The organism is Oryzifoliimicrobium ureilyticum (assembly GCF_037199735.1).
Lineage (GTDB): Bacteria > Pseudomonadota > Alphaproteobacteria > Rhizobiales > Rhizobiaceae > Rhizobium > Rhizobium ureilyticus.
On sequence record NZ_JBBBVQ010000001.1, the window covers coordinates 226297 to 283967 of the forward strand.

Sequence of the window (57671 nt, forward strand, 5' to 3'; positions counted from 1 at the left end):
CTTTGGCTATGTGACCGCGGGCGATGTGGTTTATGGTCAATATGGCTCCCGGGCCCTGGAACTAGCGGTCGCCATAACGGGCGTTCTGGCCACAATGCCCTATATTGCTCTTCAGCTTGTCGGCATGGAAGCCGTCCTGCGCGCACTGGGATTGCATGGGGAAATCCCGCTTGCGCTCGCATTCATCATTCTGGCGCTCTACACCTATTCTGCGGGCCTACGTGCTCCAGCATTGATCGCCTTCGTCAAGGACATCATGATTTACATCGTTGTCATCGTGGCGATCGCAATCATACCATTGAAGCTTGGCGGCTATGCCAATGTGTTTGAAAGCGCTGACGCCGCATTCAAGGCAAAGGGCTCAGGCGGCTTGCTGCTAGGCCCGAACCTTTACGTCGCCTATGCAACGCTCGCTTTGGGGTCAGCGCTGGCTGCTTTCATGTATCCGCATACCCTGACCGGTATTTTCGCATCGAATAGCGGCAATACCATCCGCAAGAATGCGGTCCTCCTGCCTGCTTACACCTTGTTGTTAGGCCTGCTGGCAATGCTCGGCTACATGGGACATGCCGCTGGACTGAAGCCTTCAACGCCAAACGACATCGTGCCGCTCCTCTTCGGAACATTGTTTCCAAGCTGGTTCGCTGGCTTTGCTTTCGCGGCTATTGCGATCGGGGCTCTCGTTCCGGCCGCGGTCATGAGTATCGGCGCGGCCAATCTCTTCACGCGCAATTTCTGGAAAGCCTATGTCAATACTTCTGTCAGTCACGAAGGAGAGGCCGCGGTTGCCAAGATCACGTCGCTCCTGGTGAAAGTCGGTGCCCTCCTGGTCATCCTCTTCCTTCCAACGCAATTTGCGCTCGATCTGCAGCTTCTCGGCGGTATCTGGATTTTGCAGACGCTTCCGGCCTTGGTGTTTGGCCTTTATACCAAGCGCTTTGCCGCACCGGCCTTGCTCGCCGGCTGGGCGGTCGGGTTCTTTGGCGGAAGTTTCCTTGCGTGGTTGAACGGCACGAAGCCGCTCCAGCCGATCGTGCTCGGGAATTTGTCGTTCAGCGTCTATATCGGCCTTCTTGCCTTGGCTGCCAATATTCTTGTGGTGTTGCTCGTCAGTGCGGCGACATCACGAACGGCAGCAGCCAGACAGGCATGACGGAGCGCCCGCAGCCACGGCGCTGCGGGCTATTCGATCAATGATTTCCTCTTCCTTTTCATATGAAAAGCGCATATGAACCTTCGCTATGACAAGGTTCCGGCTATCGATTGCGATACGAATTATAGGCCCGGCTTTCCGCGCGCGCTGACGCCGCCGGAAGGTCCGGGTTTTTGGCGCCTGCCTGTTGGCGCCGCCGTCACCTCACTTTTCCAAGACCATGGCGCCCTTCATGGGCAAGAAATGATTGTCAGACGATGACCGAAACCGTTGAAAAAATGGACTATTCGAAGACACTGTTCCTGCCGGAAACCGAGTTTCCGATGCGCGCGGGCTTGCCGCAAAAAGAGCCTGAAATCGCGCGCAAATGGAGAGAGGGCGACCTGTACAAGAAGCTGCGCGCTTCTGCGGCGGGCCGCGAAAAATTCGTCCTGCATGATGGCCCGCCTTATGCAAACGGCCACATCCATATCGGCCACGCTCTCAACAAGGTCCTGAAGGATGTCATCACGCGCTCGTTCCAGATGCGTGGATATGATGCCAATTACATCCCCGGTTGGGATTGCCACGGCTTGCCGATCGAGTGGAAAATCGAGGAAAAATACCGGGAAAAGGGCAAGGACAAGGACGAGGTTCCGATCAACGAATTTCGCCGCGAATGCCGCGAGTTCGCGCAAGGATGGATCGATATCCAGTCGGAAGAGTTTCGTCGTCTGGGCATAGAGGGCGATTTCGATCATCCCTACACGACGATGAACTTCCACGCTGAATCACGCATCGCAGGCGAGCTCTTGAAGCTTGCAATGTCCGGTCAGCTTTATCGTGGCTCGAAGCCGATCATGTGGTCGGTCGTCGAGCGCACTGCTTTGGCTGAAGCGGAAGTCGAATATCACGAGGTTGAAAGCGATACGATCTGGGCGAAATTTCCTGTCGTTGCTGGCGCCGAGGATCTGAAGTCAGCCTATGTCGTGATCTGGACGACGACCCCTTGGACTATTCCCGGAAACCGCGCCATCTCCTACTCGCAGCGCGTCGAATACGGCCTGTACGAAGTGACGGAGGCCGTCAACGACTTCGGTCCGCAGCCAGGCGAAAGGTTGGTCTTCGCCAAGCGTTTGGCCGAGGACTGCGCTGCAAAGGCAAACGTCACGTTGAAGCTTGTCCGCGACGTCGCCAGTTCTGAGCTTAGCGATGTTGTCTGTGCCCATCCGCTTAAATTGCTCGGATACACCTTCGACGTGCCGATGCTGGATGGCGACCATGTCACCGATGATGCAGGTACCGGTTTCGTCCATACCGCGCCGGGTCACGGGCGTGAGGACTTTGAAATCTGGATGGCAAATGCGCGTGCGCTCGAGCAGCGCGGCATTTCCACGAAGATCCCTTTCACAGTCGATGATGCTGGTTTCTACACCGAAGAAGCCCCTGGTTTCGGTCCCGCATCAGCCGGCGGCGCTGCTCGCGTTCTGGACGACCAAGGCAAAAAGGGCGATGCCAACAAGCGAGTGATCGAGGCCTTGATCGCAAGCTCTCGTCTTTTTGCCCGTGGCCGTATCAAGCACGACTATCCGCATAGCTGGCGTTCGAAAAAGCCTGTGATCTTCCGCAATACGCCGCAGTGGTTTGTCTACATGGACAAGGACCTTGGCGACGGAACGACTTTGCGCTCGCGCGCACTCACGGCAATCGATCAGACCCGTTTCGTGCCTGCTGCAGGACAAAATCGCTTGCGCGCCATGATCGAGCAGCGCCCGGATTGGGTTCTTTCTCGTCAGCGCGCCTGGGGCGTACCGATCTGCGTCTTCGCCGATATGGATGGAAACGTTCTGAAGGATGAAGCGGTCAACCAGCGTATTCTCGAAGCGTTCGAGCATGAAGGAGCCGATGCCTGGTTTGCTGAAGGGGCGAAAGACCGCTTCCTCGGCAATAGCCACGACAGCGACCAATGGACCATGGTCACGGATATCCTCGATGTCTGGTTCGACTCAGGGTCGACCCACACCTTCACGCTTGAAGACCGCCCGGATGTGAAATGGCCGGCGGATGTCTATCTGGAAGGCTCGGACCAGCATCGCGGCTGGTTCCACTCCTCGCTTCTGGAAAGCTGCGCAACACGAGGCAGAGCTCCTTATAATGCCGTTGTCACCCATGGTTTCACCATGGATGAAAAGGGCGAGAAGATGTCGAAGTCTAAAGGCAATGTGACGGCGCCGCAAGACATCATGAAGGATGCTGGGGCTGATATCCTGCGCCTTTGGGTAATGAGCTCAGACTATGCTGAGGATCTTCGTGTCGGCAAAACGATCATCCAGACGAACATCGACGCCTATCGGAAAATCCGCAATACGATCCGGTGGATGCTGGGAACGCTTGCGCATGATAAGGGCGAAGAGATTGCTTACGCCGATCTGCCGGAACTCGAACGGTTGATGCTGCATAGGCTGGCCGAACTCGACCAACTCGTTCGAAAAGCCTACGACGACTTCGACTTCAAGCGCATCACTCGGGCATTGACGGATTTTGCGAATGTCGAGCTCTCCGCTTTCTATTTCGACATCCGAAAAGATGCGCTCTACTGCGATGCGCCGTCGAGCTTGAAGCGTCGCTCTGCTCTTTATGTCGTTCGTCAGCTGTTCGACTGCCTCGTCCTCTGGTTTGCGCCCATGATGCCGTTCACGACTGAGGAAGCATGGTTGTCGCGTAGCCCAGACAGCGATTCTGTTCATCTCCAGCAATTCCCAGCGATTCCGGCCCATTGGTCTAATGAAGCGGTTGCCGAGAAGTGGAAGAAGGTGCGTGCTGTGCGCCGCGCCGTGACCGGAGCTTTGGAAATAGAGCGAAAGGATAAAAGGATCGGCTCGTCGCTGGAAGCTGCACCTGTCGTTCATATTGCCGATCAGGTTCTTCTCGACGCACTGGACGGCCTCGATTTCGCGGAGATCTGCATCACTTCGGACATTTCTGTCGTTAAGGGCGAGGGTCCGGCAGAAGCTTTCCGCCTTGATGACGGAACCAAGGTCGCCGTTGAACCCAAGCTGGCAGAAGGCACGAAGTGCGCCCGGTCATGGAGAGTGACCAAGGACGTTGGGTCCGACCCCGCTTATCCAGAAGTGTCGGCCCGCGATGCAGCCGCTTTGCGAGAATTGGGCTTTTAAGCTATTTTTCGGGCAGAAAGACCGGATGAATTGCGCTTTCGCCGTTCATCCGGTAAAGCTGCCTGAAAATGGTCGGATTCATAAGTCAGGGAGCGACTGGGTCCGGTTGGGGCGATGAAGATACCGGCATGGCTGGAAGGATATTCATGTTAGCAACGCGTTGGTTCCGTGCAGGCACTTGCCTCGCGATCGTCATGGCTGCAGGCCTGGCGGCATCAGGCTGCACCAGCCCTCGCTACGGTACTGACAAGACGGCGATGGAGCAGCTGACGGACGATCTTGGTCAGTCTGTATCCCTGACTGGAAATCCGCCCAAGAACAAGGGCGTGAAGTATACGCCGCGTCCAACGCTGTTGCTGCCGTCTCAAACGGCACGTGCAGACCTTGTTCAGCCGCAGCAATCGATTGCCTCCAAAGATAACCCACAGTGGGTCGAGTCTCCCGAGGAAACACGCGCCCGTCTTGTGAAGGAAGCCGACGCGAACAGCGAGAATTCTGCCTACCGCTCGCCTTTGGCGCAAAATGGCGTTGAGGGCGGACGTAAGACCGCGGAAGAACAGCAAAAGGCGTTTCGCGAAGCTCGCACCCTTCAGAAGGGCGCCTATATCGATCAGCGCCGCTTCATTTCTGATCCGCCCTCAGAATATCGCCAGGTCGATACTGACAAACTGAGCGATCTGGGTACGCCGGAACTGAAGAAGGCCAAGGAACGCAAGAAGCAGGCTGCTGTCGAAGGCACAAACAAGAGCTGGTGGAACTTCCTGCAATAGCATTTCCTAGTCCTTTAGATGCGTTCCCATTTTTAAAGCCGTTACGGTTCGAAAGTCACGTCTCACCGCCGTGCGGTGAGCTTTGATCGCTGCAATAGCCCATTTATTCTGGCGATCTCATCATGATCGGAGCGAAAACGGCTTCCGACGGTTGATCCGTGTCGCGCTGCAGAGTTCCTTCTGCTGGCCAAGTCTTTGTCATAGCCCTGCAATCGAAGTTTCTTAAGGAGGTCCTGTCAAACTTGAACACAAGGGCAGGACATGGTCGACTTTGCAGGCCGCGGGGATTTTAGTGGCGGCGAGGGAAGCGTCACAAACCCTCAAGCAATAGAGATTTCACTCTTCGTTCTATTCGGTTTGATTGTCGCTCTTTTCAACATTTTCCCAGCGGCAGATATAGAGGTCTCCCGGCTATTTTATTCGGGTGCGAACTTCCCTCTGTCGCATTCGAAATTCCTCATCTTCATCAGGGATCTAAACCGACAGATTCCTGTTCTCGTCATTAGCTATTTTGCGTTTTGCCTCGCTCGATGCTGGTTCAGGCCGGGGCTGCCCAGCAATCCGCCGCCGCACCTATGTCTCTATGTTCTGTTGTCCTATGCGCTCGGGCCTGGATTATGCGTGCAGGTCATGAAAACGGTGTTTGCCCGATCGCGTCCACACTCGATCTTTGAGTTCGGCGGAAGCCACGATTTTACGCGGGCAGCCGAACTATTTGGTACATGCAAGGCGAGTTGTGCGTTCATTTCGGGCGAGGCGGCCTCGGCAATGGCAATGCTATGCCTGCTTGCGGCTGTCCCTCAGCGGATGCGCAAGCGAGCAGCGGCGGTTCTCGTTTCGCTGGCAGTTTTGTTTTCGGTCAACCGTATAGTGTTTGGCGCGCATTTCCTTTCGGACGTCTTGTCATCCTGGGTCCTTATCGGGCTCATCATGCTGATCTTGTGGCGATTAATTTCGGCCCGTGCCGACACCATCGATAGTCGCATTCAAGGCTATATGGTGGGACGTTTTCAGACTTTAGGTCGTCGGTAGGCGTTATAAGTCTCTTTTGGCTCTGAAAAATCGCTTGAGCAGATCGGCGGCGGCCTGTTCGCCAAGTCCGCCGTAGACGTCCGGTTTATGGTGGCAGGTCGGTTGGTGGAAAAAGCGTATGCCGCTATCCACCGCTCCGCCCTTGGGATCTTCGGCGCCATAGTATAGGCGGCGAATGCGTGCGAACGAGATCGCCGCAGCGCACATGGTGCAAGGCTCAAGCGTGACGTAGAGGTCGGCGCCCGCTAATCTTTCCTGGCCGAGCTTGGTGCAAGCCGCGCGGATGACTTCGATTTCCGCGTGAGCCGTTACGTCGTGAGCGCTGCGGGTCGCGTTGCCGGAGACAGCCACAACCTCGCCATTCATCACTAAAACTGCGCCAACGGGAATTTCGCCACGCTCTCCGGCGGCTTGCGCTGCCACCAGCGCCATATCCATAAAGCGATCTGACTTCACCTTTCAGCAATTTCCCCCTTAACCGCGAGGACGCGACCTGATAGATAGGCGCAAAAGGCAGGCAAACTACAAATGACATTCAAAGACAAGCCAAAACGCCCCACGGGCAAACTGTCTGTGCGCAAATCCTCTTCGGCAGCCGCCGATCATGATGCCGGCGAGCAATCGGCGACATCAGGTGAAGAAAAAGCTGAGCGCATTTCCAAAGTCATGGCGCGCGCAGGCGTGGCATCGCGCCGCGATGTTGAGCGCATGATCATGGAAGGTCGTGTAACGCTGAACGGCAAGCTCCTGGAGACGCCTGTCGTCAATGTCACGCTGGCTGATCGGATCGAAGTCGATGGGACGCCGATCCGCGGGATAGAGCGGACACGGCTTTGGCTTTACTACAAGCCGGCCGGTTTGGTGACGACGAATTCCGATCCGGAAGGCCGTGCCACGGTCTTCGAAAATCTGCCAGACGAACTACCCCGGGTGATGTCGATTGGACGCCTCGATATCAACACAGAGGGCCTCCTGCTTTTGACGAACGACGGCGGGCTTGCGCGGGTTCTTGAACTGCCGGCGACAGGTTGGCTGCGACGTTACCGCGTCCGCGCTCATGGCGATATCGATCAGGAAGCCTTGGATAAGCTGAAGGACGGCATTGCCGTTGAAGGCGTTCTGTACGGCTCGATCGAAGCAACGCTCGACCGCAAGCAGGGATCCAATGTGTGGATTACCATGAGCCTGCGGGAAGGGAAAAATCGCGAAATCAAAAACGTGCTTGGCGCGCTTGGCCTCGATGTCAATCGTCTGATTCGCATCTCTTATGGTCCTTTCCAGCTTGGTGATTTGCCAGAGGGTCAGGTGCTTGAAGTGCGGGGGCGCACGCTGCGCGATCAGCTTGGACCGCGCCTTATCGAAGAGGCGAAGGCCAATTTTGATGCGCCGCTCTATGGCGCGCAAGCTGCTGTGGAAGACGAGCCAAAAACTGTCGCATCTACGCCGCGCCGAGAACGGCTCAGCAAGGAGGATAAGCGCGAACAAGCGCTTGGACGCCTTGATACCCGCCGCGACGGTTTCAAGCAGGATGACGATCGTCATAAGAAAGCCAAGACGTTCGGAACGAGGCGTAGTGCAAATGTCTGGATGGCTCCCGGTGCGCGCCCGTTAGGTGAAAAGGCTGCCGCCAAGGCCGCCAAGAATGCCAGCACGGCACGCCGTCGGGGTGAGGACCCTGATGCACGCTCTGCTCGTCCGGATTTCGAGCGGGATCGCAGCCCAAGTCGCGTCAATCGAGTCACCGAAAGCGATGGCGAATGGATTAGGTCTGAGTCGCGTTCGCGAGATGAGGAGGCGGACGATAAGTTCCGCAAGCGTTCGAGTGGAGATCGGCCATTCCGCTCGGATTCTTCGGCCGGTGGTCGTCCTGCGCGCAGTCGCAGCCCCGAAAGTCCTGCAGGCAACAAGGCGCGCAGCGGAAAGTCTTTTGGTGCCGGTCGCACCAGCGACGATGAGAGATCCTCGGGCGGTAAGACATTCGGCGCGCGCAAGCCTTTCGGTGGTACAAGATCTGCGGAACGCACTTCCGACGGTGAAAGATCGTCCAGAGCGGGTAAATCCTTCGGGGGTGGCAAATCTTTCGGCGGTGGAAGGGCCTCCGATGGCGAACACTCATCGGGTGGCGGAAAATCCTTTGGCGCGCGCAAGCCTTATAGCGGTTCAAGGACAACTGAACGCACTTCCGACGGAGAGAGATCATCGGGAGCTGGCAAGTCGTATGGTGGCGGCAAGTCCTCCAGCGGCGTGAAATCGTTCGGCGGAAAGAATGCCGGCAAGCCTCGGACAGGCGGTCGCGACGACCGACCAAACGATGGCGGTCCGCGGAACGGTTCTAAGGGAAAGGGGCCGACGCGCGGTGCGGATCGTCGGCGGTGAATTTCGCGGGCGCTCGCTCGCTGCTCCCAAATCGACCGAAATCCGGCCGACAGCCGACCGGACACGCGAGAGCCTTTTCAACATTCTGAGCCATGCCTATCCAGAAGCGATTGAGGGCACACGTGTTCTCGATCTCTTCGCGGGAACGGGCGCGGTTGGGCTGGAAGCAGTCTCACGAGGGTGCCGCCATGCACTCTTCGTGGAAAACGGGGTCGAAGGCCGCGGCCTCTTGTGGGAAAATATCGATGCGCTCGGCCTTCATGGCCGAACGCGGATATTAAGGCGCGACGCAACCGATCTTGGCACGATCGGCACGATGGAGCCGTTTCATTTTCTTTTTGCAGATCCGCCTTATGGAAAGGGCCTTGGGGAAAAAGCGATGAAAGCAGCCGTCGAGGGCGGCTGGCTGGAGCCCGGGGCAATTGCGGTGCTGGAAGAGCGCGCCGATGTTGCCGTCAGCGTCGATCCTGCCTATCTCTTCCTCGAAAATCGCCTTTTTGGGGATACCCGAGTGCATTTCTTCCGTTATCAGCCGACATAAGAGGCGTAGCGGCAGGTTATCTCAGGAGATCATGCATGCCGCAGCTTCAAAGGGCCGAACAGGTTCAGCCGAAAGTCATCGATCTGCCGCAAGGGGGCATTCCCTCCTTTGCCGTGGCTTTCGGCGCTGGCGGCGCGCGCGGTCTTGCCCATATCCATATCATCGAGACCTTGGACGAACTAGGCATCCGGCCTGTCGCGATTGCCGGTTCGTCCATCGGTGCCATCATGGCGGCGGGTATGGCGGCCGGCATGAGCGGCGAAGCAATTCGCGATCACGCTTTGGCAACAGTTGGCAATAAGTCCGCTGTCGTCAGCAGGCTCTGGGGTCTTCGTCCGCAAACCGTTCGCGACGCGGTTGCAAAGGGCGTACGGATCGGCCAGTTCAACCTGGAGCGGATTTTGAAAGCCTTTCTGCCGGCTGAGCTGCCTGATTACTTCGAAGACCTCTCGATCCCACTCAAAATCATTGCAACCGACTACTATGGCCAGAGCGAGCTCATCGTTGAGGAAGGCGCCCTGTTTCCAGCTCTGGCGGCGTCAGCGGCTATCCCTGCAGTGTTCATGCCGGTGCGTCTAAATGGACGGGTTATGATCGATGGCGGGATCATCAATCCGGTTCCCTATGAGCCTCTGATGAACCTGGCGGACATTGTCATCGGCATCGATGTCATCGGCGCGCCTGAAGGGGATGGCATGCATATTCCCAATCGGATGGAAAGCATTTTCGGCTCCGGCCAGCTGATGATGCAAACTGCAATATCGCTCAAGCTCAAGCTGCAACCGCCGCATATTTTCCTGAGGCCCTCCGTCGGACGCACCGGCGTCATGGACTTTCTCAAAGCCAAAGAGGTCCTTGCCATGTCGGCCACCGTGAAGGACGAGCTTAAATTTGAGATCGACCGGCAGATCGAGTTAAAGCTGAAGTCTTGATGCCGCCCAAGAGACTGCGCGGCACGTAGCGGATCAAGACGCCAATTCCATCAGGCACGTTCAGGAACCGTGACCGTTGTTGCCAGCGGATCCTCGTCTTCGGCTTCCTTTGCCCGCTTCGGCTTGAGAAGAGGTTCGGGACTGACGGGGCGGGAAAACAGCATGTCACGGCCGGCCTGGAAGCCCTGTGTAACCTGCAATGCGAGGCGGTCTTCGTCGCGTTTGCGGATGTCTTCGCCGATTTCGTAGGCCGTCGCCTCCGGGATGCCGAGCGCCTCCAGGGTGCGTCGACCGAAAAGAAGGCCTGACTCCAGCGTTTCGCGCAGTTCGTAGTCAACGGATCGGTTGCGCAAGTCGATTGAATGGATGCGATCGTAGGAGCGCACGAAGAGCTTCGCCTGCGGATATTCCGCTTGAACAAGCTCTACGATCTTGTCGGTCACCTCGCGTTTATGGGTACACACCAGCACAAGCTTTGCCCGGTCAATGCCGGCAGCGCGCAGAACGTCCATGCGCTGGCCATCACCGAAATAGATACGGAAACCGAACGAAGCCGCTTGCCTAATACGATCCGCGGAAAAATCGATGACGGTGACGTCTCGACCTCCGGCAAGTAGGATCTGGGCGGCGATCTGGCCAAAGCGCGAAAAGCCGATCATCATGACGTCCGATCCTGCCCCCTCAAAGCTTTCCTCCAGCTGTTCATGATCCTCTTCAGTCAGAAGCCTGCGGCCGAGGCGTGTCGCAACTGGCGTCAGCGCCATTGAGAGCGTCACGATCGCCACCAATAAGGATGCTGTGCTGGCCGGCATGATGCCTGCTGTTGCTGCCGTCGTGAAAAGTACGAATCCGAACTCTCCACCTTGCGGCAGCAGGCAGGCAATCCGAATTGCATCGTTATGGCTCGTTCCAACGAGACGGCAAACGCCGTAGATCACGATGCCTTTGGCAAGCATGACGAGGGGAACTGCAGCGATGATCAGCAGTAGATTGTCGAGGATAACCTCAAGCTGAAGCGAAAGGCCGACCGCGATGAAGAAGATAGCCAATAGAACGCCGCGGAACGGTTCGATATCGGCTTCCAGTTCGTGACGATACGACGACTCCGCCAACATAACACCAGCAAGAAACGCGCCCATCGCCATCGACAGCCCGGCAAGCTGCATCAACGCGGCCGAACCCATGACCACGAAAAGAGCGGCCGCGATCATGGCTTCGCGCGCGCCGGTGCGCCCGATAATCTGAAAAAGTGGCGTCAAGAGGTATCGTCCCGCGACAACCAGTCCGCTCACTGCAAGGATTGCAACGAGAAACCCACTGATGGAATTGTCGTTCGCGGCATTTGCACCGCCGGCGCTCAGGAGGTTGATGAGTGCGATGAGCGGTACGATGGCAAGATCCTGTAAAAGCAGGATCGAAAACGACCGCTGCCCACAAGCAGAGTTGATATCGCCTTCGTCATCGAGGATCTGCATTGCGAACGCAGTCGAAGACAGAGCAAGGCCGAAGCCTGCAATAATGCTGCCGTTCCAGTCGAGGATCCCTGAAACCCTGACAAGGCACGACAAGACAAGTCCGCTGAGAAGGACCTGCGCGCTGCCAAGCCCAAAAATATCGCGCCGCATCTGCCACAGTCGGGAAGGCTTCAACTCGAGGCCGATGATGAAGAGAAGAAAGACAACGCCAAGTTCAGCAACCGTCAGAACCTGCTCGCCATCGGAAATGCCATGAAGAACCGGTCCGATGACAACGCCCGCCGCAAGATAACCCAGAACCGTACCGAGCCCCAGCTTCTTGAAGATCGGTGCTGCCACCACCGCGCCGCCGAGCATGACAATCGTTTCGGTAAAAAGTGGATTTAGCGCCGACATAGGTCTAGGTCTTTCATTGCATGGTATGGACGCATCATCCGCAAGAATCCTGCAGGGACGGCCTTGATGCATTTACTACCGCACAATAAATGGAAGGCAAGGAAAGGCCAGATCATGCCCTCAGAAATCGACTCCTCGACGCTCCTTTCTCGGGCGAGCCAACTCATCGACCTTGCTTTGAAAGCTGGTGCGGACGCTGCCGATGCAGTGATCGTGCGTTCACGCTCACAGTCGGTCAGCGTTAGGCTCGGTAAAGTTGAATCGACCGAATCGTCGGAAAGCGACGACTTTTCGCTGCGTGTCTTTATCGGCCGCAGAGTTGCAAGCGTCTCCGCCAATCCCGGGTTCGACCTCGGTATGCTGGCCGAGCGGGCTGTGGCAATGGCCAAGGTTTCGCCCGAAGATCCATATGCATGCCTTGCAGATGAAGCCCGCTTGGGCAAGTCCTACCCGGACCTCCAGCTTTTCGATCCCACTGAAGTTTCGTCCGAACATCTGCGTGAAGCAGCACTTGCTGCCGAAGCTGCGGCGCTTGACGTCAAAGGCGTGACCAATTCGGCGGGAGGAGGCGCTTCCGCGGGCATGGGCGGGCTTGTCCTTGCAACCTCGCATGGTTTCGCGGGAAGCTACATGGGGTCCCGTTTTGGTTGTTCCGTCAGCGTTATTGCTGGAGAGGGCACCCGCATGGAGCGGGATTACGATTTCGACAGCCGCCTTTATTTTGCTGATCTCGACGATCCTGCAGAGATTGGACGGCGCGCCGGCGAGCGAGCCGTCAAGCGCCTTTCTCCGCGTCAGGTAGATACAGGGAAAAATGTGACGGTGGTCTTTGATCCGCGTGTTGCACGGGGCTTCGTCGGACATATAGCCGGTGCCATCAACGGGGCCGCCGTCGCGCGCAAGACAAGTTTCCTTCGCGACAAGATGGGTCAGCAGGTTCTCAAATCCGGCTTGACCGTTACCGACGACCCGTTGATCGTGAAGGGGCCGTCATCACGTCCTTTTGATGGCGAGGGCGTCATCGGAGAAAAGCTCTCGATGATTGAGGACGGTGTGCTCCAGCACTGGTTTTTGTCGACCTCGACCGCCCGCGAAATCGGCATGGAAACCAATGGACGCGGCGTTCGCGGAGGCAATTCGGTTTCTCCTGCATCAACCAATCTTGCTCTTGAACCCGGGGATGTTTCGCCTGCAGCGCTTATCAGCGGCGTTGGAACCGGCCTTTATGTTACGGAGTTGATCGGGCAGGGCGTCAATATGATCACTGGCGAATATAGCCGGGGCGCCAGCGGGTTCTGGATCGAAAACGGGGAACTTACTTTTCCCGTATCCGAGGTGACAATCGCATCGAATTTGAAAGAGATGTTCATGCGAATGACGCCCGCGAACGACATTGATCGCAAGTACGGTGTTGCCTCGCCAACGCTTGCGATAGAGGGCATGACGCTCGCTGGGCGATGAGCAAGGTGTGAATTCACAAGGGACCGATGCGGGAATGTTCCGGCAGCGGTCCCTTTCAAACGGAATGACGTCATGGATGCGATCATGAGCGCTGATTGGCAGAACGATCTCGATCTTATTGTCGAGGCCGCGAAGCAGGCCGGTGCCGTTGCGTTGTCCTTCTTCAATCGCTCGCCGGAAGTTTGGTGGAAAAACGGGGATCATTCGCCGGTGAGCGCGGCTGACTTTGCGGCAAACGAAAAGCTTTCACAGATTCTGCGCACGGCTCGTCCCGATTATGGGTGGCTGTCTGAGGAGAGTGAGGAAGACAAAATTCGCCTCGATCGCGAGACTTTATTCGTTGTCGATCCGATCGATGGCACGCGCGGCTTCCTTGCGGGACAGAGCTTATGGTGCGTGAGCGTTGCAGTCGTTCATCGCGGACGGCCGGTTGCCGGCGTCCTCTACGCTCCCGCCCTTGAAGAAGTCTATACGGCCCATAGTGGGAGCCAAGCGCTGAAAAACGGAAGCGCCATTTCCGTTTCGAGTGCAAGTCAGAGTGAATCGAGCCGGTTCGCGATAGCCGAAGACGTTCTGAAGCATATTTCGGAGCCTTTCAGAGGCAGGATACATCGCGTCAAGCATGTGCCTTCGCTGGCCTATCGGATCGCCATGGTGGCCGATGGGCGTATTGAGGGGACCTATGTGAAGAGGAACTCGCACGACTGGGATCTTGCTGCTGCAGATCTTATTTTGGAAAAAGCAGGTGGGGCGCTTACCGAACTGAGTGGCGCTAAACTCGTCTATAACCGTGACAGCGTCAGTCATGCTCCGCTTTGCGCGGCACCGGAGGACAGGTTGGCGGAGTTCACGCAAGCTCTTGCGACACTAGGAAGCGGTTGACCTTTTTTGCGAAATCCCTCACATGAAATTTACGGGGAGGCCGCAATAGGAAAGAGAAGAAAATGACGGAATCCGGCGAAAAGAAACAGCTTTTGCACCTCGTCTTTGGTGGTGAGTTGGTCAACCTGAAAGACGTTCAGTTCAAGGATCTCGCAAGCCTCGACATCGTCGGTATTTTTCCGGACTACGCTTCGGCACTGACGGCCTGGAAGTCGAAAGCGCAGGCAACTGTAGACAATGCGCATATGCGCTACTTCATCGTCCATATGCACAGACTGCTTGATCCGCAGGCGTGAATTTTGACTTGGATTATCCCCGCGGCAGATCGGCCATTCTATCGGCCTATGACGCAATACCGTCACACTTGTCCGACACTGCAGTTACAGTCGTCGCGGGGAATGAATTTATGCCGATGATATCGGACGAAGGCAAAACGGTATGAGTTCCCGCGGAGCGCGCCTCGCGCTGACGGCGTACAGAACGCTAGGCATTGCAGCCTCTCCTCTGTTTAGCGCATATCTTTCGTATCGCGCCGCCAAAGGTAAGGAATTGCGCGAGCGCCGCCTCGAGCGCTTTGGTTATGCAAGTCATGAGCGGCCCGTCGGTCCCCTGATTTGGTTTCATGCGGCCAGCGTTGGCGAAACCAATTCAATGATCCCGCTGATACGCGAAATCCGGCGGTTGAACATTCACATTGTTCTAACGACGGGAACCGTCACCTCTGCAAAGGTTGCAGCTGAACGGCTTGGCACGGACGTCATCCATCAATTCGTGCCGCTCGACCTTCAGCCGGCTGTCAAACGCTTTCTGGAATATTGGCAACCGGACTGCGCCCTGATCGCTGAGTCGGAAATTTGGCCTGCCACGCTTCTTGAGCTTGAGCGTCGCCGGATTCCGCAGATCCTGGTCAACGCGCGTATGTCGGACCGATCCTTCGCCAGATGGTCGAGACGCCTTTCGATTGCCCAGGCTCTTTTTGAAAAATTTGCACTGGTTGTTGCCCAGTCGGACATTGACGGCGAGCGTTTTCGAGATCTTGGCGCGCGGTACGTCATGGTGTCGGGCAATTTGAAAGTGGATACCGATGCGCCGAGCTGCGATCCCAAGGTCCTGGCGCAATATCGCCAGCAAATTGGAGATCGAAAGACCTGGGCTGCAATTTCGACCTTCGAGGGCGAAGAAAAGGCGGCAGGTTTCGTTCATCGGGCTTTGCGGGAACGGGACGGACAGCTGACCATCATCGTGCCGCGCCACCCGGAACGGTCGGATGCCATAGAGGCGGAACTTGTCGCCCAAGGCCTGAAGGTCGCTCGACGCACGCGAAACGACATTATCTTTCCAGATGTGGATATTCTGCTCGGCGATACCATCGGCGAGATGGGGCTTTATCTGCGTCTTGCGGAAGTCGCGTTTGTAGGACGCTCCCTGTTTGGCGAAGGGGGTCAAAATCCTCTCGAGCCGGCGATGCTCGGCTGCGCGATTTTATCGGGCGGGAATGTGCAGAATTTTAGAGAATCCTATCAGATCCTCGCGCGCCGCGGCGCAGCGCGGATGGTGCGTGATACGGAGATGCTGGCGAAAGGCGTGCATTATCTGCTGACCAACGACACAGCGCGTCGCGGCATGATCGAGGCTGGAGCGAGCGCCGTCCAGGAAATGCGCGGTGCTTTGACAGCAACGATGAAGGGGCTCGAGCCTTATATCAATCCTCTTGCCGTCAAGGCGCGACTTTTGCCGAAGACATCAGAGGAGGATTGATCCATGCAAGCTGGGGCCGCGATCAAGGGCATTCTGTTCGACAAAGACGGAACCTTGCTTGACTACGACGAAAGCTGGCTTCCTGTGAACAGGGAACTGGCCGCCATCGCGGCTTGTGGAGATGCAGCCCTTGCCAAAAGATTGTTGCGAGCCTGCGGCATGGATCCCGATACCGGAAAGATCGAGCCCGATAGCCTGCTGGCTGCGGGCAACACAAAACAGATCGCCGAAGGGCTTACGGCTGCCGGTTCACCACTCTCGATAAGCGAACTCACCGAACGATTGGACGTGCTCTTTGCGCAGGCCGTCGACTATGCCGTTCCGGTGGCGGATCTTGCCGTTCATTTTTCCAGGTTGAAGAAACTCGGTCTTCGCCTTGGTATCGCATCGTCGGACAATGAACGTTCCATCCGATTGATGGCCGCGCGCTTTGGCATAACAGAGTATGTCGATTTCATTGCCGGCTACGACAGCGGATTTGGTGTTAAGCCGGAGCCGGGGATGGTCTTGGGTTTTTGTGCCGCCACCGGGTTAGAGCCGTCGCAGGTTGCGATGGTGGGCGATAATAATCACGATCTGCATATGGGACGCAATGCCGGCACAGGCATGACGATTGCGGTTCTCACAGGCACTGGCGACCGTCTTTCGCTCAGTGAAGCCGATTACTGTCTCGACGACATTACGGGGCTTGAGAGTTTGCTTGCCTGATACGCCGTCGATGCCGGATTGATGATGTAGATTTCGGCAAGAAGGGGAGGGACCGCATAAATGGTATCGGAAGCACCGCCCTTCTGGTGGGAGAAGGCCGATTGGCGCGCGCGCGTGCTTTTTCCTTTCGCAGCGATCTATGGTTATGTGGCCGGGAGGCGCATGCTGCGCGCGCAGCCCCCCGCCGTCGGCGTACCGGTCATCTGCATTGGCAACTTCACCGTCGGCGGTGCAGGCAAAACACCGACGGCGATTGCCATGGCCCGGGTGGCAATTGCGAACGGGTTCAAGCCGGGCTTTCTGAGCAGAGGCTATGGAGGGTCGATCGATGTTACCACGGTCGTCGATCCGCATCATCATCGGGCAACGGCGGTCGGTGACGAACCCTTGCTTTTGGCGCGAGAAGCGACGACTGTGATTGCGCGCAGGCGTATCGACGGCGCGCGCCGTCTCGTCGCTGAAGGGGTCGATTTGATCATCATGGATGACGGTTTCCAAAGCGCTCGCCTTACCATCGATTACGCCCTTCTGGTAATTGATGCCGGACGCGGACTCGGAAATGGCCACATCGTCCCAGCAGGCCCGGTGCGTGCGCCTCTTGGGCAGCAGCTTGCCCGTACAGACGGCATCTTGAAGGTTGGCGATGGTAATGCTGCAGACCGTGTGGTGCGCACTGCCGCTCGCGCTGCCAAACCTTTTTTTGAGGCGAAGGTTGAGGTGAGCCGGGGCGGCAATCTGGTCGGCAAGCGTGTTCTTGCCTTTGCAGGCATTGCGGATCCGTCCAAGTTCTTCAGGACGGTGGAGGCCTCAGGCGCCGAAATCGTGCAGAAGAGAGCCTTTGGCGATCACGAGCATCTTCGCGATGATGAAATATCCGAACTCCTGACAGAAGCACGGCAGGACGGCCTTCTCATCGTCACGACCGCGAAGGATTTTGTCCGACTCTCAGGCCATCACGGCAAAAGCGCAGAACTGGCAGCCGCATGTCATGTGGTCGAGATCGATATGGTATTCGACGATCCGGAGGCCCCGATGCGCATCATCGAGACGGCTGTCAGCCGCTTTCGGCAACGCCGCCTTCAAGCATCATCGACAAAGCGCTTTGACTGATCCTTACCCTCTCATTCAAATCAAGCTATTGAAACGTTGATAGAGGGTGCGGGTCAAACTGGCACCAATCAGCTTTTGCGGATCGGCAGTGCGCCAGCGCGTCTGTCCGCTTCAACGGAAGCGGCAACATCGACATAGGCTTCCTGACGGGCAACACTCCAGTAACGCAGCTCGTCGAGCGGGATCTGCTTTCCGGTTACCGCACAGATGACGAACGACCCCGGTGCAACAATCTGGAAGTCGCCGTCGAGATAGCGCAGCTGTGCTTGGCGGTGTCCATGGCCTTCAAACAAATTCATCGATGATGATCCCAATCATGTCTTCGCCTGAAATACGCCGGGTTCCTGCAAAATTCCAGAAGAATCAGGCGTTAATGCGCAGGTGCGCCTTTCTCTGCCGTTAAGCAAAGCAGATGCCGATTGTTCCCTTAACATATAGGCTTGACAAACATTCCGGCTGATTTCAAGCCTGTCGGCCGACAATCAGCTACGGCCAAACAGCCTCTCGATATCCGACAACTTCAGTTTAATGTAGGTCGGACGGCCATGATTGCATTGCCCGGAGCCTGGCGTTACCTCCATCTGGCGCAAGAGCGCATTCATTTCTTCGACCTTCAGCCTGCGGCCAGAGCGGACAGAACCATGGCAGGCCATGGTCGCAGCCAAATGTTCAAGGCGAGCGGTCAATCCGTTTGCCGTATCCCATTCAGCAATTTCATCCGCAAGCTCACGGACAAGGCCTTGAGCATCGACTTCTCCTAAAATCGCAGGCGTCTCTCGAACTGCGACCGCACCAGGCCCGAAGCGTTCGATGGAAAGGCCAAGATTGACCAGAGCATCCCGGTGCATCATCACACGGTCGCAGTCTTCTTCCGGCAGATCGACGATTTCCGGGATGAGCAACGTTTGCGCCGCAAGCCGCTGCGAGTGCATCGCCTTGCGCATCGCCTCAAAAACCAGCCGCTCATGGGCGGCGTGCTGGTCTACGATGACCAGCCCATCCTCGGTTTGGGCAAGGATGTAATTTTCATGAACCTGTGCTCGCGCCGCGCCAAGAGGAAATTGCAGCGCAGGCTCAGCCGAAGGGCTGTCGGCTCTGTCATCAGACTGCACTGGCTCGGCGCGTGCCGTCGGCTCGTTGAACGCACCGAACATCGCCTGGGCAGGTTCTGAAAAACCTGCTTCCTTGAATTGATACGGCCGTGACGGCGACGTTGCTGCCGACCATGGCTGGGATAGCGTTGTCTCCTGCCGCGCAAAACTGAAGCCCGGACGAAAAGCCCGCATCATATTATCGGCACCTGTCGTGGACGAGCGCGTTCCGCCGGAGGTGAGGGCCTCTCGAACTGCCCCTACAATCAAACCGCGCACCAGACCTGGGTCACGAAAACGTACATCTGACTTGGCGGGATGCACGTTTACGTCGACGAGAGACGGATCGATGGTGATCGACAACACAGCGATAGGATAACGCCCGCTCGGTATTGTCTCAGCGTAAGCGCCACGGATGGCCGACAAAATGAGCTTATCCTGAACCGGCCTCCCATTGACAAAGGCGTATTGGTGAGCCGAATTGCCTCTGTTGAAAGTGGGAACACCGGCGTAGCCCGTGAGCCGCACGCCCTCGCGCTCCGCGTCGAGAGCAATTGCATTGTCCTTGAACTCAGATCCAAGCACTTGCGCCATCCTGGCAAGGTGATCGTCACCTGTGGCAGCAAGTTCCAATGTGGAGCGATCCGGCCCTGACAGCACGAAGCGTATTTTCGGGAAGGCCACTGCCATCCTCTTTACGACCTCTGTGATTGCCGCCGCTTCAGCTTTCTCGGTTTTCAAGAACTTAAGTCTTGCCGGCGTTACAAAGAAAAGGTCGCGAACTTCGACGACGGTTCCTGGATTGGAAGCGGAGGGCCGTAAATGCAAGATGCGCCCCCCAGCCATGGAAATCTCATGACCTTGACCGCCGTCCTTGCGACGGCTGCTGATGGTGAGCTTTGCGACTGAACCGATCGAGGGCAGTGCTTCTCCGCGAAAGCCAAGCGTCTGGATGTCTTCGAGCGTCATATCGATCTTCGAGGTGCAGTGACGCTTTACGGCCAGAGCGAGATCATCAGGGCTCATGCCAAAGCCGTTATCGCTTACTCTCAAAAGGCTTTTGCCGCCGCCGGCCGTGGCGATCTCGATCCGCGTCGCGCCGGCATCGATAGCATTTTCGATCAGCTCTTTTGCCGCACTGGCGGGCCGCTCGATGACTTCACCGGCGGCAATTTGGTTGATGAGCGTCTCGCTGAGTTGCTTGATGACCATGCGTTGTTCTTGATGGATTTGCTTTGTAATGAAAAGAGGCTTTTGGGTTGCGGACAATTCCGATGCGTCCGTTAACGATTAAGGCAGTTTTAACGGTAACATGGCACTTTTATCTATAAACGATGTTCATTCACCGCAATGCCGGAAGATTGGGACGAAGAAAATGAGTGCCAAATCCGGAAAGGCGGACTCAGGGACCGCTGAAAACGCCGGAAAAAGCGAATTGTCGGCCGCACTCTTCGATCTTGTCGGGGACGGATTTGGAGCAGCGTTCATTCTGTATGATCGCAATGATCTTCTCGTCTTCGCCAGCCGGCATCTTCTTGATTTCTATCCGATAAACCCAGCCGTCCTAGCGCCTGGCACGAGGGTGAGAGATCTGCTGGGGGCGATCTTCGACGTCGCTCGCAAGCCCTCCCATCATAACAAGGCGCCGCATCAAACACGCGACGATTGGATATCGGAGAAAATCGCGCTGCATTGGCGCGAACGAGGCGAATCGGTAGAAAGCCACGGCAATGGACGGTGGGCGCGGTTGCTGACACGTCGCTTGCCGAACGGCTACGGCATGTGTCTGTTGACCGACATCTCGGAGCACAAGAAGCGCGAGGATCAATGGCGAGCGGACATGGAAAGGGTCCAGCTGACGGAGGATATTCTCGACAATCTGCCGTTTCCGCTGTTTGTCAAAGACCGCAATCTTATCTACGTCGCCGTCAATATTGCGTTCTGTGAGAAGTTCAACTTATCTGCGGAAGAGGTTCTTGGCAGAACCAGTCGAGACATATTCTCTTCAGAGGTCGCCGAGCGGTATCATGAAAGTGATCGGCACGTTCTGGAAACGGGCGAGGCATCCGTAACCGTGCAGCGGCATGTCTCGATTTCCGGTGTCGAACACAGTGTCATCAATCGCAAGCAGCGAATCGGAAAACCGGGTCGCTATTTCCTCATTTCGACCATCCAGCAACTGGTACAAGAGCCGCTGGATATCGAGCCAGCGCCTTACCCCGACACAGTTTCAGACACAGACAATCTGCTTCACCAGATTTATATACCCGCTGGGGCAGAGCAGGCAGAAGAGGCACATCGCAAAGAGGTGCTGGTACCGGAGACCTTTTCCAGTAAGCGAATACTGGTTGCAACAAATGACGCAGCGCTCGAAAAGGCCGCTCTTCAGACGCTAGGGAAATACAGGTTCGAGGCCTGCGCGGTCCATAATACGGAAGAACTGGCGCTATTCCTGGAGCTCGCGGAGGAGGCCGGTTTTGCGATCGATCTTGTTTTGCTGGATAACCAGATGGATCTTGCATGCATCGACATCGCCAAGCGAACCAGCATTCCCGTTATGATCACCGATTCATATCAGGTATCGCATGAACTGCCGTTCCGGATTTTCCACCATTTCGATAGAGGCAATACAAACCAATCTTCTACTGTTCCTGACGACGGTGGCTGGGATATCACGACAGAAAGTGAGCAGGCAGATGGCTTGGATGTCTTGGTTGCCGAAGACAATGACATAAACCAGATCGTCTTTTCACAGATCCTCGAAAGCCTGGGATATCGATATCTCATTGCGCAGGATGGTGAAGAGGCTGTCGAGATTTGGAAGACACACCGGCCAAGCATCATTTTGATGGATGTTTCCCTTCCGTATCTGAATGGGTTCGAGGCGACAAAGAAAATAAGGGCACTTGAGGGCGATGCGCAAAGTCCCACTCCGATCATCGGCGTACTGACGCATGCCGTTGAGCAGGATCGGGAACGATGCGCTCTTGCCGGCATGAACGACGCGATCATGAAGCCGATCAGCCCGGAAGTTCTGGAGACGCTTTTTCAGCGGTATCTCGCGTCGGATAGAGTACGTCGATCCGCGTAGCCGTCGCTTCTCGTACCAGCAATGCGCGCAAATCGAAGGTGGATATCGAAATGTTAAGGTATCGGAGGTAGCCTCGAGCGAGGATCTCTGGAATTTTTAACGGAATGAAGTCGGCCGATTTATCATTTATGCCTGTCAGCCAAAGTGAGCTGCAGGCTATGGCTTACACCGATCCGTTAACGGGCCTCGGTAATCGCTATCGCATGCGCGACAAAGTCATGCAGATTTCGGCTGAGCGAGCGGATGATCCGGCCCCTTTTACGATCTGTATTGCCAACCTGGATCGTTTCAAGCCGATCAACGATCTCTTCGGTGCCGCTGCGGGCGATGAAATCTTATGCCAGGTAGCTCACAGGCTAAAGGCATGCCTTCCCGACGGGGCGCTTGTAACCCGTCATGATGGTGATGAATTTGCCTTCGTTCTGCCTCTCATCTTCGAGCGCGCCAGCGCCGAGAGATTTGGGCAGATGATCCGTGAGATCCTGTCCGCGCCTTACGATCTTGGCGATCGAAATGTGCGTTTGTCAGCTTCCTTCGGTTTCGCGATCTATCCCTTTGCCGGCGAGGAGTTCGATGATCTCTTGAAAAGCGCGGAAACCGCGCTTTATCGCTCGAAACGCCGGGGACACGGCCAGATCACCGTGTATACCCGCGAAATTGCCGAAGAGATGCGCCGCACCACACAACTGGAGCAGGCGCTGCGCAGTGCGATCATCAACGACGCAATCGATGTTCATTTCCAACCCATCGTGTCCCTCGCGACAACCCAAGTAGTCGGTTTCGAAGCCTTGGCTCGTTGGCGCGATCCGGACTTGGGGCCTGTATCTCCTGGCATATTCGTGCCGCTCGCTGAGGAACGAGGATTTATCGATACATTGTCGGAAGTTCTTCTGCGCAAGGCGGCAGAAGCGGCTCTAGCTTGGCCACGGGAACTCTTTTTGTCCTTCAACCTGTCCTCCGCTCAGTTGATGGATCCGGGTACAAGCGCCAATGTTCTGTCCATTCTTGGGCGTGCCGGGCTTGATCCCCATCGGCTGGAACTGGAGCTGACGGAAACGGCGATGATGGGCTCTGCCGATACCGCAAATCGTATCATTACAGATCTGCGCCGCGCCGGGGTGCGAATTTCGCTGGATGATTTTGGCACGGGCCAGTCAAGCCTGGGGCGGCTGCGCGATTTCATGTTCGATAAGCTGAAGATCGACCAGGCCTTCGTTGCACGTATCAATACCGATCGCGCCTCTGAGCATATCATCAAAGCCATCCTGGCAATGTGCGAAGGGTTGGACCTTGAGGTGGTAGCCGAGGGGATCGAGGACCCGGCGCAAGCCGCAAAGCTGCGTTCTCTCGGATGCGCGATGGGTCAAGGCTATTATTTCGGGCGACCGACCGATGCCCATTCAATCAAGCTGCTGCTGCGCAAGATCTACGGCGAAGCCAGTTTGGAAGGGTGATAAAGAAAACGCGGCGCCGAAAGGCACCGCGCTAACTGTCAGCAGATTACTGCTATACAGCGATTTACTTGTTGGTCGTCGAGCCCGTTGACGTCGCGTCAGTTGAGTTTGCAGGAGCCTTTTCAGCCGACTGCATCTGGAGCGTCTTGAACTCAGGTGCAGACTTCAGCGCGTCGGCCGTTTCCTGCGTCGTCAGCTTTACGCTGCCATCCTGCGTGTTCTGTGCGACGTTAACCTTCTGGATCGGAACGGCGACGTTCTTTTCGCCAATACCGAGGAAGCCGCCGACGCCGATCACGGCTGCAACGATGCCGCCATCCTTCTTCATGATCAGATCGTTGATCTTGCCGATGCTTTCATTCTGACCGTTATAGACCGACTGGCCGATATAGGTATTGGCGCTGACCTGATCAGGTGCCTGCTGGGTCAGATAGCCGACTTCCATGCCAGCGGTTGTGGATGCGCCGGCGCTTGGCGTCATGTTCGTTGTTGCAGGGGCTGCTGGTGTTTGTGTAGCAGGGGCCTGGCTGGCCGGTGCGTTTTGCGCAAATGCTGCGGGAGCCAAACCGGTGGCAAAAAGAGTACCTGCGGCCACGGCCATGATAATTTTATTTGTCATGTGAACCTACCTCCTGTGTTCCTCGATAAACTCTGGCAAGGCGATTGCAGGAAGCGATTTTCCTTGCCGGTTCATAGACACAATGATCGCGTAGGCTAATGGTTCCGAGTTCAATTTGACGAAAAGTTCGCTTTTCTAAAGGCGAACTTTCAGCGACACCTCTCTCAAACGATCACAAAATATAGGCGGGTTCGACGACACCTCTGACTGTCACACCAAGTTCGAGAAGGGCGCCCGCCAGCGGATCGGCAGAGCGCGAATCTTCATCCATTCCCTCCCAGGCTGTCGTCACTGCCAGCCGATCAACGTTCTCGCCGATGAAAGCAGGGCAGGAGGGCTGTGCCGCCGGAACTTTGTATCTGGCGATCCTCAACCCGTCCGGGCTGTAACGGTCGACGCAGCCGGCGCCCCACCGCGCGTTCCAAATATAACCGTCGGCATCAACGACGGAACCGTCGAGGCCGCCGGGCTCTTCGGTGCTGTCGACCAGCACAATCGGCTCTCCGGCAGGCAATCCGGTCTGAGGATCCAAAAGGACACGCATCAGACAATTGGCGCGGGTGTCGGTGAAATAGCCGATTGTGCCATCCGGCGAAAAGCAGATCGAGTTTGGAATGCTGATCCCATCGAAAAGCTTGGTGACCTTTGCACCTTGCGCAACATGATAGATTGCGCCTGCTTGCGCTTCTGCACGTTTGCTCATCGTGCTGATCCAGAGCGAACCTGAGGGATGCGTGCGGCCATCATTTGTGCGATTTTCGGGCTTGCCATTTTCGAGGGGCGCATAAAAAGTTAAGGCCCCACCATCAACATTTCGGACAAAGAGACCTTCCTCTGTAGAAATGAGTTGTCTCTCAGCATCCACGCGCGCCAACACGCTTGCCATCATCGGCAGCGCATGGACCTTCTTCTCATTTGTCGTCAAATTCAGTTCGTGCAGTTCCTTGCCCAGAATGTTGAACCACCAGATCGTGTTGGTGTCCGGATCATAGCTTGGTCCTTCGCCCAGCACGGAATTCGTATCGCTCAGCGTTTTGCCGCTGAATTCAATGATCTCGGTCATGCTCAAGCTCCTATGGCAGCGTCATAGGCGTAAATGGTCGCCTTGGCGCGTTCGGCAACCTCAGCCGCTGTCATGCCCGGCTTATAGAGGCTTGTACCCAATCCGAACGCGGTGATTCCCGCTTTTGTATAATCGGCGAAGTTGCGATCTGAAACGCCGCCCACGGCTGCAATGACGAGTTCAGGGGGCAGAACGGCCCTGATCGCATTGATGCCGGATGGTCCCAGAACGCTTGCTGGGAAGAATTTCAGACCTGTGGCGCCGGCACGGGCAGCGGCAAGCGCTTCCGTCGGTGTGAAAACGCCGGGCATGGTCACCATGCCGTAGTCATAAGCGCGGCGAATGACGTCGGGCTCGACGTTCGGCGTTACGAGCAACTTGCCACCCGCAGCATGTAAACTGTCGACCGCCTCTACCGTCAAGACGGTCCCAGCGCCGATCAAGCAATCGGCGGGCGCCATCTTGGCCGCTATTTCGATAGAGCGAAAAGGCTCCGGAGAGTTCAACGGGATCTCGATTGCGGTCAAGCCAGCTTCGATCAGCGTCCCGACGATCGGCTCAACTTCTTCCGGGCGGATGCCCCGCAGAATGGCGATCAAAGGTCTTGCGATGGGGGGGAAGGGAATTCGATTCATCATTCATTCTTTCATTAGGACAAAATCGAGCCTGCAGCAGCCGAGAGGCCACGCCTCACCGCCGTATCAGCATCAACAGTTTGATATGGCAACGACAGAACATCGAAGGCTTTTTCGTAAAGGTCGAGAAGCCGCCCCGATGCGACCAAAGTGATTGTCGCAGTTTGCGCCCTTGCGCTCAAGGCTCCAGCCATCTCCAGGCCAATCAAGGTACCCGATATGTGAGCTGCCGCCCCTGCGGCTGACAAGCCATGCAGGATTTGCCCTGACCTTGCTGAGAACAAAAAGTTCGTTGCCATGCCAGGCTTTTCAAAAGCCGCCACCACAGCTTTTTTAAATGCTGCGATGTTCAATTTTGTGTGTTCAGCGCCTGCCGTAGCATGGCTGAGGATGGTGTGTTTCGTAATCGCATCGAACAACTCACCTGTCATAAACGTCGAAAAGCCGGTGACCATTTCGCCCGAAAGGTAAACCCACTTTGAGTGGGTGCCCGGCATGCATACCGTCTGAACCGCGTGCGTCGCATCGATCGCGCCCAAGAGTTGCGTTTCCTCGCCGCGTATGACATCGGGCGCATCACTCGTGCGCTGGGCTAGACCTGGAAGGATGCGGACGTCCCGCTTTTCATAGGGAATTTTCACTGCCGCCTTTAGGACTGCAGGCAAAAGTGCCGGCACATCCACATAGCCAGCTTCTACCCAGCCTTGCTTGGCGCCGACCATGCCGCAGGCAATGACAGGGACATGGCTCTCGGCACCCACCCTTTCCAGGTGATCCTCAAGTGTTTTCTCAAAACCTTTGGCGGCGGCTTGTGTCATGCCGTCCTGTCCACGACTTTCCGCAAGGACGTTGCCATTGGCATCCAGCAGCCACAACCGGAAGCTGCTCGTTCCCCAATCGACGGCGGCATAAACAGAACTAGCCATCAGCTTTATTAACTCCTATTCGGCAACAAGCGCAGAGTTCCAATATTCGGAACGCAGTTTGACTTTGTGGAACTATCCCGTCATTGTTTACGTCTGTCAAGCAATTGCAGCCTCCGGAAACACGATGAAAACCAACAGAGAGACGGGCACTTTAGGGAAGTTGGTCGATGTCCTCGACGCGGTTGCTCGTGCCGAGCATCCGAGCCGTTTCACCGATCTGCTCGAAACGCTTGGTCAGCCGCGCGGAACGCTGCATCGTCATCTTTCGCATCTGCTTGAGGAAGGTCTCCTGGAGGTCGACAATGAGGGCCGATACCGACTTGGCCTTCGCTTGCTCGAGATCGCTTCGCTGAGTTGGTCGAAAAATGATCTGAGGGCGGTCTGTTCTCCACATTTGAATCGCCTTCAACATGAAACCGGCGAAACCGTTCATCTCGGGGTCCTGAGAGAGACCTCTGTCATCTACCTCGATAAGGTAGAGGGGCGTCAATCGGTCAGGATGTATTCGCAAATTGGAAACGGGTCACCCGCGTATTGTACGGGTGTTGGTAAAGCCGCGCTTTCCCTGGTCTCGGACGACCTGCTCCCGGCGCTTCTTTCGAAAATGGAATTTCACCGCTTTACCCGCTCCACGTTGGACGCCGCATCTCTCCTTGCGGAGATCAAGAGCATCCGTGAGCGCGGCTATGCTTTTGACATGGAGGAGCATGAGCAGGGCATAAGATGCATAGCCGCGCCAATCGACGCACGCGGTAGCGGGTTCTTGGGAGCAGTATCGATAACCGGTCCGGCCTATCGTTTGACCATCGAGGCAATGGAAGCTTGGAAAGACATGATCTGCAGCACTGCAAAAGCAGTTGAGAAGGATATCAGGCTGCGCCTGGGGCCTGGTCGATAAGCTCCTATGCTCATCACACAGTCATTGCATTTCAGGTGCGCCTAAAAAATATGCGCTCAAGTGTGCGTGTCGATGCGCCGCCGCAGGTTCACTAGAGATTTCGGGCATCTTCGGTGTTTGGCACGCTTTGTGCATATTTTGTTTCAAAGTCCGGAGGGGCCTTGGTAACGACGCGAAAAGCGCGACCCACTATCGCCGCCGATGCGCCCGACATATTTGTCGCAGCGTCGGCGGCGATTGTTGTTTTAAAGTAACGGTTCAAAGCGGCATGGCGCAAAGAGCGCGGGCCTTGTAGTTTTTTTCCTGGTCTTTTTCCCGCTTTGCCCTACGTCGTCAACGTCGTGGGCTTTGGAGGCTGCGGTCTTCAGGGTGTATTACCTGGCGGACTTGAAGATTGCCGCAGCCTCCGTTGCCCCACTGTTCGTGTTTTTATTCATTAAATTTCAGCGATCGGAATGAAGCGCCGTTGGCGCAAAGTGTCATTTCGTCATTTTTTGGTTTCCCCCGTGCGGAAGTGTCCGGCGATTTCATTTGGATAACGGATCATACTTCATTATCTAGGCTCAATTCCGTGAGCCGCTGCGCGTCAAAATTCGTGAACGTCTTGGGCCAGCGACCGATGAAGCGAGAGAGTGAATGGCCGATATCAGCAAGGAACAGGTTCTGGACGCACTGAAATCCGTTCGCGGACCGGATCTCGAAAATAATATCGTAGATCTCGCGATGGTTTCAGACGTCTTCATTTCCGATGCGAAGGTTTATTTTTCGATCACGGTTCCTGCTGAGCGTGCCGAGCAACTTGAACCGTTGCGCGCTGCGGCCGAACGTGTGGTCAAAGGACTGCCCGGAGTGAAAGGGGCTTTGGTCACCTTGACGGCCGATCGCAAGGCATCCACTTCGCCAGCGGCCCCTAAGCCTGCACCAGCACGTCAACCAGCTGCACATGATCATGCCCATGCGCCGTCTCCTGGTCGTCCAGCCAAAGCCGGCGTTCCTGGGATCGGCACCATCATTGCCGTCGCGTCAGGCAAGGGCGGGGTCGGAAAGTCGACGACTGCGGTCAATCTTGCGCTTGGTCTGATCGCCAATGGGCTTAAAGTCGGCATCCTCGATGCCGACATCTATGGCCCTTCAATGCCGAAACTTCTGAAAATTTCCGGACGCCCGAAGCAGATCGAAGGTCGCCTGATCATGCCCATGGAGAACTACGGGCTAAAGGTGATGTCGATGGGCTTCCTTGTGGAAGAAGAAACGGCAATGATCTGGCGCGGGCCAATGGTTCAGTCGGCTTTAATGCAAATGTTGCGCGAAGTGGCATGGGGGGATCTCGACGTGCTTGTCGTCGATATGCCTCCAGGCACGGGTGATGCGCAGCTGACCATGGCCCAGCAGGTGCCACTCGCTGGCGCCGTCATCGTTTCGACACCGCAGGATCTCGCATTGATTGATGCGCGCAAAGGCCTTGCGATGTTCCGCAAGGTTGAGGTGCCGGTTCTCGGCATCGTCGAAAACATGAGCTACTTCATCGCACCCGATACCGGCAAACGCTATGACATTTTTGGTCATGGCGGTGCCCGGCGCGAGGCCGAGCGATTAGGTGTGCCATTCTTGGGCGAGGTGCCGCTGACGATGGATATTCGCGAGACATCGGACGCAGGAACGCCTTTGACCGTCTCGGAGCCCCACGGGGTCGTGGCGGAAATTTATCGCACGATTGCCAAGAAGGTTTGGGAGCAGGCCAACGGCACAACCCAGCGGAAGGCTCCCGAGATTATTTTCGAGTAGAGCAAGTGTTCTGACGCTGGATTACAGGATGCGTTTGAAAGAAAGCTTGATTCTTTTGCCGCATTGCTTCATATGGCGCGCCGTCGTGAGGGAGTCTTTTGCGTTCTTGGCTTTATGAACAATCGATCGGTCGATTGTCGAAGCAAAGCCGGCTCCGGGAGAAAAGACCGGGAGAAACGCACCATGGCGTTCTTCGGTTAGAATGCGCATGGATTATGTGAAGTTCTCTTACTGCCGGCGGCAAATCCGAATGTCGTGCCAGCAGCCGGATTGGCCAGAGGCATTGAATGGACGAAGCGAAGACTGCATTTAGCATTGAAGTCCGGAGCATGCGCGGGTGATAACTGCTTATTGCGCAGACGGCGGGACCGTTGAAGTCTCGCCTGCCGACCCTTTTCCGGCGAGCGCTGTCTGGATCGACCTGCTCGAGCCAACCCGCGAAGAGGAATTGTTCGTCGAGCAGTATCTTCGCGTCGAATTGCCGACCCGCGATGAATTGAAAGACATCGAACCTTCCTCACGTCTTTACGTAGAGGGTGATCATGTCTTTATGACGGCGTCACTGGTGTCGAAGTCGCAAAGTGAAGTCCCGTTGCTAGCCGATGTCGGCTTCGTCTTGGCCGGACAGACTCTTGTGACAATTCGCTATGCACGGCCGAAATCATTTGCCCTTTTCGTCGCCGCTTTTCACAAGCTTTCGCAAGAGTGGCGAAAAGGGGCGGCCATTTTGGCTCGTCTCTTGGAAACGATCGTCGATCGAACAGCGGAAATCCTGGAAAAGACTGCGACCGACCTCGACATCTTGTCGCTGCATGTCTTCGGGGATCGTGCGAAGAAGGTTCGAAAGCCCGGAAATTATCTAGAGCAAAAGCTCAAGGACATCGCCGGACACCATCGCCTTGTCAGCAAACTACGTGATTGCCTCGGTTCGCTGGCGCGAATGGTGACTTTCTTTGCGGCACTTCCTACGGTGCATGATATGCCTGATACGAAGGAACTCCTTCGGTCGGTTTCCCGCGATATCCAATCTTTATCCGAGCACGCGGCCTTTGTGGCGGGAAATATCACGTTTCTGCTGGACGCGTCACTCGGGTTGATCAATATTGAGCAGAATTCCATTATAAAGATCTTTTCAATTGCTTCCGTGGTTTTCTTGCCGCCAACTCTCGTCGCATCCATATATGGTATGAATTTCGAGTTTATGCCGGAGTTGCACTGGTCGTCGGGCTATCCCGCCTCACTGGCCCTCATGGTGATCTCCGCACTTGTCCCATTTCTCTTCTTTCGTTGGAAAGGCTGGCTCTAGAGAGCCTGTTACCTGCATGTCCGAAGATAGCCATCACTCTCACGAACGAAAGCTGACACCGCGTAAGCTTTTTTATCTCGCGCTTGGTTCAGTCGGCGTCGTTTACGGAGATATCGGCACCAGCCCGCTTTACGCCTTTCGCGAAGCGCTCAAGCCCGTTTCCGCTGACGGCTTGACGCGCTTTGAGGTAATCAGCCTCATTTCGCTGATGATCTGGGCTTTGACCATCATCGTGACCTTGAAATATGTGTTGTTTCTTCTGCGCGCCGATAACGAGGGGGAAGGCGGAACGCTTTCCCTGCTTGCGCTGCTCACGAAGACCGCCAATGGTCATGGGGCCTTGCTGATGTTTCTGGGGTTGATTGGTGCAGCGCTCTTCCTGGGCGACGCCATGATTACGCCGGCACTGTCTGTCCTTTCGGCGGTCGAAGGCCTTAAGCTCGTTGCTCCGGACTTGTCGTCTTACATCGTGCCGATATCCCTTTGTATTCTGGTGCTGCTCTTTGCCGTCCAGTCCAGAGGCACGCATACCGTCGCCCGCTTTTTCGGTCCGATCACTGCGGTATGGTTCTTGGCGATCGCTGCGGTCGGGATCTATCATATCCCGGATGATTTCGGCATTCTGGCGGCGTTCAATCCCTATTATGCCGTCAACTTCCTCCTGCATGAAGGATTTTACGGCGTTGTCGTCCTTGGCGCGGTATTCTTGACGGTTACCGGGGCAGAGGCTCTTTACGCCGACCTCGGACATTTCGGCCGCCGCCCTATCCAGTGGGCTTGGTTTGCTCTGGTTTTCCCTGCGCTCACGCTGAATTATCTTGGACAGGGCGCCATGGTGCTAGCCAATCCGATGACGGCATCTGACCCGTTTTATCTGATGTTCCCGAAATGGGCACTGTTGCCGGCTGTGATTCTTGCCACGGCGGCGACAATTATTGCCAGCCAGGCGGTCATCACTGGCGCGTTTTCGCTCGTTCGCCAGGCCATCAACCTGGGCTTTCTGCCGCGCATGGAGGTTCTGTTTACCTCTGAAACCAACACTGGGCAGATTTTCGTCCCTTCCGTCAACTTCATCCTGTTCATCGGGGTGATCTTCCTTGTTCTGTCATTCCGAACATCCGACGCCCTTGCGACGGCCTATGGCATTTCCGTCACCGGGGCGATGGTCGTGACCACCATCATGGCATTCGAGTTCGTTCGAACCAATTGGAAGTGGTCGATTTTGCTGGCTACGGTCATTCTGACGCCGTTGCTCATTTTGGAAATGATCTTCTTAGGCGCCAATCTGCTTAAGATCCACGACGGCGGCTATATCCCTGTCATGATTGCGACAGCCTTTACGGTCGTGATGTGGACCTGGAGACGCGGAACGGCAATCTTGACGGAAAGAACCCGCCATACCGACATTCCGCTGGCCTCTTTCATCAGCGCCATCGAACGCAAGAGTGATCACTCTCCTGCGCAAGTGCCTGGCACAGCGATCTTTTTGACAAGTACGCCCGATTCGGCCCCGGCAGCGCTTTTGCACAATCTGAAACACAATCACGTTCTGCACGAAAAGAACGTCATCTTGACAATCAAGACGGTCAACAAGCCGCGGGTTCATGCCGCGGAGCGCTACAGCGTCGAAAAAATATCGGAGCGTTTTTCGAAGGTTGAACTCAACTTCGGCTACACGGAATCGCAGAATGTTTCGCAGGCCCTGGCTGCCCTACGCAAGTCCGGCCTTAAATTCGATATCATGTCGACGTCCTTTTATCTGGGACGGCGCAAGTTGGTACCCGATGCCAAGTCCGGTATGCCTTATTGGCAGGACCGCCTTTACATCGCTCTTGCCAACGCTGCGGCAAACCCTTCGGACTATTTCCGTCTGCCCGCCAACCGCGTTGTCGAGCTTGGATCACACGTCATCATCTAGTGATTGCCATCGCGCTGCCTGAACAAACCCTCTCTGGGAAGGGCGAGTTTCTGCACCAGAAGATGTAGCAAGTTCCTAGAGAGCGGTATGCATTAAAGGATATGGTTAAGAATATCTTTCCCCATAGCGGGGCATCGCCATCCTGATGTTGTAAAAACACGCGAAAACAGGTCGATAACGGGCGAATATCGACCTTAGCGCGTATCGTTAACCATACATCAAGGTTAATAAGAGATTTTGTTCCGGTCATTCTCGTGCATGGCCGGAGTTCAAAAGTGCTGCGTCGAAATCGTCAAATTTCTGGCTGGTTGCGGGGAAGGTCGTCCCCCTTTTATGCGCCCATCCTATTCGGTCTCGCCGGCTGGCTTGGCTCTGCCAGTGATGCGGCTCACGCTGATCTTGCTGCGCTGTTGGCGGGTCTTGACGGCAACGGAAACTCCTCATGGCGAATGGTGATGACGACATCTCCTGCGGGATCGATCCACCAGGCTGAACTGGAGTTTGCGCAGGATACGGCACCGGTCGATTCAGGCTTGGTCCTGCCAGATGGGCGCCGTGTTGCATTCACAACGGGCGAAAAGAAACATGAGGACACCGCCGACGAAGAGCGGGTCAATCGGAGCGGCAAAAAGAAGCGAATTCTGTCGGTCGAACCCGTACAGCCTCCCAAGGATTTCTCGGCGGGCTCTATCATTGATCGCAACAAGCTTCTTTTTCGGCCTGCGCTGGAGCTGAAGGACAAGTCCGCTTTCGTCAAGCCCGCGATCAAGGGCAAAGAATTACAGATCGCAACAGTGTTCTATCGCAAGCAGCCGCTTAAACCTGTCGATCCAGAGCCACGCGTCATTGCGGAGTTGGTGAATAACGACAGGCCGGACAGTCTGGCCGCCGCTTATGCGTCTCCTGCGCCAGATTATGCACGACAGTCTCCTTTTGATTCGATCTTGACGGACAAAGCCAATGAAGGACGCTTCGTGCCGCAAATCGGCCCGAAGGATCATGCCTGGGCCGCGACGGTTCTACCGGCAAGCGTCTTTTCGCCGGACGAGCAGCAATGTCTCGCCTCGGGCGTCTATTTCGAGGCTCGGGGCGAATCGGTGAAAGGACAGGCAGCCGTTGCGCAGGTGATTTTGAACAGAGTGCGCAATCCGAGTTATCCGAAGACCATCTGCGGCGTGGTTTACCAAAATGACCAATGGCGCAATCGCTGCCAGTTTTCTTTCGCCTGCGATGACATCAAGGATCAAGTCAACTCCGCGACTCACTGGAAGATCGCAAGGCAGGTCGCCATGGCCGTCACGGCCGGTAAGATCTGGCTGCCGCAGGTCGGCTCGGCAACACACTACCACGCCGTCTATGTCCGGCCGAAATGGGCAAAGAGCATGGAGAAAGTCGGCCGCATCGGACTGCATATCTTCTATCGCACCCATGGCGGTGGATGGATCTGAAAAACCGGCATAAAAGGCCTCATGGATGCTCCGGCAGCGTGATAAAAGCGCAGGAAATTGCGATAAAGCTCAAAAAAATCCGTAACCGTTTGTAATCACGTCAGAATTTTATGGCTGGACAGAACTGCTCCATGCCTTGACTATGCATTGACCTAAAATTATGGTGCGCCCGACTTCAGAACGGGCCTGAATGGTGTCTGGCCTTGCGCCCGTTGTTCGAAAGACCGGGGTTAACGGGTTCGGATAGCGGTGTTGGAGGGGATGCCATGACGGAAGACCGCGAGGAGAGTCTTGACAGGCGACGAGCCGAATTGGGGGCGAAACTTTCCGCCAAGCGTGTAAGCGCACCGGAAGATGACGCGAAGGAAGCAAGTGCAGAGGCGAGCCGAAAGGGTTTTGCTGCAGCCATGAAGCTTTCGAGCGAGTTCATTTCGGCTATCGTCGTGGGTGGGGCTCTCGGCTTCGGTCTGGACTGGGTCGCTGGCACGTCGCCTTGGGGGTTGATTGTTCTTCTTCTTCTTGGCTTTTGTGCCGGTGTGCTGAATGTGTTGCGCGCATCGGGCAAAATGGCTCAGCCATTCAGCGATGACCGCAACAATAGCGGAAGGTAAGGGGCCGTATCGCGGTTCCTTCGTGATGAATTCGCCTGTGGCAGGCAAGGAAGAGAGAGTAAGCGGTGGCAAACGGACCTACCCATCAGTTCCTGATCAACAAGATTATACCAATCGAGATCGGTGGAATTGATTTCTCCTTTACCAATGCATCCCTGTTCATGGTTGCATCGGCCGTATTGTCGGCAGGCTTTCTTTATTTCGCTGCTTCCAGCCGTGCTCTTGTTCCGGGCCGCGCCCAGTCCGTGGCCGAAATGGCCTATGAGTTTATCGCCGGAATGTTGAAGGAAGGCGCAGGCACAAAGGGAATGAAGTTCTTCCCGATGGTCTTTTCGCTGTTCATGTTCATTCTGACGGCAAACCTGCTCGGCATGGTTCCTTACTTCTACACCGTCACAAGTCAGATCATTGTCACTTTCGCGCTCGCGATGTTCGTGATTCTGACCGTTCTGATCTACGGCTTTTATAAGCACGGTTTTCACTTCTTGCAGATCTTCGTTCCCTCGGGCGTGCCGGGTCTTCTGTTGCCGCTGGTCGTTCTCATCGAAGTCATCTCTTTCCTTTCTCGTCCGATTTCGCTTTCCGTTCGTCTTTTTGCAAACATGCTTGCTGGCCATATCACGCTGAAAGTCTTCGCTGGCTTCGTGGTATCGTTGAGCGCACTTGGTGCAGTTGGTATCGGAGGAGCAATTCTTCCCCTCATCATGACCGTCGCCCTGACCGGTCTTGAGTTCCTTGTCGCCTTTCTTCAGGCTTACGTTTTTGCGGTGCTGACTTGCATGTACCTCAACGACGCAATCCATCCTGGTGGCCACTAAGGATTAAGACATTGGCGTCTTCAGGGCGTCAGTCATTCGCCGCATAACCATTTCAAAGGAGTTCAATATGGAAGCGGAAGCAGCAAAGTTCATCGGTGCAGGTCTGGCTTGCTTTGGCATGGCCGGTACGGCTCTTGGCCTTGGCAACATCTTCGGCAACTATCTGGCAGGCGCTCTGCGCAATCCGTCCGCTGCTGACAGCCAGTTCGGCCGTCTGGTGTTCGGTTTCGCAGTTACGGAAGCTCTGGGCATCTTCTCGCTGCTCATCGCTCTCCTCCTGCTCTTCGCCGTTTAATTAGGGCGAATTTCGGAAATCACGGCTCGCCGCCTGCGGGCCGTGATTCTTCATATATGCACCTGGAGGCGAGCATGTTTGTGACTTCGGCTTACGCTCAGGAGGCCGCGCCGGCGCCTGCCCCGCAAGCCGCACCGGCGACTTCGCCGGCACCTGGCCCGGCAGCCGGCCAAGTACACACCGAAACGGGTGTTCCCGCCGAGGGCGCTCATGGTGGTGTATTTCCGCCGTTCGATCACACGACCTATCCTTCGTCATTGCTTTGGCTGGTCATCACGTTCGTGATTTTCTACCTGGTGATGCAAAAGGCCGTTGTTCCGCGTCTTGGCGGAATCCTGGAGAGCCGTCACTCGCGCATTGCGCAGGACCTTGAGGAAGCAGCTCGCCTGAAGGCAGAAGCTGATGCCGCTGTTGCGACCTACGAAAGCGAACTTGCTGCCGCTCGCGCTAAGGCAAACAGCATCGGTGCTGCCGCACGCGATGCCGCCAAGGCAAAAGCGGAAGAAGATCGCCGTGCCGTTGAAGCCAGCCTAGCCGAAAAGCTGAAGGCTGCCGAGGCTCGTATCAGTGAGATCAAGACGCGCGCCTTTGCCGACGTCGGATCGATTGCAGAAGACACAGCTGAGGCGGTTGTCGAACGGTTGATCGGACCATCCGCATCCAAGGCCGACATCGCCGTTGCTGTTGCAGCCGCTGGCAAGGGAGCCTGATCCATGTTTCATTTCGACGAAACATTATTTGCCTTTGTTGGCCTTCTGATCTTCATCGCCCTCATCGTCTATCTTAAGGTGCCGGGCATGATGGCCAAGTCGCTTGACGACCGCGCCGATCAGATCCGTAACGAGCTGGCCGAAGCAAAGCGTTTGCGCGAAGAGGCGCAGCACCTTCTTGCCGAATACCAGCGCAAGCGGAAAGAAGCGGAAGCGGAAGCTGCTCAGATCGTTGCTGCTGCGGAACGCGAAGCTGAAATGCTTCGTGAGGAAGCAAAGCGCAAAACCGAAGAATTCGTGGCGAACCGTACCGCGGTTTCGGAACAGAAGATCAAGCAGGCCGAGGCTGATGCTATGAAGGCTGTTCGCGTCGCTGCTGTCGATTTGGCAATTTCGGCGGCAGAGAACGTGTTGGCCGGCAAGGTCAACGGCAAGCTTCAGTCCGATTTATTCCAGAATGCAATTGGCGAAGTCAAAGCTCGGATGAACTAAGTTCAGGTTGCGCAAGTAACAGCGCATCACGAATTGAAAATGCTGCCTGCATCATCTGCGGGCAGCTTTTTTGTTGCCACTACGAGCGCTCTACGAACCGGCGTCTGGGATCTGAGAGCCAATCCGCGCAACCGGATGGCCTACAACGGACGTGATGGCCATCGAGGTTCTACCTGCTTTTCAAGATCCCATGGACTTCAGGGCAATGTAGCGAGACACTGATCCAAGGTCGAGCACGCTTTGTAGGCCGAATATACGGGCCAGCGAAGCGCGAAGATCAGCGAAGCGCTCACGACCGGAATGGCTTAGCTAAGCTGAAGCGGGACCCTTGCAGTTTTATGGTTCTATGAACTCACCTTGAGCGCTAGGCGCATCCTGACGTAAGGGTCGGAACGTCATGCGGTGCAAGGGGCAGGGGCCATGCAATTCAATGCCAGCGCGATGCTGTGCAGTGCCATAACCCGCATGGGAAGCGAAACCATAAACTGGAAAAACGATATCTGCGCGGCTCATTATACGGTCGCGCGTCACCTTTGCAACGATCGAAGCGGCCGCAATCGACAACGAGCGCGCATCGCCCTTGACCACCGCCTCTGCGCCGCATTTTAATCCAGGTGGGACATCAAGCCCGTCGGTCAGGACAAAAGCCGGCTTGACAGATAATCCGCAGACGGCACGACGCATTGCATCAAGGCTTGCCTTCCGAATGTCGGTGACATCGATTCTCTGTGATGAAGAGGAGGCGATAGAAACGACTGCGTGTTTCAGGATCGCGTCGAACAGGATTTCCCGCTTCTGATGCGACAACTGCTTGGAGTCGTTCAAGCCCTCAGGAATACGATCAGGGTCCAGAATGACAGCTGCGGCCACCACGGGACCTGCAAGAGGGCCACGTCCGGCTTCGTCAGCGCCGGCTACTGGCCAAAAACCATTCTTCCGTGCCTTCGTTTCAAAGGCGAAATCAGGCGCGCTCAGTGGAGCTTCAAAAAGAAGAGGCGAATCGGGCGACGTGCGACGTTTCATGCGGCGGAACTTCGCACGTCGGCCCGATCAGATGCAACCCCCTGTACGAGGCGGCGCCAGGAGGTTGCGTTACAGCAGGACGAGGGGCCCACTGTAACAACGGGAAGTGGACGAACGCACCTTCCCGAAAGCTTTGCGAAACAGCGCTGCACGCTCTTTCTCACTTACAGCGCCAATTCAATCTTGCGTTAAACCCTCTTTTTTCGCGTTCACGCAGTCCGCGGCCAGTTGCAGCTTTTAGAGAAGCGAAAGCTGAACCCCGCTCCCATCTGGAGGGACAAAGAGGTCGTCGCGCAACGGCATGCTGCGCCGCGTCATTCCAAGACGCTTTGTTGCCATTTCAAACCTTCGCGCAATCTGCCACGCATAGGGGCCTGCGCCCTTCATTCTCTTTCCAAATTCCGCATCGTAGTCCTTACCGCCACGCATAGAACGCACCAGCGACATGACGTGCCGGTAGCGATCCGGATAATGCTGTAGAAGCCAGTCACGAAAAAGCGGCGCCACTTCTAGCGGTAACCGCAGGATGACATAGCCGGCCTCTTGTGCGCCTGCCGCATTGGCTGCCTCCAGAATACGCTCAAGCTCATGATCGTTAAGAGCAGGTATCATCGGCGCGGCCATTACGGCCGTGTGTATGCCTGCCTCAGAAAGCTGTCTGACAGCTTCTATGCGCAATGATGGTGTGGAAGCACGTGGCTCCATCGCGCGTGCCAATTTGCGGTCGAGTGTCGTGATCGACAAAGCCACACGGACAAGGCCGCGCTCTGCCATGGACTGAAGGATATCCAGGTCACGCAGAATCAAGGCAGATTTCGTCACGATCGAGACGGGATGGTTCGAGCGATCCAGGATTTCCAGTATCTGCCGCATGACCCGCCATTCCTTTTCGATTGGCTGGTAGGGATCGGTGTTGGTACCAATCGCGATGACGCGGGGTTTATAACCCGCCTTGGCGAGTTCGCGCTCAAGAAGCTTCGGTGCGTCTGGTTTGGCAAAAAGTTTTGCTTCGAAATCAAGTCCTGCGGAAAGCCCCATATAGGCGTGGGTCGGACGCGCAAAGCAGTAGATGCAGCCGTGTTCGCAACCACGATAGGGATTGATCGAACGATCAAATGGAATATCGGGCGATTCATTGCGGGTGATTGCTGTTCTCGGCTTTTCAACCTGCACCTCCGTCCTGAACGGCGGCAGTTCTTCTAAGCTTTGCCAACCATCGTCGAAAGTCTCCCGCTGCTTCGGTTCAAAGCGCCCACTTGGGTTTAGGCCTGCCGCACGTCCCTTGCGCCGGTCTATGTCGACACGCAATCCAGATGCTGTCACAAGTGCATCGGCAATATCCGCCGAGTTGGCAGGTGCGAATGCAGCCTGCCCCGCTAGGGACTGCTCTCTCATTGGGGATCTCCTTCGGCGCGACAAGTATGTCGCTGCCATTGACGAAAACATAATTGAGAAACGAGAACAATACAAGAACAAAAATGTTCGTTATGGAGGAGAGCTCGGATGCCGAAATTAGAGCAATGACCCTGCTGTCACCGATGCATTATTCAAATCACGCTTCTGGTTATCGCGGTTTAGCAATTCTGCCATGCTGGCAATCCACTGGCATTCTTCCGCCTAGAGCATTATAAAATCAAGCAATGTTGACAGTCATCCTCGAATGCCGAAATCATGAGCCAGAGCTCACGCAGACCCTGTCCGTGCTCGTAACTGGCGCAGTCGAGGGATTGGTGCGTGACGTCATCATTCTCGATCTCGATCGGGCGGATGGTGTTGCGCGCATTGCCGATGCTGCTGGCTGCCTTTATCACACGCAATGGGACATCAAGGACATCGTTCGCAATGCACGCGGAAGCTGGCTTCTGTTCGTCGAGCCCGGAGCGCGGCCGCAGCCCGGCTGGGTCGATGGAATCAGTGAGCATATCTTGATAAGCCGCATGCCGGCGCACTTTTCGCCCGCGAGAGGATATCGACAGCCACTGATCAAGCGGCTGTTACGTTCCACGCCACCCTTGGAACTTGGCCTTCTGATTGCGAAAGAAGAGGCACTGGCGAGCGCCGAAAAGGCAGAGACCGTCAACGACATCTTGAAGGGACAAAAACCCAAGCGGCTCTCTGCCGAGTTGATACCGTCCTGGGTGATGCGCGCTAAAGCCAGATAGTTTCTGGACGCTTGCTAGAGCTTCGCCCCACGCTTCAGATGCTCATCGAGCCGCGGCATGATCTCCACGAAGTTACATGGTAGATGACGGTAGTCCAACTGGGCCTTCAATATCCCGTCCCAGGCATCCTTACAGGCGCCGGGAGAACCGGGCAGAACGAAGACGAAGGTTCGCCCTATCAAGCCTGCCGTTGCTCGCGATTGAATGGTCGACGTCCCAATCTTCTCATAGGAAATACGATGAAAGATTGCCGAGAAGCCATCCATCCGTTTGTCGAATAGCGGCTCAAGCGTATCAGGCGTAACGTCACGGCCGGTGAAGCCCGTGCCGCCGGTGGTAATGATCACGTCGACGGCCTCATCCTCGCTCCAGGTCTTAACCTGACCGGCAATTCGTGAGCTATCGTCAGAGACGATCTGCCGGTCTGCCAGCCGATGACCTGCGTCGGAAATTCTTCCCGCAAGCACATCTCCCGACCGATCCGTCACGAGGTCGCGAGTATCCGACACCGTCAGAACTGCAATTCCCAGAGGGATGAAAATTCGGCTTTCATCAAGACCCGGCATACTGTCCTCCAGAAACCGTTTCGGTTGCTTGAAAATACCAATCCGGTCGCTCTTTACAAAGGCGCTCTTGTGCCTCGGTGGCCTGCGCCATCGTTTCGAAGACACCGAAGCACGTTGCCCCAGACCCTGACATACGCGCCAGAAGCGCGCCTTGGTCTTTCAACATCTCGGAAATAACGCCAATTTCGCAGAGTTTGGCACGGGCGGGCGGTTCAAGGTCATTGCGCGCGTGGCTGATAATGCTTCGCCAATCGCCGTCCGGCTGCAGTTCGATCTGAGGATTTTCCTTGCGATTGAGGGCGCGGAAGATTTCCGGGGTCGAGACCGCCTTGAGAGGATTGGCAAGAACCAGGGAAAACACGGGAAAGTCGGCAATGGGTGTGATCTCGTCGCCCACGCCTCGTGCGAGAAGTGGGCAACTTGCCAGACACATCGGAACGTCTGCTCCTAGCGTCAGAGCAAGCTGGCCCAGCACCTCCGTCGAAACGGTCGCATCCCAAAATCGCAGAAGACCGCGCAATGTCGCGGCGGCATCGGCCGAGCCGCCGCCGATACCGGATGCGACTGGAAGATTCTTTTCAAGATGAATGGCAACCGGTCTCGCCTCGAAACCGGTTTCACCGAGCTTGGCGCGAAGAAGGTCTTTCGCACGCACAACGAGATTGTTTGCATCCTGATCGAGCTTGGCTGCAAAACGGCCCGACAAACTGAGTTGGTCGTCAGTGGCCTCGGAAAAATGCAGTCGATCGCCATGCTGCGTGAATGTGACGAGCATATCGAGAAGATGATAACCATCCTCACGCTGTCCCGTGACATGCAGCGCGAGATTGATCTTCGCGCGTGCATCCTCACTGATCTCAATCGTCATGGCCTTCGCGCCAACTTAAAGAATTACGACTTCTTGTCGGCTGGCGGCGGTTCCACGGGTGCCGGATCGGGCTGCTTCTTATCTGCCGATCGAGCGTCATTGGCCAAAGGCGGCAGACCATTTGCAATCTTGTCCTTGATCTGCGGGATCTGTGCTTCTTCAGGACTGCTGCTCAGCGCCCTGTTCCACTGGTAGACCGCCTCGAGCTTCCGTCCAACGCGCCAATAAGCATCGCCGAGGTGATCGTTGATGGTTGGATCGCCGGCCTTTAGTTGCGCAGCTTTCTCAAGTTCACTCACCGCATCGTCAAATTTGTTCAGCCGGAAGTAAGCCCAGCCGAGCGAGTCGATGATATAGCCGTCGTCCGGCCGCAACTCGACGGCCTTGCGGATCATATCCAGACCTTCGTCGAGGTTGCGGTTCATATCGATCCAGGAATAGCCGAGATAATTTAGAACCTGCGGCTGGTTTGGATTGAGCTCCAGCGCCTTGCGGAAATTCGGCTCGGCCTGATCCCACTTCTTCAGGCGCTCGTAGGCAATGCCGCGCTGAAAGAAAACCGGCCAATCTGTTTTGGCAGGCAAAGGCCCCAGCATCTCAACAGCCTTGTCATACGTCTCGGCCATGGCTTGATAATCCTTGGCGTCAGACAGAACGCTGCCGTAAGCAAGGTAGCTTCTAATATCTTTGGGGTCTGAAGCGATCAGTGCCTGGAGGTGTTTGCGCGCCTCGTCAACCTTACCGCCCTGCGCCAGCGCAAGACCAAGCTGGAGTTCCGAAATGCGGCTCATGGGAGAATTTGCCGGCACCTGCTTGTAGAAATAGATCGCCCGATCCATCTGGTTCTGCTTTTCGGCAATGGCGCCTAGCAGGACCATGGTATCGGGACTATTCGGATCAAGCGCATTGGCCGTCTGCAGATAAAGCGAAACGATGTCTTCCGCGCCATCGCGGTTGAGCGCGCCTGCGACCGAGAAGAGGACACCTGCAGCGCCCTGTTGCGCCGTCAAGATCTGCTGCTCCTGCTTTTCATCTTTTTCGATGCTCTGGCGCAGCGCCTTCAAAGGAGCGTAATTCGGCAGGAGATTATCGCCGACGGCAATTGCGTCCAGTGCCTTTTGCTTGTTGCCCTGCGAAGCTTCAAGCCTTGCCAGCGCAACGACAGAGCGCATGAATGTGTCAGGCGCAGTGGCTCCGCCATCCTTGTCCAAAACAGCATCGTTCAAGTGCTTGCGCGCGGCAGCGACATTCCCGTTCAAGATGGCAATCGCGCCGGCATTATAGTTCTGAAAAATCGAAAACCAGTCCGGCCCCTTCATGCGCTCGATGCTCGTCAAAGCATCCTTGCCACGCCCGGCGCCGAATTTTGCCCATGCCGACAGAAGATCGTTCATCATCCGGTCGAGATCGTTCGGGCCATTATATTTCAGGATGGTCTGTGCTGTCTTGAAGTCGCCGCGGCGAAAGGCGTCCATGCTGCGCACGATCGTCGTGATGCGTTCGACACTCTTATCGTTCTTGAGGTCGTTCGCGTATTTCACGCTATCCTTCAAATTGCCATTCAAGAGCAGCGAGATCATCAGGCGTTGCCGGATCTCCGGATTGCCCGGCTCAATCTGCAAAGCCTTCTTGTAAAGCTCGATGGCCGTCACGTAGTCATGGTCGACATCGGCCGTACGGGCAGCCAGGAATGCACCGGAAAAGCTCGTGACGCTATCGGGATCAAAGGTTTCGACGGGTGCTGGATCGGCCTTCTTTTCTGCCTCCTGCGCGTGCGCTCCGATGACGCCCATCGTAAGCGCCGAAACAATAGCGGCACTCGCAAGAAGACGGATGGCAACTCTCTGCCGCATTATCAAACCTTTCGTGCATACCGTCCGAATTTATCGGCCGTTTTAAAGTCGAAGCACCAATTCACAACAGGATGGCTTTTTTGGAGCGGGCCTGCAAGAAAAACAGCCCTGCGATCAATAAGATCAGTTCACCCGCTCGATGCAGAAATCGATCACTTCCATAAGTGCCGATTTCCACTTGGTTTCCGGCAGAGGCGCCAACGCATCTCTCGCGATCGTACCATAGTGTACAGCGCGTTGGATCGTGTCTTGAAGCGTTCCGTATTTCTTGATCAACCCAAGGGCGCGCTCGAGATTGGCATCGTCGCTCTTGCCTTCCTCGATCGCCTCACGCCAGAACGCGCGTTCATCGGCAGTTCCGCGTCGGAAAGCGAGAATGACGGGGAGTGTTATCTTGCCCTCCCGGAAATCATCGCCGACATTCTTGCCGAGATCGGCTGCCTTGCCGCCGTAATCCAATGCGTCGTCAACGAGCTGAAATGCAAGACCGAGATTCATGCCGTAGGATTTCAGCGCGTTGCGTCCGGCCTTGCCAGCATCGGCAACGATCGGGCCGACTTCTGCCGCGGCAGCAAAGAGCGCGGCCGTCTTGGCACGGATCACAGAGAGATAGTCGTCTTCCGTGGTTTCCATGTTCTTCGCCACGGAAAGCTGCAGCACCTCACCTTCGGCAATGACGCAGGCAGCACCCGACAAAACATCGAGCGCATCAAGCGAGCCTACGTCCACCATCATGCGAAAGGCTTGGCCCAGCAGGAAATCGCCGACCAGGACGCTGGCCTGATTGCCCCAGATCATTCGCGCCGTCGACTTGCCACGCCGCAAATCGCTTTCATCGACGACATCATCGTGAAGAAGGGTCGCGGTGTGCATAAACTCGACGCTTGTCGCGAGCTTGATGTGGCTTTCGCCTTTGTAATCGAACAGGGACGCAGCTGCGAGCGTGAGCATCGGCCGAAGTCTCTTTCCGCCCGAAGAAATCAGGTGATTGGCCACTTCGGGAATCATCTGCACGTCAGAGCCGGCTTTGGAAAGAATAAGCTGGTTGACCCGCTCCATATCAGCTTTGGTCAGATCGACCAGCGGTTTGACGGATGCGAGTTTGTTTTTGCTTTCTTCAAGCGGTATGACGACGCCCAATGCAGCCGACTCCTTTAAATTTCACAGGCCAACAATAGAAAGGGCTGGCGGATGCGGCAAGAGGCTGAATTGCCGCGCCATACAAAATAGAGTGAGATAGAAGCTTCATGCACGAGCTGATACGCGCCAACGACCCTGTTTTATTGTCTTTTGCCGAAAGTCTGATGAAAGATGCCGGCATCGCCTGCTTTATTGCCGATGAAGGCATGAGCATTTTGGAAGGCTCGCTCGGCATGCTGCCAAGACGGCTTCTCATCGATCCTGAACGGGCTGCGCAGGCAAGACGCATTCTCGTGGATGCTGGACTTGGCCATGAACTGCGCGAGGAGCGGCCTTGAGTTCCGAGCAGGCGCTCATGGAAACGGTCGACGCGTTTCACCGCGGCGGCTTTTATCTGGTGCAGCCCAAGGGGCGCGGTCACAGGGCCGGCATCGACGCCATGCTTTTGGCTTCGCTTGTTGCCGATGAACGACCCATACGCGTTGCTGATCTTGGCGCTGGGGCCGGTGCGGCCGGTCTTGCAGTTGCCGCAAGGCTTCCGAAGGCTGAGGTTACCCTCTTCGAACGTTCTGCGGAAATGGCCGAGTATGCGCGGCGAAGCGTGCTCTTGTCGCAAAATTCAGATCTGCGCGACCGGATCAAGGTCGTCGAGGCAGATGTCACATTGCGGGCAAAGGCGCGAAACGACGCGGGGCTGACGGACGATGCTTTTCATCATGTCATCATGAATCCGCCATTCAATGATGCAGGCGATCGTCGAACGCCCGATCCGCTAAAGGCCGAGGCCCATGCAATGACGGACGATCTTTTCGAATGTTGGATCCGAACGGCCGGAGCAATTCTCAAGCCTGGCGGACAGCTTTCGCTTATCGCCCGGCCAGAATCGCTTGTCGAAATCCTGGCGGCTTGTGGCAGGCGTTTTGGTGGTGTGCAGATTACCCCGCTTCACCCAAGGCCGCGTGAGATTGCGGTTCGCGTGCTCATGACCGCAATTAAGGGATCGCGGCAGCGACTGGCAATTAGGGCGCCTCTGCTGCTTCATGCAGAAAGCGCCCATAGCTTTACGGATCTGGTTGACGATCTCAACAATGGCCGCGCCGCCTATCCGCGTGCCTGAACGAACTGTCAGAACCCCATGATGAAGTCGTACAACAATTTGATGTTCAGAACGGCGACGCAGACGGCGATAAAATAGGCGATCGCGGTAAGCCAGCGCGGTGAGACCAGAGCCCCCATCTTCGCGCGATCGGCAGTGAACATGACGAGAGGAAAGACGGCGAAGGATAGCTGCAGGCTGAGCACGACCTGCGTGAGGATCAACAGATTGGCAGTTCCCTGATCGCCATACCAGATCGTCACGATCGCGGCCGGAACGATGGCGAGGACGCGTGTGATCAGTCGACGCAACCACGGTTGAAGCTTCATGCGAATGAAGCCTTCCATGATGATCTGACCGGCTAGCGTTGCGGTAATCGTCGAGTTGAGGCCGCAGCAGAGCAGGGCGATGCCGAACAGCGTCGGGGCGATGGCAAGACCAAGCAGTGGCGAAAGCAGAGCATGGGCATCGCCCAATTCGACAACGTCGGTTTTGCCATTGGCGTGAAATGCTGCAGCCGCAAGGATCAGGATCGCGGCGTTGATGAGGAGCGCAAAGCATAGCGCAACCGTCGAATCCAAAGTCGCAAACGACAGCGCTTCTCGCTTTTCCCCAATGCTGGTGCCGACCTTTCTCGTCTGGACGATACCCGAATGCAGGTAGAGATTATGCGGCATCACGGTCGCACCCAAGATGCCAAGCGCAATGTAAAGCATCTCCGGGTTTGTGACGATTTCCTGCGAGGGAAGAAATCCGCGGATGACACCGCCCCATTGTGGATCGGCGAGGAAAATTTGAATGCCGAAGCACAGAGCGATGACACCCAGCAAGGTGATGATGAAGGCTTCGACCCAGCGGAAGCCGATCTTTTGCAGATAGAGCACCAGCAACACATCGACGGAGGTGATGAGAACGCCGATCGCAAGGGGAATGCCGAACAGAAGCTGCAACCCGATCGCCGTACCGATCACCTCGGCGATATCCGTCGCGATGATGGCAATTTCAGCTAAAAGCCAAAGAGGGATCGAGACATACCGCGGATAGGCATCGCGGCAGGCCTGCGCCAGATCGCGTCCAGAGCCGATGGCGAGACGAGCGCAGAGCGATTGCAGCACGATCGCCATCAGGTTTGACAGCAATGCCACGGATAGCAGCGTATAACCGAATTTCGAGCCTCCCGCCAAAGAGGTCGCCCAATTCCCCGGATCCATGTAGCCGACCGCCACCATGTAACCGGGTCCTGCAAAGGCAAGCGCACGCCTCCAGGCAGGTCCGCCTTTGCGCGTTTCCACGCTGCCGTGAACGTCTGAGAGAGAGCTCTCGCCCCGCTTTTGCTTCCAACCTGTTTCCGAGAGCTGGTCGAACATGTCCATTGGGTTTGTCTCTCCGCAGACGTTTGCTGTTTGGGTTCTGTGCGTTCCAAATGCGACGAGAGCAAACCCTCGCCCGTGAAGCTCTCGCTTGACCCAACGCTATAATGGCTCTTTGGAATGATAATGCAAGTCATTCGCAACTAAAAGACGTTTTAATGATTTTAAGGGGGTGCCCATTGGCGTTGCTCATCGGACTGCATACATCCCTCGCCACAGACAAAGGACCAAGGTACGCACAATGAAGTTTTTGGGACGATTGATGCCGAAGCGTTTCCGCAAGGAGGGCGCTGTTATTCCGGTTGTGAAGCTGCAGGGAACAATCATGAGCGGGGGAGGTCGCCTGCGCCCAGCGCTCAATATCGCCAATGTTGCGCCTGTGCTCGAAAAGGCCTTTGGTATGAAAGAGGCCCCAGCCGTTGCGATTTCTCTGAATTCGCCTGGCGGCTCGCCCGTCCAGTCCCGTCTTATCTTCACACGCATCCGTGAACTTGCCCGTGAAAAAAATAAGAAGGTTCTGATTTTCGTCGAGGATGTCGCGGCTTCGGGCGGTTATATGATTGCGCTCGCCGGCGACGAGATCATTGCCGACCCTACATCAATCGTCGGATCGATCGGGGTCGTTTCTGGTGGCTTCGGCTTTCCCGAATTGCTGAAGAAAATCGGCGTTGAGCGGCGCGTTTACACCGCCGGCGAAAACAAGGCCATTCTCGATCCTTTCCAGCCGGAGAAGGAAAAGGATATCGAGTATTTGAAGACGCTTCAGCTTGAGATCCACCAAATCTTCATTTCCATGGTGCGCGAGCGCCGGGGCGCCAGACTTAAGGACGACGAGACGGTTTTTTCCGGCCTCTTCTGGACAGGGACACGCGGCCTTGAACTTGGCTTGATTGATGGATTGGGCGATATGAGACAGGAGCTCAAGCGGCGCTATGGACCAAAAGCACGCCTCGTTCCCGTGGCGGCATCGCGCGGCATATTCGGACGCCGCGCTGCCGGTGTCATGGCTGGTTCGCCGGCAATTGGCGCTGATCTCGCAGCAGGGCTTGTCGAAACTGCCGAAGACAAGGCATTATGGAGCCGTTTCGGCCTCTAGGGCCGGCCTGTTCCACTGGAAACTACATCCCGATGCTGCCCCGGCTCATACTTCTCGTTTTTTTCATCAGTGTTTGCTGGTGGCTCTATCGCCGTTTCAATCTCGACGCGCAGCGCCTGTCGGAGCGCGCGCAGCGTGAGCGCAAGGAGCGTCAAACAGGAGCTGTCGGAACCTTGGTCAAGGATCCTGTGACCGGGGAATACCGTGTGAAGCGGGATACCGAATAGACAAGGCTGAACTCCGGCAGCCGATGCAGTGCCAGAAAGCAGGGTCCAGCCCGCGAAAACAAGCGATCGATGCTTGTTTCGCATTGACCATGGCTGCCTGCCGTGGCACTCGTCCCCCAACTTAAATAGGAAATAAGTGCTGATTGACGCCATGACCGACTTGCCCAGCCATATGTCTCCGACCCGCTCGTTTCAGGGTCTAATTCTGGCTCTCCAAACCTATTGGGCGGATAAGGGTTGCGCTGTTTTGCAGCCCTATGACATGGAAGTTGGAGCCGGCACGTTTCATCCGGCGACCACTTTAAGAGCGCTTGGACCGAAGCCATGGCGGGCTGCTTATGTTCAGCCATCGCGCAGGCCTTCCGATGGCCGTTACGGGGAAAACCCGAACCGACTTCAGCATTATTATCAGTTTCAGGTTATCTTGAAGCCCAATCCGCCCAATCTGCAGGAGCTCTACCTCGGCTCGCTGAAGGCGATCGGCCTCGATCCTTTGCTGCACGATGTCCGCTTCGTGGAAGACGATTGGGAAAGCCCGACCTTGGGCGCCTGGGGTCTGGGCTGGGAGTGCTGGTGCGACGGTATGGAAGTATCGCAGTTTACCTATTTCCAGCAGGTGTGTGGTATCGAATGCTCTCCCGTCTCGGGTGAATTGACCTATGGTCTCGAGCGTCTTGCCATGTACATCCAGGGCGTCGATAGCATCTATGACCTCAACTTCAACGGGCGTGACGGCGACGAGAAGATCTCCTACGGCGATGTGTTTCTTCAGGCCGAGCAGGAATATTCGCGTCACAATTTCGAGTTTGCCGACACTGCGATGCTGCATCGACATTTCATCGATGCCGAGGCGGAATGCAAGGCGCTCCTCAAGGCAGGCGCTCCCGGCGATCACGCGAACCATCGGCTGCACAAATGCGTGTTTCCGGCCTATGACCAATGCATCAAGGCGTCGCACGTCTTCAATCTTCTGGACGCACGGGGTGTCATATCGGTGACCGAGCGCCAAAGCTATATCTTGCGCGTGCGCACGCTCGCCAAGGCGTGTGGTGAAGCCTTCCTGCTGACCGATGCCGGCGGCGCTAACGTCACGGCGGCAGCCTGATACACCGACAGCGCGCCAGCAACAGATCTAGCGCGCAAGGTTTTAATTTTGACATGCGGGTCGCAGCGCAAAGATCTGGACCTGCTCAAAGGCCGCGACTGATGACGATTGAAAAACTTACCATTGTTCCTCCTTCCGAGCCGCTCAAGGGCAGGGCTAATCCGCCGGGGTCGAAATCGATTACCAACCGCGCGCTTCTGCTGGCAGGTCTTGCAAAGGGAACAAGCCGGCTGACGGGTGCTCTGAAAAGCGACGATACCCGCTATATGGCTGAGGCCTTGCGGGCCATGGGCGTCCTTGTGGAAGAGCCCGATGACACGACATTCGTGGTGACCAGCAGTGGAAAACTGAACGTGCCTGTTGCACCTCTATTCCTCGGCAATGCGGGCACCGCGACCCGCTTTTTAACCGCGGCCGTAGCCTCCGTCGAGGGCGTTGTCGTCGTTGACGGCGACGAACACATGCGCAAGCGTCCGATCGGACCGCTTGTTTCTGCCCTCCAATCGATCGGCATCAAGGCCGAAGCGCCGACAGGTTGCCCGCCAGTCACCGTGACAGGCAACGGTCATTTTGCTTCCGGTCGCGTCGAAATCGATGCCGGGCTATCCAGCCAATACGTTTCTGCGCTTCTGATGGCCGCGCCGCTTGCTTTATCTGGTTCGAATGCGCCGGTTACCGTGGCGCTGACAGGCCCCGAGATTGGTGCGCGAGGTTACATCGATCTCACGCTCGATGCGATGCGTGCTTTTGGCGCGAAGGTCGATCAGGTCGATGCGGCAACCTGGAAGGTAGAGCCTACCGGTTACGTTGCTGCCGATTTCCACATCGAGCCTGATGCATCTGCCGCAACCTATCTGTGGGCAGCCGAAGTGTTGACGGGCGGCCCGATCGATATCGGAACGCCTGCCAATGCCTTCACGCAGCCCGATGCAAAGGCCTACGATGTCATCTCAGCTTTCCCCCATATCCCAGCAGTTGTTGACGGCTCGCAGATGCAAGACGCTATTCCGACGATCGCTGTCCTTTCTGCCTTCAATGAAACGCCTGTTCGCTTTGTCGGGATATCGAATTTGCGTGTTAAGGAATGCGACCGCATCCGTGCGGTCTCGACGGGCTTGAATGCCATTCGCACCGGTTTGGCTGAAGAAGATGGCGATGATCTGATCGTCCACTCTGATCCGCAACTCGCCGGACAAAATCTGCCCGCGGAAATTGACACTTTTGCCGATCATCGTATTGCGATGAGCTTTGCCTTGGCGGGGCTGAAGATCGATGGGATCACGATTCTTGATCCAAAATGCGTCGGCAAAACCTTCCCGACCTATTGGGATGTTCTCGCCGGTCTCGGGCTCACTTATCGCGATGAAAGCTTTGCGTCTTGACCTTTCAGCTTCAGCCGCTTAACCGCCGTGGAAACATGGGAAAGAGACGAGCATGAAGGTTCTTTTGATCGGATCGGGCGGACGCGAGCATGCCTTGGCATGGAAGCTTGCGCAATCGCCTCTCATGACGGAATTCTATGCAGCGCCCGGCAATCCGGGCATAGCCGAACATGCGATCCTCGTTCCCATTGGCGTCGACGATCAAGAGGGCATCATCGCCCTATGCCAGGAAAAAGCGATCGATTTCGTCATCGTCGGCCCTGAAGCACCCCTGGTCGCAGGTCTTTCAGATCGTTTGCGAGCGGAAGGTTTTCTGGTTTTCGGACCATCGCAGGCTGCGGCACAACTCGAAGGGTCCAAAGGTTTTACCAAGGATCTGTGCGCCCGCTACGACATCCCGACCGGCGCCTATGGTCGCTTCAAGGATGCCGTGTCCGCCAAGGATTATGTACAGCGCCAGGGGGCCCCGATCGTCATCAAAGCTGACGGCTTGGCAGCAGGCAAAGGCGTTACGGTGGCAATGTCGATGGACGAAGCTCTGGCTGCCATTGATGACTGCTTCGACGGAGCCTTTGGCTCGGCAGGCGCCGAAGTGGTGGTCGAGGCGTTTCTCGATGGCGAGGAAGCCAGTTTCTTCTGTCTCTGCGATGGAAAACATGCGCTCGCTCTCGCCACCGCGCAGGATCACAAGCGGGTTGGCGAGGGCGATACCGGTGTCAATACCGGCGGGATGGGCGCTTATTCGCCGGCTCCAGTCATGACGGCAGAGATGGTTCAGCGCACCATGAAAGAAATCATCGAGCCGACCATCCGTGGTATGGCCGAAAGCGGCCATCCGTTTTCAGGTGTATTCTTTGCGGGCTTGATGATCACCGCAAAGGGTCCTGAACTGATCGAATATAACGTCCGCTTTGGCGATCCCGAGTGCCAGGTGCTGATGATGCGGCTAAAGAGCGATCTGCTCCCTTTGTTGCTGGCTTGCGCCAAGGGGACTTTAGATCAGTACGACGCCGAATGGGTCGATGATCCTGCATTGACGGTTGTCATGGCGTCGAAGGGCTACCCTGGCGCTTATGAGAAGAACACGCCGATCGACGTACTGCCAGAAATCTCAGCAGGCGAGAAAGTCTTTCACGCGGGCACTGCGATCAGGGACGGCGTTCTCATCGCGACGGGCGGACGCGTCCTCAATGTCACCGCCATAGGCAGCACCGTCGCACAAGCCAAAGAGCGGGCCTATGCCCTTGTCGATCAAGTCAATTGGCAAAACGGGTTTTGCCGTCGGGACATCGGCTGGCGAGCGGTAAAGCGTGAGGAAAACGAGGTCTGAACGGACCCCGCGCCGCCTTTGCGTTATAAAAATCCACTTGCATAAATTTTTACCGTTTATCCTGACCTGAACGAAACGAAGCAAAGCTAATGTTCCTCCTGACAGAGGGTGAGGAACACGGGACATGTTTCGCTTAGGATTTGCAATCGCCACAGGATTGGTCGCCGGATCGGCTGCTGCCTCTTCCATTGACGTGATCCATGGAGCACCTGCGCAAGCGCAAAGCATAACGGTAATTCAGTGTGCGGCGTGCGGCCCCGCGAAAGCGCGGGCACCAGATGGGTCATTCGGTAGCTATAATGTTCCGGATCTTCCGCCAGGACAGATACAATCGATCGAGTTTCGAGATGCCGGCGGGAAGCGAGAGATCGTACGCACAGAGCAATGGATGGGTGGCTCCCCGGTTGTGTTCGTCACAAAGGCACCTGCCACGATGCAGGCCTTCCTTCCTGATGCACCTCTTCATTTCGGGGACGGTATCGATGCAAAGAGTGTAACGGCAGCGCTGGTTCCTGCCGTGGCACCAACATCGGAACAAAGCGGAATGCCCGACGTTTCATCTTTCGAACTACGTCAGTAATACCCCGCTGACGTACACGATCCCTGCCACGATCTTTTCAAGTTTCGGTCGAGGTCCCGCCCACGGGCGGACAATGAAATGCACCCCTGAGAGCAGCAGGGGTGCATTTTCTATTTGAGGTCACCTGTCGCAAAGAGCCTGTCACTACGCGGCACGCATTTACGCTCTCTGCAAACCTAGCCGGCAATCTTGGAGAAATCAGCCACGGTACCTGTGGCGCTTCGGATCATTGTCAGAAGCGCGAGACGATTTGCACGGATGGCAGCGTCTTCGTCATTCACCAGAACGTCTTCGAAGAAGCGATCGACCGGTGCGCGAAGACGCGAGAGGGCTGCCATTGCCGAACGAAAATCTTCGCTGGCGACCGCCGACGCAGCCTCTCTTGAGGCCGAGTTGATGGCGGCATGCAATTCTCGCTCGGCATCCAGTTTGAAGAGGCTGTCCGACACGCCGTCGGCAATCGAGGTTCCCTTTTTCTCTTCAGCCGCGAGTAGTTGCGTGGCACGCTTGGTGCCTGCAAGGAGGTTTTTCCCATCTTCCGACGTGATGAAGGCGGTAAGAGCCTCCACCCGGCGTGCCACCATCAGAAGATCGTCGGCCTGCGGCGTCAACACAGCATCGATAAGGTCATGGCGTGCGCCGAGATCGCGAAGATAGACCTTCAGTCGATCGTGGAAGAAGGAAAGGAGGTCCGCTGCAACTTGTGCCGATGGCGAGGTATTGGCAATATCCGGAACAGCCGCTTCAATAATTGTGAGAAGCGGTAGCCTGATGTCGCGTTCGAGAAGAATACGCACAACGCCGAGTGCAGCGCGGCGCAATGCAAAGGGATCGCGTGAGCCTGTCGGCTTTTCATCGATTGCCCAGAAGCTTGCAAGCGTATCTAGCTTTTCGGCCAAAGCAACCGTAATGGCGACCTTATCTTGAGGAAGGCGGTCGGACGGCCCCTGCGGCTTGTAATGTTCTTCAATTGCCCTCGCGACGGAGGAATTCTCGCCTTGCAAGGTTGCATATTTGCGGCCCATCAAGCCCTGCAATTCCGGGAATTCTCCAACGGCCTCGGTTCGCAAGTCGGCCTTTGCCAATACGACGGCACGATCGACAAGCTTCGGATCTGCTCCGGTGATCGGAGCGAGCTTGGCAGCAAGTGCGCGCATGCGTGCCACCCGCTCGCCCTGGGTTCCGAGCTTGGCGTGGAACGTGACGTTTAACGCATCCAACTTCGCCATGCGTTGATCGAGCGGCTTACCGAGATCGAGGCTAAACTTCTCGGCCGAGGCTCTCAGCGTATCGAGATCGGGCAGATCTCCTTGATCGCGTGTCCAAAAATGCTTGGCATCCGAAAGCCGTGCCCGCACAACCTTTCCGTTGCCATGCACGATTTCTGCACCGCCGTCGCTCGCCTCGATATTGGCAACCAGAACAAATCGGTTCGACAAGGTCTCGCTTCCGGCCTTACGGGTGACGAAGCATTTCTGATTGGTCTTGATCGTGAGACGGATAATCTCTGAAGGAATGGCGAGGTAATCTTCCTCAAAGCTTCCCATCAGGACCTGCGGCCACTCGACAAGGCCGGAAACCTCCTCCAGCAGCCCTTCATCCTCGATAAGCTCCAGACCCGCTGCGAAAGCCAGGTCGCGCGCGTCGTGCAGGATCATGTCCTTACGACGATCGGCATCCAGAACGACCTTTGCCTTTTCTAAAGCTGAGACGTAATCATCGAAGCGCTTGACGGTGATCGGACCCGGAGCGTGGAAGCGATGCCCGTAGGTGACGTTTGACGCTGTGATGCCGTCTACCTCAAACGGTATGACGACGGTATCTTCGTGTTCCGGTCCAAAAAGACAGACGATGGATTGCAGCGGACGCACCCAGTAAAGCGAGCCCGGTTTGGCAGACGCCTTGCCCCATCGCATCGATTTGGGCCAGGGAAAACTACGAATGATGCGAGGCATAACCTCCGCAATGATTTCCTCAGCGGACCGCCCCGGCTTAGAAATCGTAGCAACGTAAAAATCGCCCTTCTTCGGATCGCTCTGGACTTGTGCTTCTGAAATGGAAGACAATCCGGCACTGCGAAGAAAACCTTCGATTGCCTTTTCATTGGCGTCGGTTCGCGGGCCCTTGCGCTCTTCCCGTACATCTGCCGATCGCGCAGTCAATCCATGGATGTCGAGCGCCAGTCGCCGTGGCGTCCAGTATTCACGCGCACCCTCATAGGTCAGCCCGGCCTCGACCAGTGCCTCCGTGAGGAGCTTCTTCAGATCGCCCGCAGCCTTGCGCTGCATGCTGGCTGGAATTTCTTCGGAGCGAAGTTCGAGAAGAAGGTTTGGCATGATACTTTCCTGGCATCCCTTTCGGGAAAGGGCGGAGCGGCATGTCCGCCACAAGGTCAAAACGATTGAGCTTCTGCTAGCAAAGAATGCGGCATTTGCACAACCGCAAAACCGGCAGGCGTCGATGCTTTTGCTGTGGTAAAGGCCAATGCGGCATTGCCTTGCCTCTTTTCGCAGCTATCGTCCGCGCCTTCTTGACCACCGAGGAAAACATGTCCGCTGATATCCGATCGCTTGCAGCCGTCATTGCAACAGAAATCAACGCTCGTCCGGATCAGGCCGCCGCTGCCATTGGTTTGCTGGATGAAGGCGCAACCGTTCCCTTCATTGCCCGATACCGCAAAGAGGTGACCGGAGGACTTGATGACACGCAACTGCGCAATCTTGCAGAACGCCTGGTTTACCTCCGAGAATTGGAAGCACGCCGCAGCGCCATCATCGATTCGATTGGAGGGCAGGGCAAGCTGACCGACGAACTCGCAGCGAAGATTGGCAAAGCCGCGACGAAAGCAGAGCTTGAGGATCTTTATCTTCCTTACAAGCCGAAGCGCCGCACGAAGGCGGAGATTGCCCGTGAACGTGGTCTTGCTCCGCTTGCGGAAGCGATCTGGGCCAATCGCAATGGGGATCCGGTAAAGCTTGCCAACGCCTACATCACGGCTGACGTCCCTGATACCAAGGCGGCGCTGGATGGTGCGCGTGACATCGTTGCCGAAACCATCGCCGAGAATGCTGACCTCGTTGGGCGGCTGCGGCAGCATATGCGCGATCATGCACAGCTCAAGGCTAAAGTCGTCGACGGAAAGCAGGAGGCCGGCGCGAAGTTTTCGGACTATTTCGACCATTTCGAACGCTGGGCAAATGTACCAAGCCATCGTGCGCTTGCTATGCTTCGCGGCTGGAATGAGGAAGTGCTGACGCTCACGATCGAGGTGGATCAAGATGATCCGTCGCCAATAAAGCCAGCCCAGCGCATGATCACGGCTGCTTTCAATATCGCCGATAAGGGCCCGGCCGATCGCTGGCTCATGGACGTTGCCGGTTGGACATGGCGCGTGAAGCTCTCGATGTCGCTTTCGCTCGATTTGATGCGAGAAATGCGAGAGCGTGCTGAAGCGGATGCTATCCACGTCTTTGCCCGGAACCTGAAGGACCTTCTTCTAGCGGCGCCTGCCGGATCGCGTGCAACGATGGGTCTTGATCCAGGGATCCGCACTGGTGTGAAAGTAGCCGTGATCGACGGGACGGGCAAGCTGGTCGAGACAAGTACCGTTTATCCTTTTCCTCCCAGAAACGACCTGCGGGGCACACAGGCAGAACTCGCCAGCCTGATCCGCAAGCATAAGGTTGAACTGATCGCTATAGGCAACGGCACTGGGAGCCGCGAGACGGAAAAGCTCGTTGCTGACATGCTTGCCGGTTTGCCGGCGCCTCAGCCGACCAAAGTCATTGTCTCGGAAGCTGGCGCGTCGGTTTACTCCGCCTCCGAAGCGGCGGCGGCTGAATTTCCCGGTCTTGATGTGTCTCTGCGGGGCGCGGTTTCGATCGCGCGCCGGCTGCAAGATCCTCTTGCGGAGTTGGTAAAAATCGAACCGAAGTCCATTGGTGTCGGCCAATACCAACACGATGTCGATCAAGGCAAACTCTCCCGCTCGCTCGACGCTGTCGTTGAAGATGCCGTCAATGCGGTCGGAGTTGATCTCAATACCGCTTCGTCGCCTCTCTTGGCGCGCGTTGCGGGCCTTAGCCGTTCTATTGCGGATGCCATCGTTCTGCACCGCGATGAGAATGGTCCTTTCTCCACGCGCCGGGATCTCCTGAAGGTGGCGCGCCTTGGGAACCGCACCTTCGAGCAGTGCGCCGGATTCCTGCGCATACCCGGCGGCAAGGAGCCGCTCGATGCCTCGGCGGTTCATCCCGAAGCCTACGGTGTCGCCAAGAAGATCGTGACGGCATGCGGACGAGATCTACGCAGTTTGATGGGTGACAGCGCCGCCTTGAAAGCGCTAGATCCGCGTCGGTTCATCGATGAGACGTTCGGCCTTCCAACGGTCAAGGACATCATTGCAGAGCTTGAAAAACCAGGAAGAGACCCGCGTCCAAGTTTTAAAACGGCGACCTTTGCGGAAGGTGTGAACGAGATCGACGATCTGAAAGTCGGGATGCAGCTAGAGGGGACCGTGACGAACGTCGCGGCGTTCGGGGCATTTGTCGATATCGGCGTGCATCAGGACGGCCTGGTCCATGTGTCTCAATTGGCGGATCGTTTCGTTAAAGACCCTCATGAAGTCGTTAAGGCTGGCGATGTCGTGAAGGTTCGTGTCGTTGAAGTCGATGTGAAGCGCAAGCGTATCGGATTGACGATGCGAAAGGAGGGCGCCGAGGCCGCGCCTGTCTCGCGCAATGCCAACCAGGGTCCGCGCGGGCGGGATATCAGGTCATCCAGCAAGCCGGAGGCAGGTCCCTCGCAAGGCAGCCTTGGCGCAGCTTTGGCCGAGGCGATGAAACGAAAATAACAACTTAGGCGAGGTTCTTTGCAAAAATACAACAGGTTGGACCGTATTGAGCGAGTGCTAATCTAGGCGCTTGTAAGGCGGGGACGAGGCGATAAGGTATCGATCATCAACC

Annotated in this window: 52 protein-coding genes (1 of these 52 running past the window's edge); 36 read left to right on the forward strand and 16 right to left on the reverse strand. The window is 56.3% G+C overall.

Going from position 1 to position 57671, the window contains the following annotated elements; all coding sequences use genetic code 11:
* The 5 genes from mctP to VQ830_RS01120 form a co-directional block, all read left to right on the forward strand.
* Positions 1–1153, forward strand: partial view of a monocarboxylate uptake permease MctP gene (gene mctP, locus VQ830_RS01100; RefSeq protein ID WP_337266212.1) — the 3' portion only. Its footprint begins 326 nt before the window's first position; 1153 of the gene's 1479 nt are visible here — the last part of the coding sequence; its start codon lies beyond the left edge, outside the window; its stop codon occupies positions 1151–1153.
* A 75-nt stretch (positions 1154–1228) separates the two neighbouring features.
* Positions 1229–1414, forward strand: a complete 186-nt coding sequence (locus tag VQ830_RS01105; protein ID WP_337266213.1) for a hypothetical protein — start codon at positions 1229–1231, stop codon at positions 1412–1414.
* Entirely contained in the window at positions 1411–4308 is a 2898-nt protein-coding gene (gene ileS / locus VQ830_RS01110) for an isoleucine--tRNA ligase (RefSeq protein WP_337266214.1), read from the forward strand. The genes VQ830_RS01105 and ileS overlap by 4 nt, the downstream gene beginning before the upstream one ends.
* 146 nt (positions 4309–4454) lie before the next feature.
* Positions 4455–5078 carry a hypothetical protein gene (locus tag VQ830_RS01115; protein WP_337266215.1) on the forward strand — a complete coding sequence of 208 codons (624 nt, stop codon included), beginning with the start codon at positions 4455–4457 and terminating at the stop codon, positions 5076–5078.
* Between the two features lie 261 nt (positions 5079–5339).
* Entirely contained in the window at positions 5340–6110 is a 771-nt protein-coding gene (locus VQ830_RS01120) for a phosphatase PAP2 family protein (protein ID WP_337266216.1), read from the forward strand.
* A gap of 3 nt (positions 6111–6113) precedes the next feature.
* Here VQ830_RS01120 and VQ830_RS01125 read toward each other — a convergent pair whose 3' ends face one another.
* Complete coding sequence (locus VQ830_RS01125) at positions 6114–6548, reverse strand: nucleoside deaminase (RefSeq protein WP_337266604.1); 435 nt, start codon at positions 6546–6548, stop codon at positions 6114–6116.
* Positions 6549–6638: 90 nt separating this feature from the next.
* On the opposite strand from VQ830_RS01125, the gene VQ830_RS01130 reads away from it, so the two are divergent.
* The 3 genes from VQ830_RS01130 to VQ830_RS01140 are packed head-to-tail and all read left to right on the forward strand — an operon-like array spanning position 6639 to position 9959.
* Positions 6639–8486 (forward strand): pseudouridine synthase, encoded by a 1848-nt coding sequence (locus VQ830_RS01130; protein WP_337266217.1) that lies wholly within the window; start codon positions 6639–6641, stop codon positions 8484–8486.
* Entirely contained in the window at positions 8467–9027 is a 561-nt protein-coding gene (gene rsmD / locus VQ830_RS01135; protein ID WP_337266218.1) for a 16S rRNA (guanine(966)-N(2))-methyltransferase RsmD, read from the forward strand. The genes VQ830_RS01130 and rsmD overlap by 20 nt, the downstream gene beginning before the upstream one ends.
* Positions 9028–9062: 35 nt before the next feature.
* Complete coding sequence (locus VQ830_RS01140; RefSeq protein ID WP_337266219.1) at positions 9063–9959, forward strand: patatin-like phospholipase family protein; 897 nt, start codon at positions 9063–9065, stop codon at positions 9957–9959.
* A gap of 50 nt (positions 9960–10009) precedes the next feature.
* Here the strand turns inward: VQ830_RS01140 and VQ830_RS01145 are convergent, their stop codons facing one another.
* Positions 10010–11830: a monovalent cation:proton antiporter-2 (CPA2) family protein gene (locus VQ830_RS01145; RefSeq protein WP_337266220.1), complete on the reverse strand. Its 1821-nt coding sequence runs from the start codon at positions 11828–11830 to the stop codon at positions 10010–10012.
* A gap of 114 nt (positions 11831–11944) precedes the next feature.
* Here VQ830_RS01145 and VQ830_RS01150 point away from each other — a divergent pair, with 114 nt between their 5' ends.
* From VQ830_RS01150 to lpxK, 6 genes are all read left to right on the forward strand, one after another.
* Entirely contained in the window at positions 11945–13291 is a 1347-nt protein-coding gene (locus VQ830_RS01150; protein ID WP_337266221.1) for a TldD/PmbA family protein, read from the forward strand.
* A 72-nt stretch (positions 13292–13363) separates the two neighbouring features.
* Positions 13364–14173 carry a 3'(2'),5'-bisphosphate nucleotidase CysQ gene (locus VQ830_RS01155; RefSeq protein ID WP_337266222.1) on the forward strand — a complete coding sequence of 270 codons (810 nt, stop codon included), beginning with the start codon at positions 13364–13366 and terminating at the stop codon, positions 14171–14173.
* 62 nt (positions 14174–14235) lie between these two features.
* Positions 14236–14469: a DUF4170 domain-containing protein gene (locus VQ830_RS01160; protein WP_337266223.1), complete on the forward strand. Its 234-nt coding sequence runs from the start codon at positions 14236–14238 to the stop codon at positions 14467–14469.
* 142 nt (positions 14470–14611) lie between these two features.
* Positions 14612–15931 (forward strand): lipid IV(A) 3-deoxy-D-manno-octulosonic acid transferase, encoded by a 1320-nt coding sequence (gene waaA / locus VQ830_RS01165; RefSeq protein ID WP_337266224.1) that lies wholly within the window; start codon positions 14612–14614, stop codon positions 15929–15931.
* 3 nt (positions 15932–15934) lie between these two features.
* Positions 15935–16639 carry an HAD family hydrolase gene (locus VQ830_RS01170; RefSeq protein ID WP_337266225.1) on the forward strand — a complete coding sequence of 235 codons (705 nt, stop codon included), beginning with the start codon at positions 15935–15937 and terminating at the stop codon, positions 16637–16639.
* Between the two features lie 60 nt (positions 16640–16699).
* The gene (gene lpxK, locus VQ830_RS01175) at positions 16700–17749 is read left to right on the forward strand and encodes a tetraacyldisaccharide 4'-kinase (protein WP_337266226.1); all 1050 of its coding nucleotides are present in this window, start codon (positions 16700–16702) and stop codon (positions 17747–17749) included.
* A gap of 68 nt (positions 17750–17817) precedes the next feature.
* Here the strand turns inward: lpxK and VQ830_RS01180 are convergent, their stop codons facing one another.
* Positions 17818–18048 (reverse strand): DUF2093 domain-containing protein, encoded by a 231-nt coding sequence (locus tag VQ830_RS01180; protein ID WP_337266227.1) that lies wholly within the window; start codon positions 18046–18048, stop codon positions 17818–17820.
* Between the two features lie 183 nt (positions 18049–18231).
* Positions 18232–20052, reverse strand: a complete 1821-nt coding sequence (gene mutL, locus VQ830_RS01185; RefSeq protein ID WP_337266228.1) for a DNA mismatch repair endonuclease MutL — start codon at positions 20050–20052, stop codon at positions 18232–18234.
* A gap of 163 nt (positions 20053–20215) precedes the next feature.
* On the opposite strand from mutL, the gene VQ830_RS01190 reads away from it, so the two are divergent.
* Entirely contained in the window at positions 20216–21931 is a 1716-nt protein-coding gene (locus VQ830_RS01190) for a response regulator (protein ID WP_337266229.1), read from the forward strand.
* 104 nt (positions 21932–22035) lie between these two features.
* A complete protein-coding gene (locus VQ830_RS01195; RefSeq protein WP_337266230.1) occupies positions 22036–23385 on the forward strand; it encodes a putative bifunctional diguanylate cyclase/phosphodiesterase in 1350 nt (449 codons plus the stop codon).
* Positions 23386–23449: 64 nt separating this feature from the next.
* Here the strand turns inward: VQ830_RS01195 and VQ830_RS01200 are convergent, their stop codons facing one another.
* The 4 genes from VQ830_RS01200 to VQ830_RS01215 form a co-directional block, all read right to left on the reverse strand.
* The gene (locus VQ830_RS01200) at positions 23450–24004 is read right to left on the reverse strand and encodes a PRC-barrel domain-containing protein (RefSeq protein WP_337266231.1); all 555 of its coding nucleotides are present in this window, start codon (positions 24002–24004) and stop codon (positions 23450–23452) included.
* Positions 24005–24176: 172 nt separating this feature from the next.
* A complete protein-coding gene (locus VQ830_RS01205; protein ID WP_337266232.1) occupies positions 24177–25067 on the reverse strand; it encodes an SMP-30/gluconolactonase/LRE family protein in 891 nt (296 codons plus the stop codon).
* Positions 25068–25069: 2 nt separating this feature from the next.
* Entirely contained in the window at positions 25070–25702 is a 633-nt protein-coding gene (locus tag VQ830_RS01210) for a 2-dehydro-3-deoxy-6-phosphogalactonate aldolase (RefSeq protein ID WP_337266605.1), read from the reverse strand.
* A 14-nt stretch (positions 25703–25716) separates the two neighbouring features.
* Positions 25717–26628, reverse strand: coding sequence for a 2-dehydro-3-deoxygalactonokinase (locus VQ830_RS01215; RefSeq protein ID WP_337266233.1), 912 nt, complete (start codon positions 26626–26628; stop codon positions 25717–25719).
* A 124-nt stretch (positions 26629–26752) separates the two neighbouring features.
* Here VQ830_RS01215 and VQ830_RS01220 point away from each other — a divergent pair, with 124 nt between their 5' ends.
* The 10 genes from VQ830_RS01220 to VQ830_RS01265 all read left to right on the forward strand — a co-directional run bounded on the left by VQ830_RS01220 (position 26753) and on the right by VQ830_RS01265 (position 36909).
* On the forward strand, positions 26753–27526 hold the full coding sequence (locus tag VQ830_RS01220) for an IclR family transcriptional regulator (RefSeq protein ID WP_337266234.1): 774 nt from the start codon (positions 26753–26755) through the stop codon (positions 27524–27526).
* 636 nt (positions 27527–28162) lie between these two features.
* Positions 28163–29311, forward strand: a complete 1149-nt coding sequence (locus VQ830_RS01225; protein WP_337266235.1) for an Mrp/NBP35 family ATP-binding protein — start codon at positions 28163–28165, stop codon at positions 29309–29311.
* A gap of 337 nt (positions 29312–29648) precedes the next feature.
* Positions 29649–30617, forward strand: coding sequence for a magnesium transporter CorA family protein (locus tag VQ830_RS01230; RefSeq protein WP_337266236.1), 969 nt, complete (start codon positions 29649–29651; stop codon positions 30615–30617).
* A 16-nt stretch (positions 30618–30633) separates the two neighbouring features.
* Positions 30634–32535, forward strand: a complete 1902-nt coding sequence (locus VQ830_RS01235; RefSeq protein ID WP_337266237.1) for a potassium transporter Kup — start codon at positions 30634–30636, stop codon at positions 32533–32535.
* A 278-nt stretch (positions 32536–32813) separates the two neighbouring features.
* Complete coding sequence (locus VQ830_RS01240; RefSeq protein WP_337266606.1) at positions 32814–33983, forward strand: cell wall hydrolase; 1170 nt, start codon at positions 32814–32816, stop codon at positions 33981–33983.
* A gap of 266 nt (positions 33984–34249) precedes the next feature.
* Complete coding sequence (locus VQ830_RS01245; protein ID WP_337266238.1) at positions 34250–34594, forward strand: AtpZ/AtpI family protein; 345 nt, start codon at positions 34250–34252, stop codon at positions 34592–34594.
* 65 nt (positions 34595–34659) lie between these two features.
* Entirely contained in the window at positions 34660–35412 is a 753-nt protein-coding gene (locus tag VQ830_RS01250; RefSeq protein ID WP_337266239.1) for a F0F1 ATP synthase subunit A, read from the forward strand.
* Between the two features lie 67 nt (positions 35413–35479).
* Positions 35480–35707 carry a F0F1 ATP synthase subunit C gene (locus tag VQ830_RS01255; RefSeq protein WP_235774128.1) on the forward strand — a complete coding sequence of 76 codons (228 nt, stop codon included), beginning with the start codon at positions 35480–35482 and terminating at the stop codon, positions 35705–35707.
* Positions 35708–35781: 74 nt separating this feature from the next.
* Entirely contained in the window at positions 35782–36417 is a 636-nt protein-coding gene (locus tag VQ830_RS01260; RefSeq protein WP_337266240.1) for a F0F1 ATP synthase subunit B, read from the forward strand.
* A 3-nt stretch (positions 36418–36420) separates the two neighbouring features.
* Positions 36421–36909 carry a F0F1 ATP synthase subunit B gene (locus VQ830_RS01265; RefSeq protein ID WP_337266241.1) on the forward strand — a complete coding sequence of 163 codons (489 nt, stop codon included), beginning with the start codon at positions 36421–36423 and terminating at the stop codon, positions 36907–36909.
* Between the two features lie 336 nt (positions 36910–37245).
* On the opposite strand, the gene rnhB is transcribed toward VQ830_RS01265, so the two are convergent.
* Entirely contained in the window at positions 37246–37932 is a 687-nt protein-coding gene (gene rnhB, locus VQ830_RS01270) for a ribonuclease HII (protein ID WP_337266242.1), read from the reverse strand.
* A gap of 237 nt (positions 37933–38169) precedes the next feature.
* Positions 38170–39327, reverse strand: coding sequence for a PA0069 family radical SAM protein (locus VQ830_RS01275; RefSeq protein WP_337266243.1), 1158 nt, complete (start codon positions 39325–39327; stop codon positions 38170–38172).
* 245 nt (positions 39328–39572) lie between these two features.
* Between VQ830_RS01275 and VQ830_RS01280 the strand changes: the two genes are divergently transcribed.
* Positions 39573–40094 (forward strand): glycosyl transferase, encoded by a 522-nt coding sequence (locus tag VQ830_RS01280; protein WP_337266244.1) that lies wholly within the window; start codon positions 39573–39575, stop codon positions 40092–40094.
* A gap of 14 nt (positions 40095–40108) precedes the next feature.
* On the opposite strand, the gene moaB is transcribed toward VQ830_RS01280, so the two are convergent.
* From moaB to VQ830_RS01300, 4 genes are all read right to left on the reverse strand, one after another.
* Positions 40109–40660 (reverse strand): molybdenum cofactor biosynthesis protein B, encoded by a 552-nt coding sequence (moaB, locus tag VQ830_RS01285; protein WP_337266245.1) that lies wholly within the window; start codon positions 40658–40660, stop codon positions 40109–40111.
* Positions 40647–41528 carry a 4-(cytidine 5'-diphospho)-2-C-methyl-D-erythritol kinase gene (locus tag VQ830_RS01290; protein WP_337266246.1) on the reverse strand — a complete coding sequence of 294 codons (882 nt, stop codon included), beginning with the start codon at positions 41526–41528 and terminating at the stop codon, positions 40647–40649. Before VQ830_RS01290 ends, moaB begins: the two co-directional genes overlap by 14 nt.
* A gap of 23 nt (positions 41529–41551) precedes the next feature.
* The gene (locus VQ830_RS01295; protein WP_337266247.1) at positions 41552–43381 is read right to left on the reverse strand and encodes a tetratricopeptide repeat protein; all 1830 of its coding nucleotides are present in this window, start codon (positions 43379–43381) and stop codon (positions 41552–41554) included.
* Positions 43382–43504: 123 nt separating this feature from the next.
* Complete coding sequence (locus VQ830_RS01300; RefSeq protein ID WP_337266248.1) at positions 43505–44521, reverse strand: polyprenyl synthetase family protein; 1017 nt, start codon at positions 44519–44521, stop codon at positions 43505–43507.
* A gap of 107 nt (positions 44522–44628) precedes the next feature.
* On the opposite strand from VQ830_RS01300, the gene VQ830_RS01305 reads away from it, so the two are divergent.
* Positions 44629–44859 carry a putative signal transducing protein gene (locus VQ830_RS01305; protein ID WP_337266249.1) on the forward strand — a complete coding sequence of 77 codons (231 nt, stop codon included), beginning with the start codon at positions 44629–44631 and terminating at the stop codon, positions 44857–44859.
* Positions 44860–44876: 17 nt separating this feature from the next.
* A complete protein-coding gene (locus VQ830_RS01310) occupies positions 44877–45638 on the forward strand; it encodes a tRNA1(Val) (adenine(37)-N6)-methyltransferase (RefSeq protein WP_337266607.1) in 762 nt (253 codons plus the stop codon).
* Positions 45639–45646: 8 nt separating this feature from the next.
* On the opposite strand, the gene VQ830_RS01315 is transcribed toward VQ830_RS01310, so the two are convergent.
* Positions 45647–46990 carry an Nramp family divalent metal transporter gene (locus VQ830_RS01315; protein ID WP_337266250.1) on the reverse strand — a complete coding sequence of 448 codons (1344 nt, stop codon included), beginning with the start codon at positions 46988–46990 and terminating at the stop codon, positions 45647–45649.
* 238 nt (positions 46991–47228) lie between these two features.
* Here VQ830_RS01315 and VQ830_RS01320 point away from each other — a divergent pair, with 238 nt between their 5' ends.
* From VQ830_RS01320 to VQ830_RS01345, 6 genes are all read left to right on the forward strand, one after another.
* Positions 47229–48083 carry a S49 family peptidase gene (locus VQ830_RS01320; RefSeq protein ID WP_337266251.1) on the forward strand — a complete coding sequence of 285 codons (855 nt, stop codon included), beginning with the start codon at positions 47229–47231 and terminating at the stop codon, positions 48081–48083.
* A gap of 35 nt (positions 48084–48118) precedes the next feature.
* A complete protein-coding gene (locus VQ830_RS01325) occupies positions 48119–48310 on the forward strand; it encodes a hypothetical protein (RefSeq protein ID WP_337266608.1) in 192 nt (63 codons plus the stop codon).
* Between the two features lie 151 nt (positions 48311–48461).
* Positions 48462–49415 carry a glycine--tRNA ligase subunit alpha gene (locus VQ830_RS01330; protein WP_337266252.1) on the forward strand — a complete coding sequence of 318 codons (954 nt, stop codon included), beginning with the start codon at positions 48462–48464 and terminating at the stop codon, positions 49413–49415.
* 101 nt (positions 49416–49516) lie between these two features.
* Positions 49517–50797, forward strand: coding sequence for a 3-phosphoshikimate 1-carboxyvinyltransferase (locus VQ830_RS01335; protein WP_337266253.1), 1281 nt, complete (start codon positions 49517–49519; stop codon positions 50795–50797).
* A 52-nt stretch (positions 50798–50849) separates the two neighbouring features.
* Positions 50850–52127 (forward strand): phosphoribosylamine--glycine ligase, encoded by a 1278-nt coding sequence (gene purD, locus VQ830_RS01340; RefSeq protein ID WP_337266254.1) that lies wholly within the window; start codon positions 50850–50852, stop codon positions 52125–52127.
* Between the two features lie 124 nt (positions 52128–52251).
* Positions 52252–52707, forward strand: coding sequence for a plant virulence effector HPE1-like domain-containing protein (locus VQ830_RS01345; protein WP_337266255.1), 456 nt, complete (start codon positions 52252–52254; stop codon positions 52705–52707).
* A 176-nt stretch (positions 52708–52883) separates the two neighbouring features.
* Here VQ830_RS01345 and glyS read toward each other — a convergent pair whose 3' ends face one another.
* Positions 52884–55043 (reverse strand): glycine--tRNA ligase subunit beta, encoded by a 2160-nt coding sequence (glyS, locus tag VQ830_RS01350; RefSeq protein WP_337266256.1) that lies wholly within the window; start codon positions 55041–55043, stop codon positions 52884–52886.
* 212 nt (positions 55044–55255) lie between these two features.
* Between glyS and VQ830_RS01355 the strand changes: the two genes are divergently transcribed.
* On the forward strand, positions 55256–57559 hold the full coding sequence (locus VQ830_RS01355; RefSeq protein WP_337266257.1) for a Tex family protein: 2304 nt from the start codon (positions 55256–55258) through the stop codon (positions 57557–57559).
* Positions 57560–57671 lie beyond the last annotated feature (112 nt).

Coding starts and splice junctions, on each gene's coding strand:
- VQ830_RS01105 (WP_337266213.1), top strand. CDS start 1,229: ATGAACCTTCGCTATGACAAGGTTCCGGCTATCGATTGCGATACGAAT.
- ileS (WP_337266214.1), top strand. CDS start 1,411: ATGACCGAAACCGTTGAAAAAATGGACTATTCGAAGACACTGTTCCTG.
- VQ830_RS01115 (WP_337266215.1), top strand. CDS start 4,455: ATGTTAGCAACGCGTTGGTTCCGTGCAGGCACTTGCCTCGCGATCGTC.
- VQ830_RS01120 (WP_337266216.1), top strand. CDS start 5,340: ATGGTCGACTTTGCAGGCCGCGGGGATTTTAGTGGCGGCGAGGGAAGC.
- VQ830_RS01125 (WP_337266604.1), bottom strand. CDS start 6,548: ATGGATATGGCGCTGGTGGCAGCGCAAGCCGCCGGAGAGCGTGGCGAA.
- VQ830_RS01130 (WP_337266217.1), top strand. CDS start 6,639: ATGACATTCAAAGACAAGCCAAAACGCCCCACGGGCAAACTGTCTGTG.
- VQ830_RS01140 (WP_337266219.1), top strand. CDS start 9,063: ATGCCGCAGCTTCAAAGGGCCGAACAGGTTCAGCCGAAAGTCATCGAT.
- VQ830_RS01145 (WP_337266220.1), bottom strand. CDS start 11,830: ATGTCGGCGCTAAATCCACTTTTTACCGAAACGATTGTCATGCTCGGC.
- VQ830_RS01150 (WP_337266221.1), top strand. CDS start 11,945: ATGCCCTCAGAAATCGACTCCTCGACGCTCCTTTCTCGGGCGAGCCAA.
- VQ830_RS01155 (WP_337266222.1), top strand. CDS start 13,364: ATGGATGCGATCATGAGCGCTGATTGGCAGAACGATCTCGATCTTATT.
- VQ830_RS01160 (WP_337266223.1), top strand. CDS start 14,236: ATGACGGAATCCGGCGAAAAGAAACAGCTTTTGCACCTCGTCTTTGGT.
- waaA (WP_337266224.1), top strand. CDS start 14,612: ATGAGTTCCCGCGGAGCGCGCCTCGCGCTGACGGCGTACAGAACGCTA.
- VQ830_RS01170 (WP_337266225.1), top strand. CDS start 15,935: ATGCAAGCTGGGGCCGCGATCAAGGGCATTCTGTTCGACAAAGACGGA.
- lpxK (WP_337266226.1), top strand. CDS start 16,700: ATGGTATCGGAAGCACCGCCCTTCTGGTGGGAGAAGGCCGATTGGCGC.
- VQ830_RS01180 (WP_337266227.1), bottom strand. CDS start 18,048: ATGAATTTGTTTGAAGGCCATGGACACCGCCAAGCACAGCTGCGCTAT.
- mutL (WP_337266228.1), bottom strand. CDS start 20,052: ATGGTCATCAAGCAACTCAGCGAGACGCTCATCAACCAAATTGCCGCC.
- VQ830_RS01190 (WP_337266229.1), top strand. CDS start 20,216: ATGAGTGCCAAATCCGGAAAGGCGGACTCAGGGACCGCTGAAAACGCC.
- VQ830_RS01195 (WP_337266230.1), top strand. CDS start 22,036: ATGAAGTCGGCCGATTTATCATTTATGCCTGTCAGCCAAAGTGAGCTG.
- VQ830_RS01200 (WP_337266231.1), bottom strand. CDS start 24,004: ATGACAAATAAAATTATCATGGCCGTGGCCGCAGGTACTCTTTTTGCC.
- VQ830_RS01205 (WP_337266232.1), bottom strand. CDS start 25,067: ATGACCGAGATCATTGAATTCAGCGGCAAAACGCTGAGCGATACGAAT.
- VQ830_RS01210 (WP_337266605.1), bottom strand. CDS start 25,702: ATGAATCGAATTCCCTTCCCCCCCATCGCAAGACCTTTGATCGCCATT.
- VQ830_RS01215 (WP_337266233.1), bottom strand. CDS start 26,628: ATGGCTAGTTCTGTTTATGCCGCCGTCGATTGGGGAACGAGCAGCTTC.
- VQ830_RS01220 (WP_337266234.1), top strand. CDS start 26,753: ATGAAAACCAACAGAGAGACGGGCACTTTAGGGAAGTTGGTCGATGTC.
- VQ830_RS01225 (WP_337266235.1), top strand. CDS start 28,163: ATGGCCGATATCAGCAAGGAACAGGTTCTGGACGCACTGAAATCCGTT.
- VQ830_RS01235 (WP_337266237.1), top strand. CDS start 30,634: ATGTCCGAAGATAGCCATCACTCTCACGAACGAAAGCTGACACCGCGT.
- VQ830_RS01245 (WP_337266238.1), top strand. CDS start 34,250: ATGACGGAAGACCGCGAGGAGAGTCTTGACAGGCGACGAGCCGAATTG.
- VQ830_RS01255 (WP_235774128.1), top strand. CDS start 35,480: ATGGAAGCGGAAGCAGCAAAGTTCATCGGTGCAGGTCTGGCTTGCTTT.
- VQ830_RS01260 (WP_337266240.1), top strand. CDS start 35,782: ATGTTTGTGACTTCGGCTTACGCTCAGGAGGCCGCGCCGGCGCCTGCC.
- VQ830_RS01265 (WP_337266241.1), top strand. CDS start 36,421: ATGTTTCATTTCGACGAAACATTATTTGCCTTTGTTGGCCTTCTGATC.
- rnhB (WP_337266242.1), bottom strand. CDS start 37,932: ATGAAACGTCGCACGTCGCCCGATTCGCCTCTTCTTTTTGAAGCTCCA.
- VQ830_RS01275 (WP_337266243.1), bottom strand. CDS start 39,327: ATGAGAGAGCAGTCCCTAGCGGGGCAGGCTGCATTCGCACCTGCCAAC.
- VQ830_RS01280 (WP_337266244.1), top strand. CDS start 39,573: ATGTTGACAGTCATCCTCGAATGCCGAAATCATGAGCCAGAGCTCACG.
- moaB (WP_337266245.1), bottom strand. CDS start 40,660: ATGCCGGGTCTTGATGAAAGCCGAATTTTCATCCCTCTGGGAATTGCA.
- VQ830_RS01290 (WP_337266246.1), bottom strand. CDS start 41,528: ATGACGATTGAGATCAGTGAGGATGCACGCGCGAAGATCAATCTCGCG.
- VQ830_RS01295 (WP_337266247.1), bottom strand. CDS start 43,381: ATGCGGCAGAGAGTTGCCATCCGTCTTCTTGCGAGTGCCGCTATTGTT.
- VQ830_RS01305 (WP_337266249.1), top strand. CDS start 44,629: ATGCACGAGCTGATACGCGCCAACGACCCTGTTTTATTGTCTTTTGCC.
- VQ830_RS01310 (WP_337266607.1), top strand. CDS start 44,877: ATGGAAACGGTCGACGCGTTTCACCGCGGCGGCTTTTATCTGGTGCAG.
- VQ830_RS01315 (WP_337266250.1), bottom strand. CDS start 46,990: ATGGACATGTTCGACCAGCTCTCGGAAACAGGTTGGAAGCAAAAGCGG.
- VQ830_RS01320 (WP_337266251.1), top strand. CDS start 47,229: ATGAAGTTTTTGGGACGATTGATGCCGAAGCGTTTCCGCAAGGAGGGC.
- VQ830_RS01330 (WP_337266252.1), top strand. CDS start 48,462: ATGACCGACTTGCCCAGCCATATGTCTCCGACCCGCTCGTTTCAGGGT.
- VQ830_RS01335 (WP_337266253.1), top strand. CDS start 49,517: ATGACGATTGAAAAACTTACCATTGTTCCTCCTTCCGAGCCGCTCAAG.
- purD (WP_337266254.1), top strand. CDS start 50,850: ATGAAGGTTCTTTTGATCGGATCGGGCGGACGCGAGCATGCCTTGGCA.
- VQ830_RS01345 (WP_337266255.1), top strand. CDS start 52,252: ATGTTTCGCTTAGGATTTGCAATCGCCACAGGATTGGTCGCCGGATCG.
- glyS (WP_337266256.1), bottom strand. CDS start 55,043: ATGCCAAACCTTCTTCTCGAACTTCGCTCCGAAGAAATTCCAGCCAGC.
- VQ830_RS01355 (WP_337266257.1), top strand. CDS start 55,256: ATGTCCGCTGATATCCGATCGCTTGCAGCCGTCATTGCAACAGAAATC.